The sequence below is a fragment of the Paenibacillus dendritiformis genome (assembly GCF_945605565.1).
GTDB classification, from domain to species: domain Bacteria; phylum Bacillota; class Bacilli; order Paenibacillales; family Paenibacillaceae; genus Paenibacillus_B; species Paenibacillus_B dendritiformis_A.
In genome coordinates, this window is record NZ_OX216966.1 from 461,372 (window position 1) to 519,042 (window position 57,671).

Consider the following 57,671-nt stretch of genomic DNA (forward strand, 5'->3'; position numbering starts at 1 on the left):
TGTCCGGAAATATCCGAGAACATGCCGTTCGCTTGATCATTGAGCTTGTCGAATCGGGACGCAATCGCGGCGAATTCCGCCCGCGTAATCGATTGGCCCGGCTTGAAGGTGCCATCTTGATATCCGGTGATGATGCCGGCCCGCTCCATCGTCGAAATATGTTTGTTCGACCAACGCTTCTTGGCTACATCCGAGAACGAATTCTGGTCGGTCAGATAGTTCACGCGGCTCTCGTTCTCCATCAGACGATAGAAGATGGCGGCGACTTCTTCCCGGCTAATCTGATTCTCCGGCTTCACCGTGCCATCCGGGTAGCCGTTGATGTAGTTGTAGTGATTCTCCATATCCAGCTTCGGCGGCACCGGCGGCAATGGCGGCACCGGAGGCAGCGGCTTCGGCGACGGCGTTATTGTATACGAGCTACTTTCGCTGGGATTACCGCCGGAACCCGGATCCGGATTGGACGAATTTTTCGTGTAATAGAAAATGTATTCCTGTCCTTCCGCATCGGTGAACGTGTACGTATCGCTGGACTTTACCGGCGTATAGCCGGATACCGAGACCGCCGTCAACGTGACTTGGTCGCCCGGCTTGCCGCTCTTCGACGTCGGCGATGCCAGCTGCTTGCCCGTTCCCTGCTCCAGATACTTCACGGTCACCTGGCGCTCCGTCTGGGATGGGTCCTTTTGGTAGAAAATAGTAAGCACTTGCTCCGATTCGTCACTGAATGTATACGGGTAACTTGGATGCTCAGGGTGATACACGGCGCCCGTTACCGTAATCGGAGACGTCCGGTACAGGATCTGCTCGCCGGCTTTGCCTTTGACTCGCTCGGAGTCTTTCAGCACATGGTTCGTCCCGGCTTCCAGATGGTTAATCGTCAGAAGCTGAATATCCCCATGCTCGCCCTTCACATAGTAGAACGTATACTGTTGATCAGGAGCCGTTGTAATCGTGTAAAGCTCATTGAATTTCAGCGGCGTGTATACGGCGTCTGTAACGGTAATCTGATCCGCTCTCAACCACAGCACTTCCCCGGCCTTGCCGGAATGAATTGACGGAGCTTGCAGGGCCAGATTCGATTCTTGATCCACGTAGTGAACCGTTACCGTGTACGTCTCGCCTTCATCTACTTTGTTGTAGTAGAAGGTGTATTCCTGCTCGGTGTCCGCTGTAACTGTGTACTCCACGCTATAACGTTCTGGCTTGTATACAGCGTCCGTCACCGTAATGTCTTCCGCTGTCAACGTAATCGTCGAACCAACTTCCCCAGTGCGCGAAGTCGACTCCTTCAGGGATTGTTCCGTCGCCCGATCCACGTAATGCACGATGACGGTGCGCTCTTCGCCTGTCGGATCGTCTTTGGTGTAGTAGAACGTATACACTTGGTCAGCTTCCGCCGAGAACGTGTACGTGTGCGTCGCGTTCAACGGCTTGTAGCCCGGCACTTCTTCCGCCGTCAGCTCGATGGTCTGCCCGGTTACGCCTTCGAGCATCTTCTCCGCTGCCAGTTCTTTCTCCGTTCCTTGCTCCAGATACTTCACGGTCAGCGTCTGACTGCTTCCGACGTAATAGAAGATGTATTCGTTCGTTCCTGCTTTGAACGTGTACTCATATTCATCGTTCAACGCTGTGTAACCCGGGATCGGCTTCGCTTCCAGCGTTACGGTCTGGCCCGTTGCGCCTTCAACCGTCGTTTCTTCAGCCAGTGCTTTGTCCGTACCTTTTTCCAGGTACTTCACTGTCACGGTCTGCTTCTCCGCCGTGTAGTAGAACGTATACTCGTTCTTACCTGCTTTGAACGTGTACTCATGCGTATCGTTCTCCGCTTGATAGCCTGCGATTGGCTTTGCATTCAACGTTACGGTCTCACCCGTTACGCCTTCATGCGTCGTTGCTTCAGCCAATACCTTATCCGTGCCTTTTTCCAGGTACTTCACGGTTACGGTCTGCTTCTGCGCCTTGTAGTAGAAGATGTACTCCTGATTGGCGTCCGCTGTGAACTTATACGTATGTTCACTTGGCTCTACCGGCTCATATCCTTCTACCGGTTTTGCTGTTAGCAGCTTCTCGGAACCCGTTGGGCCTGTGAATGTATCCGGTGCGGCAACTTCGACATCCGTTGTGCCTTCCAGCAGATACTTCACCGTGACCGTTTGTTCCTTAGCCGTGTAGTAGAACGTATACTCGTTCTTACCGGCTTGGAACGTGTACTCATGCGTATCGTTCTCCGCTTGATAGCCTGCGATTGGCTTTGCATTCAGCGTTACGGTCTCACCCGTTACGCCTTCATGCGTCGTTGCTTCAGCCAATACCTTATCCGTGCCTTTTTCCAGGTACTTTACGGTTACGGTCTGCTTCTGAGCCTTGTAGTAGAAAACATGATCCGGATTTTCGCCAGCCTTCAGCTCGTATGTCAGTGTTTTCGGCTCTTCCGCTTCATAACCCGCAATTTCTTCGGCTTTCAGCGTAAGCTCTTCCCCGGTCTTCCCTGTCTTCACGCTTGGTTCCAGCAGATCCTTGCCTGTAACTCGGTCAACGTAGCGAACCTTTACGCTCTGTCCCAATCCGTTGTAGTAGAAGACATGATCTGGGTTTTCATCGGCCTTCAGCTCATATGTCACTGTTTTCGGCTCTTCCGCTTCATAGCCCGCAATTTCTTCGGCTTTCAGCGTAAGCTCTTCCCCGGTCTTCCCTGTCTTCACAATTGGGGCCAGCAATTCCTTGCCGGTTCCACGGTCCACATAGCGCACCTTTACGCTCTGCTCTGTCCCGTTGTAGTAGAAGACATGATCCGGATTTTCGCCGGCTTTTAGCACGTATTCCACGGTTGTCGGCTTTTCCGCTTCATATCCCGCAACATGTGCGGCTTCCAGCGTCAGTATTTCTCCCGTCTTCCCTGTCTTCACGCTTGGTTCCAGCAGATCCTTGCCTGTTGCCCGGTCTACGTAACGGACTTTTACGCTTTGATCTTTTGCGGTGTAATGAAAAGTAATCGTTACATCCTTGCCAGGCATCACGCCCGTTACATGCCCGTTGTCCACAGTGAGTCCGCTGCCCTCGCTAACCTCGACATTGGCGAACTCGTATCCGGCGAAATTCTTGCTGGTTACATCAATCGATTCGCCGGGCTTTTTGTCCGCATCGCTGCGCTCCAGCACCTTGTCTCCCGATTGGTGAACAATCGTCAGCTTGTTAGGGACATCATTGTAACCGAACCAAATAATTGGCGAAGGCTTGCTTACCGTCAAATCAACTTTCGTTGGGTTGTCGCCAACTCTTAACGTGTAACCTGGCACTGTTGGCGCAGGTACGGTATAGGATTTGCCGACCTCAAGCGCGTCGCTTCCATCCTCCTCGTGATAGCGGCTGTACAGCTCTTGGGCCAAATCCGGGCGCTCGACTTCTTGACCGTCTGAATTGACCGGCTTGCCGTTGGCGTTGACCTTATACGCCTTGACGAGAATCGAACCTTTGCCCAAGCCCACTCTCGGCACTTCGAAATCCTTCGATGTACGATCACCTTTGGCATCGGTGTAATTCATCGTCGTTGTCTTATTGGTCGGGTACAATTGTTTCGGATCCGGGTTTTTGGAATGATCCATTTTGACCCGGTAAGTAAGCGTCGCCGGATTGCCTTCCGTAACATTGCCGATGTTCCAGGTAAACGTTTCGGTTTGCGGGTTCCAGGTTACCTCCCCTTGAGAGGCCTTGTAGTCGTCCGGGCCGAAGGAGCTTCCCTTCAACTTCAGGTCGAACATGTCTCCCATCGGGTCAGTGACTACCGCATTCTCTGCGGCAAAGGCAATTTTGCTGGCCAGTTCGGAGAAGATTCGCTCCAGACTGTCGCTGGTGCCCGAATAATAGCCTTTGTTCGCAACATCCTTCAGCGTATTGGTAGCATTGCTATTGCTGCCGACATCCAACCCAATAGAATAAATATGAATTCCTGCATCATGGGCCAGCTTGGCTTCGGAAATCGTGCCGATGCCATTGTCTTTAATTTCAAACTCATAGCTGCAGCTCCACCAACCACAAGTTTCCTTGCCCAAACCATACCAGCTAGATCCTAGGCTATAACTGGAGCCCGACCCGATAATGTTTTTGTAGTTAAAATCAGAAAGGATAAACTGATGGCTATTATTTCCCCATGAACCTTTTACTGCAGCAGACGCCTTGTAACTATACGTCGGCTCCCCGTCACTCAGCAGAACGATCACTTTGTTCTTGGCCTGGCTTGTCTTTAAAAGCTCCTGAGCTTCGTGCAGTCCGGCCTGAATATTTGTTCCCCCGGTCGCCTGTATATTATCAATGGCACGTTTCAATTCCGTCTTCTGGTCAAGGCCCTTGAAGTCAGATACCTGATCAGAAGTCTTATTGAAGGTCACTACTGCAATTCTCGTGTCCGAGTCTTCAATCAACAGATTGTCAACGAATTTCTTGGCTGCATCCTTCGCCTTTGGCAATCGATTCTGGTTCGGTTTTTGGGTCATGCTTCCCGACTTGTCGATTACGAGCACGATATCCGAGGAGCCCGATTTCAGGTTCTTGCCTTCGACTGTCAGTGTAATATCCCATTCATCCAGCTTGCCTTCAACCGGGTTCGCTTCCTTCGTGAGCTTCACGGCTCCCGGATTCGGCCACTCAAGCTCCCCGGAATTCGCCGCCTGGGCCCCGAGCGTGCCCGGAATCGTCCCAAATGCGACACTCAACATACACAACCATGTGACTAGTAGTCTGAATCGGCGTTTCATAGTTTCCTCCTCATTTTTTCATCTGAGTCCTCCTTTGCAGAGTAAAATTGCCTCCTCACGTCTTATTTATATCGTTCTGCGGACCAAAAATACCGCGGAGAACCGCCCTATGAAAAATAAAAAATCCGGCTGCAATTTAACGATTGTTAAATGCAGCCGGACGATCATGGGCCTGACGACCTTTAGATTCCTAAGCTTTGCGGCCTAATCTTTCGATTAGTGTGCCCTATGTAGTTGTTGTATCCAATCATACCCAGCTAAAGCACTATTCAATGCTCAATATATGGGACAGCTTCCTATTTGTCAATCACTTTTTTGAAAATTGTTCGATGCGCTTCCAAAGGCAGCAAAATCCCCGAAATATCCCCTGATTGGGGGATTTCTTTCAATGATGATATGGTATAAAATATTCATTTCTTTGAAAATTTATCGCGCATTATTTTCATTATTATGGGTACTTCGACCTAATATCTCACAATTCGACTCGCCGCAAATAAATGGACAAAAAAAGAAGATAAAAGGAAATAAATCCACCACTCACATTCCATCGCTTCATGCCAAATCGGGTCATAATATAAGTGACAGTTGCCGGACTCCGACCAGAAGAGACAACAAAATAACAAATTGATTTGCAGATCTTGGATCGTTGACAAACAGACAAGCAGGACATATGATAAATGATGTAACGGATGTGTAACCGGTTACACATAGAAAGGGAGGATACTCCGTCATGGCCACGATCAAAGATGTGTCGAGATTGGCGGGCGTATCGGTCGCAACCGTCTCCCGGGTCCTTAACCAAAAAGGGTATGTCCACGAGGACACCGAGAAGAAAGTGATGAACGCGATTCGGGAACTGGACTATATTCCGAATGACGTCGCCAGAAGCTTGACCAAAAAATCGGCGAAAATGCTGGCGCTTCTTGTCCCGGACATCACGAACCCGTTCTTCAATGAACTTGCCCGTGCTGTGGAGAAGGTAACCCAGTTATACGGATACGCGACCATTCTGTGCAACTCCGACGACACCCCTGCCAATGAGAAGCAATATATTCATGCGTTGAAGCAGAAATACATCGACGGCTTCATCCTTGCATCCAATACGCTGTCGGCGGAAGAGGTCCAACAGCTGGATGTCCCGGTGGTTACGTTGGATCGGACGATTTCGGACACCATTCCGACGGTCGCCTCCGACAACCGCGAGGGCGCACGGCAAGGCGTGCAATTTCTCCTCGATCGGGGCTGCAACAAAATCGCCCATATTCGGGGACCGCAGCAGCTATCGATTGCGGACGAACGATGCCAGGGATATTTGGATGTGGTGCAAGAGACCGCATGGTTCTCTCCCGATCTCATATTCGAAGGCAACTTCAACCTGAACCAGGCGACCGAAGCAGCTAATCGCTTGCTGGACCGCCACCCCGATCTCGACGGGATCTTCGCCGGCAACGATATTATGGCGATGGGAGCGCTGCGGGCCGTCCAGAAACGGGGCATCCCCGTTCCCGACCGGATGCAGATTGTCGGCTTCGACGGTATCTCGCTCGGCGAGATGGTCTACCCGGAATTGACGACGATTGCGCAATCGATCTATGAAATGGGGCTGCTGGCCGCGCGAATGCTGATCAAAATGATCGAGAGAAAGCCGCTGGATACGATGCATTACAAGCTTCCCGTAGAGCTGATTCGGCGAGGGACGACGCGATAATCGACCCGGCCGTATGTCACGTTTCATAGAACTTCATTTTAAGGGAATGCTAACCTTCAGAAAAAACAGGTTCCCTGACCGTTCTGATTTTTCTTCATGCCCATACGACAGCTTGGGATGAAGAAGTTCTTTGTCGGATGTGTAACCGGTTACACATACAATTGATTTGTTTTCATAGGTCTCTTTCAACCCACTACATCCAAAAGGAGTGCTTGAACATGGAAACTGTTAAAAAAATTCCTATCATTCTGGATACGGACCCCGGAATTGATGACGCCGTCGCCATTGCGGCCGCCCTGTTCCATGAGCGCATCGATGTCCGGCTGATCACGACGGTTGCAGGCAATGTCGGACTCGACAAGACGACCAATAACGCCTTGAAGCTGCTCGAGTTCTTCGGCAAAGAAGTGCCTGTCGCCCGGGGCGCGGCCAAGCCTCTCGTACGCCCGGCCGAAGACTCCAGCCATATTCACGGAGAATCCGGCATGGACGGCTATGATTTCGACGAACCGAAGCAGGCTGCGCTCGATCATGCCGTATTGCAGATGCGCGACACCATTCTCAACAGCCCGGAGCCCATCACGATCGTTCCGATCGGGCCGCTTACGAACGTGGCGCTGCTGCTGACGCTGTTCCCGGAATGCAAGGAGAAGATTGAGCGAATCGTGCTGATGGGCGGCTCCGCTTCCCGCGGCAACCATACACCGAATGCAGAATACAACATTTATGCCGATCCGGAAGCCGCCAGCATCGTATTCAATGCCGGTCTGCCTCTGGTGATGGTCGGACTTGATGTGACCAGCCTGGCTACATTGACGACCGAGATTGTGGAGAAGATAAAGGAAATGAACAAGACGGGCTTCATGCTCTACTCCTTGTTCCAGCATTACCGGGGCGGCAGCCTGAAGAGCCGCGGTCTGAAAATGCATGACCTATGCGCCATTGCCTATCTGGTCAATCCAGGGCTGTTCAAGACGCAGGACTGCTTCGTTGCCATCGAGCTGGCAGGAACTTATACGGCCGGCACGACGGTCACCGATATTACGAACCGCCTTGGCAAGCCAAGCAACGCCACCGTATGTCTGGACATTGATGTTCCCGCTTTCCGCGAGTGGGCAATTGAAGTCCTTGGCAAAACCGTATAAACCTTCTTATTATATAAGGGAGCGTGTTCAACGTGTTGGAGATCATCATCAGCATCGTTCTTCTTGTTGCAACCGGGTATTTGATCGCCAAGAACTATGACGCTAAATTTGTGCTCCTGGCCGCAGGTATCGTGCTTATGATCGCTGCCGCGCTGCTCGGACATCAAGTTCTGTCACCTGAAGATACAACCGGGCTCGCCCTGCTTGATCCGTTCAAACAGATTGGGTTAGTTTTCGTCAGACAATTGGGCGGCGTCGGGTTAACGATTATGGTGTTGTTCGGTTTTTCAAGCTACATGACGCACATCGGAGCCAGTGATGTCGCCGTGCATTTATTGACAAAACCATTGGGCCGCATCAAGTCGCAGTATATCCTTGTGCCAATTGTGTTCCTGCTTGGTAACCTGCTGTCTCTGGTCGTGCCAAGCGCGTCCAGCCTGGCGGTTCTTCTCATGGCCACCCTTTATCCGGTCTTGAAGAACACGGGAATGTCATCGCTCACGGCTGGAGCTATCATTGCAACCACGGCGACGATTATTCCAACGCCTCTGGGAGCGGACAATGTCGTCGCTGCGGAAAATCTGGGGATCGATATTATCGACTATGTATTTACCTATCATGCCAAGATCTCGATTCCCGTGCTGCTGATTATGGCTGTCGCTCATTATTTCTGGCAGAAATATATGGATAAGCGCCAGCAAGGCGCCCTGCATCAGGACATCAATGATGAAAAGCTGTCCGTGAAAAAAGATTTGCCGCCAGCCTACTACGGCTTGCTGCCAATATTGCCGCTTGTTCTCGTGTTGGTATTTGGATTATTGATCACGAGTGTCAAGCTTGGGCTGGTGGAAATTACGTTCATTTGTATGGCGCTGGCCCTGCTCATTGAGATTATTCGCAAAGGTTCCTTCAAAGAAACCTCTAAACAGCTCTCGATCTTCTTTACGGGCATGGGAACAGGGTTGGCTCAGGTCGTCTCCCTGATCGTCGCTGCAGGTATGTTGGTCGAAGGCTTAAAAGCAATGGGCATTATTGATATGTTAATCGAATCGGTTAGACATATCGAGAGCGCCGGCGTCATCCTGATGCTGACCTTCGCAGGTGTGGAAGGCTTGATTACGTTCATCAGCGGCAGCGGATTGGCTGTTTTCTATTCCGTGATTAACATCATTCCGGATATTTCCGAGAATCTGGGGATCAGCGGTGTTATGATTTCGCTGCCAATGCAGCTCATTGCGAACTTGGTCCGCTCCATCTCGCCGGTAGCGGCCGTCATTATCGTCGTCGCCTCAATTATTAAGGTTAACCCGATACAAATCGTGAAACGGACATCCGTGCCGGTTCTGGTCGGGGTCGTCTCTTGCCTCATCTTGTCGTTCATTATGTTCGCCTAAGAGGACAAGGGATTTGAGAGGATCCCTCCAGGGATCTTCTCCAGGTAGGAGGGAGTGTAAGAAAATGAACCATATATGTGTCGTGGGCAGCTTGAATAGAGATACAAGCCATCTGCTCGCAAGACTGCCGATGGTGGGGGAGACGGTGCACGGGATCAGCACCTCTTCCAGCGCCGGAGGCAAAGGCTGCAACCAAGCCGTATCCGCTGCCCGCTTGGGCGCGAAGGTCGCCTTCATCGGCAAAGTCGGTGAAGATAAAGCCGGCGATCAGCTTCTAGCGGTGCTGAAGGAGGAGCAAATCGACACCTCGCATATCGATGTCGATCCGAAGGTGCATTCCGGAGAAGCGACGATCCTGATTCAAGAGGACGGGAAAAATGCCATTATCGTCACGCCAGGCGCCAATATGAGCATCCGCGAGGAAGATATAGAGCGGGCTTACTCGGCCATCGATAAGGCGGATATCGTCATCGCCCAATTCGAAATTCCGATTCCGGCGGTGACCCAAGCGTTCGTCTATGCCAAGCAGCAAGGCAAAGTGACGGTTCTTAATCCGGCTCCGGCCAAAGTCATTCCGGAGGAGCTGCTCCGGGCGACCGACATTCTGGTGCCGAATGAGTCCGAGATGCAGATCATCACGGGAGTGGAGCCGTCCAGCGACGATGCCATTCGCCAGGCGGCGGACCGGCTGCTCGGGTACGGCATCCGTTACGTCATCGTCACGCTGGGCGAACAAGGGGCGCTCATCTGCCATGCGGATGGAGCCGCGCATGTGCCGGCGAAGCGCGTAACCGCGGTCGACACGACGGCCGCCGGCGATTCGTTCATCGGCGCCTTGTGCAGCCGCCTCGATCTCGCCCAATGGCAGGATGTCCGCCATATGCAGGACATCGTCCGGTTCGCCAATTCCTTCTCGGCACTGGTCGTGCAGCGCAAGGGAGCCATCTCGTCGATTCCTTACGCGCATGAGCTGGAATCTTTGCAGGAGAAGCTGTGAACTTTCCAGAGCTCAAAACTTGGTTCCGCCCGTCATCGCGACAATTTGTCTAGCATGACCAAATTCGGATAACCTAATAATACGAAGGGGCTGTCCCATAAGCTGAAATTAGCTTATTATGAGACAGCCCCTCCTTATTCTCAAAACTCGACTCTGAAATACTGTAAAACTGCAGTTTTTCTGTAAGACGCTTATTCCGTTACCACGATTCCTGCAAAACTCTGAATGTCAGCCTCTGCAACAGAATTGAAAGGAAGAATGGGCGGAAATGATGCACTTTTGCAGGAATCTCATCAGCTATCGGAGCAACTAGGGTAAATTCCTGCATTAACCAGGCTGTTGAGAAAGTCCAAGGGATCTTGTGGCACTTCATTTTTTATGTGGTAGATCTCGCCTCTCAATAGAAAAAATCAATTTAAAACGCTATGGGTGCCGAGTTTTGAGCAGGAAAATGGATAATCTCCCCCCCTTCGTAAAAACAGGGGTTTTCCAACAGCCTGAAAACTGCACCATTTCCCTAGACACGTCTATCCGGTAGCGAAATCCGCAAAACTGCACGATTTCTCCAGACACGCCTGTTCGGTAAGCGAAATCCTGCGTAAATACAGCAATTCGATATGGACGACTTTACCAGAATGGGAATCCTGCAAAACTGCAGGAATTTCACCCGTTTCACTCCGACTTGAAGCAAAAGGGCCTAAAATGATGCAGATTTGCAGCAATTCCTTGGGATGTGGACTCATTGAGCCGAAATTCCTGTAAAATAGCAGCAATTCCCTCCACACGTTCAAGCCCCGAGAGGCAACGATGCCTCCTGAAGGCAACGAGGCGATGATACCTCCTGGAGGCGATGATGCCCCCAGGATCCGACGCGGTCTCTTGGATCCGTAAAATAAGGCCATTGAGAAGCCTATAGGAACATTTCCCCACTTCATTTTTTGTAGAGTAGAGCTCGTCTCTCCGTAGAAAAAATTCTGAGTGTCAAGTTTTGATTGTATAAAGGGACATCTCCACCCCATGATAAAAACAGGGTTTTCCAACAGCCTGCATTAACGCATGATATCCAGTTTCTTCCCTCTTTCTCCGCTTTTCCCGCCGCTGTCATCCCGCCTCAATTTTTCCTGTTGCTCCGTTCTACCCCGCATCCTTGTGCACTCCCTATGGGGCTGCCTCTGTTTCTGCTTTATTTGCGATATTTCTCAACGGCCAGAGCGGCCTTCACCGCCTGATCGATATCCTCATCCAGAGGCCTCATTCCTTCGTTCCCGCGAAGGAATAGATGGAGGAAGAACTCGAGCGTGCCCCGGTTCCCTGTTACCGGGCTATGCGTCACGCCGGAAGGGGCGTACCCGAGCTCCCTTACACTTTGCACGAGGTCTGTTAATATGTCCCGATACACGTCCGGCGACGTAATGACGCCGGTTCGCCGCATCCGCGGATCGATCGCTTCGAATAGCGGCTTGACGAGACAGAGCAGTTGGCCGTCCGGCTCCAGCAGGGCTCCTGCAAGCGGAATCGCCTGCTTCAGAGATAAGTAGGACAGATCAAGCGTAGCAATAGACGGCTTCGGCTGCAGCATATTCGAAGCGAGCTCTCCGATATTCATTTTCTCCATGCAGATGACACGCGGATCCTGCCGCAAGCGCCCCGCCAACTGGCCGTAGCCAACGTCAACGGCATATACTTGCGCCGCCCCATGCTGGAGAAGGCAATCCGTAAATCCGCCCGTGGAAGCGCCGGCATCCAGCGCAATCCGGCCCGTTACGTCGATCTGGAAATGCCGCAGCGCGCCCTCCAGCTTCAGGCCGCCCTTCCCGACGTATTTCCTCTCGCTCCCTTTGACGGCAATCCGGGCATCCACTTTCACCGGTTCACCCGCATAAGCCGCTTGCTGCCCGTTCACGAAGACGCTCCCCGCAAGAATCAGACTCTCTGCCTGTGCGCGGTTGTGAACATGTCCGCCATCCATTAGTGCCCTCCATAAGGGCATTGTCCGTCGTCCCATAATGAATCCTCCCCGAGATAGAAGTCTGAATGATCAGAGTCTTCTTCCGGGAGGAGGGGCACGGATTGGACAGCCGCGTTATATCTCGACTATCAGATGATACATCGCTATCTCCTTCCTGGTACGTCGTCTGTTTTAATCTTGATTCAGCACCGGAAGTCGGCTTAACAGCCGCTGCGCCTCTTCCATGATCTCCATCACAATGCGGGAAGCCGGATCGCCGTCCGTCAGCAGCCGCGTAGCTTGACCGGCCCACAGCGACATGTAGCCCGCTTGATTCCGTGCTGCCGCGGCCTTCCGAATCTCATTCGTTGCCGAGTTCTGCGTCGGAAACGGCAGCGGCTCTACCCCGCTCTCATCGAACCGGCGAATAAACGCATTGCTGATCCCCCGTGCCGGCCGTCCCGAGAATACCCGCGTAATGACGGTGCTCTCCTCCGTGCTGTCCAGCAGCGCTTGCTTATAGGCCGGATGGGCCCCCGACTCGGCGGCGGTGAGGAACCTCGTTCCGAGCTGAACTCCGCTCGCTCCCAAGGCCAAGGCCGCCACCAGACCGCGCCCGTCCATGACACCGCCCGCCGCGACGACCGGGACCCGAACCTGATCGGCAATCTGAGGCACGAGAGAGAAGGTGCCGATATTGGCTCCGTTCGGGTGCACGCCGACGTCGAACGTGCCGCGATGCCCGCCGGCGTCGCTGCCCTGAGCCACGATGACGTCGCTGCCTGCCCGTTCCGCTTCCACCGCTTCGCGGACTGTCGTCACCATCGTCGTGACCCGAATCCCCCGCCGCTTCACTTCCTCCATGAACCGGGCAGGCAGAATGCCGAATGCGGTGCTGATAACAGGCACGTTCTCCTCGATCAGCACCTGCATCTGCTGCTCGAACCGATCGGGCGTATGCAGCTCCGCGGCCGGCTCTCCGAGTCCGAGCTCGGAACGGATACCGCGCAGCACTTCGTTCACCTCGGCGATGCGGCTCGCATCGTCCGTCATGTCGGCTGCGAACAGATTGACCGCGAAGGGCTTGGCGGTCCGTTGGCGTATGAGCCGAATCGCCGCCCGGATATCGTCCGGCTCCATATAAGCCGCGCCCAGCGTTCCGAGGGCGCCTGCCTCGGATACGCTCGCAACGAGGTCCACGGTCGTCGGTCCGCCCGCCATGCCGGCTTGCACGATAGGATACGCAATATTCAAAGTTGTGCACAGTTCCGTGGTTATCTTCGTCATGATCTCAGCTCCATTCCTCCAATTATGGGTCCTCCCGTTGCTAAGCCGGGCATCCTTTAAGTTCCAATACTTACCTTTCGGCAGCAAACGAGAGCTTAAGCAAGATCGCTTATCGCATGAAGCTATTTTTGTGTACGACAAGAAGACAATTGTACAACGAGAAGAGAGTTTTCCTTAATCGGATGTTACGATTTTATGACAGCGGATTTCGCATGAGGAACCGTCCACCGTGAGTTCGGTCCACTCGTGAATGAAGCCGAAAAACACGGATACAACAAGGCCCGCCCGATAATGCCATAGCTCTATTGTACAAATAATTACCAGCTAAAGCGAGGCCTAACAAGGTAAAAACCATGCTTTCCATCCCGTCTCTAATGTGACAATATTGAGAACTCGGCCTTTCCGCCCATAAATGTGTACAAAAATCAAAACGGCCGATTTCGGCCGAATATCCGTGATTTTTGTCACATATCAGAAATAATCATTTATTTTTTTGGTTTTCACGCCCAATTGTATGGTAGTTAATGTCATATATGGTTTTCTATATGCTTTGTTTTTCTACTCCCTTCTTACTAACATAGACTGTGAAATCATTATCCCGACATATTTCAGCGAAGTTAATCACACATAGAAAGGGGTATTTTTGTGAAAAAGAGATGGTCGCTATCTTTTCTTTTCCTATCTCTTATCATCCTGCTGACCGGATGTGATTCATCACTGCTCGTGCTGGATCCAAAAGGTCCGGTGGCCAAGACCCAATCGGACACGATCATCTTCTCCATGTTTATTATGGCGGGTGTACTGCTGGTCGTCTATATCCTGTACATCTACATGCTGACCAAGTACCGGGCGTCGAAGGCTGCGCCGGGTTATGAGCCGCCTCATATGGAGGGAAGCACATGGCTGGAAATTACGTGGACGCTGATTCCAGTCATTATCGTCATCGTTCTGTCGGTCGTTACGGTTCGATCGACCAATGCCGTTGAGACAACGCCGGCGGGTTATGAGGATCAGAAGCCGCTTATCGTCTATGCTTCCTCCTCGAACTGGAAATGGCATTTCAGCTATCCGGAGGAAGGCGTCGAGACGGTCAACTACGTCAACATTCCGACGAACCGGCCAGTCGAATTCCGGCTCTATTCGTACGGGCCGATTACAAGCTTCTGGATTCCGCAGCTCGGCGGCCAGAAGTACGCCATGAGCGACATGGTGACCAAGCTGCGGCTCGTCGCCGAACATGAGGGATCCTTCATGGGCAAGAACTCCAACTTCTCGGGCGAAGGCTTCGCTCACATGGATTTCGAGGCATTGGCAATGTCGCCGGACGCCTTCGACAAATGGGTGAACGAAGTGAAAACCACCGCGCCGGAACTGACGAGCGGAGAGTTCGATACCTTGCTCGCGACGGAGCATGTCGGACGCAAAAGCTACTCGTCAACCCATCTGGACTTCAAGCCTGCGCCTGAAGGCGAGCATGCAGGCCATCATCACGGATCGGACGATGCGACCGCTCCGGAATCAGACTCGGAACACTCCGGCATGAACCATACTGGAACGGATCATTCGGATACCGATCATTCGAATTCGAATCATTCGGATATGGATCACGGTGCGATGAACGGTTCAGAGCCGGATCATGAGCAGACGGAGCACTCTCAGCATGGCAACTAGATTCGCAGAGAAAGGAGTCAAATCTGTATGAAATGGGACGAATTTTTCGTTACCGGAGAACCGATGATCTACGGCGCGATGGCCAGTATTGTCATCGTGTCGCTTGCCATCCTCATCGGGTTAACCTATTTCAAAAAATGGGGGTACCTGTGGCGTGAATGGCTGACGACCGTCGATCATAAGCGCATCGGTGTCATGTATATTATCGCCGCGCTCCTCATGCTGTTCCGCGGAGGCGTCGATGCCCTGCTGATGCGTACGCAGCTCGCAGGTCCGGATATGAAGATCCTGAATGCGCAGCACTATAACGAAATCTTTACGACACACGGGGTCATCATGATTCTGTTCATGGCGATGCCGTTCATTATCGGCTTAATGAACGTCGTTATCCCGCTCCAGATCGGGGCCCGCGACGTCGCATTTCCTCGCTTGAATGCAGTCAGCTTCTGGCTGTTCTTCTCCGGGGCGATGCTATTCAACATTTCGTTCGTTATCGGGGGTTCGCCGGACGCCGGCTGGACCGCTTACTTCCCGCTCGCGAGCGTGGAGTTCAGTCCGACCGTCGGCATGAACTTCTACTCGATCGCGCTGCAGATTGCCGGTATCGGTACCTTGATGACCGGGGTCAACTTCATCGTGACGATTCTCAAAATGCGCGCGCCTGGCATGACGCTGATGCGCATGCCGATGTTCACGTGGTCGGTTCTCATCACTTGCGTCATCATCCTGTTCGCGTTCCCGGTTCTGACGGTAGCGCTCGCCTTGATGATGTTCGACCGGATGTTCGGGGCGCAATTCTTCACGATGGCCAATGGCGGCATGGATATGCTCTGGGCCAACCTGTTCTGGGTATGGGGCCATCCGGAGGTCTATATCGTCGTCCTGCCTGCGTTCGGGATTTACAGTGAGATTATCTCGACATTCTCGCGCAAAAATTTGTACGGCTATAAATCGATGGTATTCAGTATGGTTGCCATCTCGCTCCTGTCCTTCGTCGTATGGGCGCACCACTTCTATACGATGGGTCACGGGGCCATGGTCAACGGCTTCTTCTCCGTCACGACGATGGCGATTGCCGTGCCGACCGGCGTCAAAATATTCAACTGGCTCTTCACGATGCAAAAAGGGAAGATACAGTTCACTACACCGATGATGTATGCCCTCGCCTTCATTCCGATCTTCACCATCGGAGGGGTAACGGGCGTCATGCTCGCGATGGCGAGCGCCGACTATCAATACCATAATACGATGTTCCTGGTCGCGCACTTCCACTATGTGCTGATTCCGGGCACGGTGTTCGCGGTCATTGCCGGCATGTACTACTGGTTCCCGAAAGTTTTCGGCTTCCGTCTGAACGAGCGTCTGGGCAAAATCAGCTTCTGGTTCATCGCGATCTGCTTCAACGTCACGTTCTTGCCGCTGTTCTTCCTCGGATTGAACGGTATGACGCGCCGGATGTACACGTACTCGGCCGAGACCGGCTTCGGTCCGCTGAACCTGATCGCCACGATCGGCTCCTTCGGTCTGGCTATCGGCTTCGCGATTCTCGTGTACAACATTTACTGGAGCGCCCGGTATGCGCCAAGAGACAAGACCGGCGACCCTTGGGATGCGCGCACCCTGGAATGGAGCACGCACAGTCCGGTGCCGGAGTACAACTTCGCCGTCATCCCGAATGTGAAGAGCATGGACGCGTTCTGGTTCTGGAAAAAAGACAAACAGCCGTTGTATGAAGGAAAAATCGAAGAGATCCATATGCCGAATAACAGCGGGCAACCGTTCGTTCTGGGCGTCATCTTCTTCTTCCTGGGCTTCTTCCTCATCTTCAGCTGGTGGATTCCGTCCATTATCGCCGGCCTGGGTGTGCTGATTATGCTCGCGGTCCGCTCCTTCGAGCGCGATCACGGCCATCACATCCCAGTGAAGACGATTCAGGAGACGGAACAACGATTGCGGGGTGAACAAGCATGAAATTAGACAATACGCTGCCGCTTGAATATCGCTCGGAGGAGAACAGCAACCGTATTTTCGGATTCTGGTTGTTCCTGGGGGCAGAGATTGTCCTCTTCTCCACTCTCTTTGCTGTCTATCTGACATTGTGGAACCGTACGGGCAGCGGCCCGACGGGTACGGATATTTTTGAACTGAAGGGCGTCCTGATCGAGACGTTCCTGCTTCTGACCAGCAGCTTCACCTGCGGTCTCGCGATTCACAGCATGCGTCTTGGATTGAAGAAGCCGTCGCTCGTCTTCTTCGGCATCACTCTGCTGCTCGGCCTTGGCTTCCTGGGCGTCGAGATTGCCGAGTTCGTGACGTATGTCCATGAAGGCGCAACCCTGCAGACGAGCGCCTTCCTGTCCAGCTTGTTCGTGCTGCTGGGCACGCACGGCGCACACGTCACGCTGGGTCTGCTGTGGGGAGCGGGGATTATGATTCAGATTTCACGCGAAGGCTTCACGCTGGATACATCGAACAAGTCGTTCATCTTCTCGCTGTACTGGCATTTCCTTGACGTCGTCTGGATCTTCATCTTCAGCTTTGTCTACTTGAAAGGATTGATGTGACATGAAACAACTGTTCCCGATTCGTCATGTGATGGGATATGTCTTCTCTCTCATCCTTTCTGTCGTCGCGCTGGCCGTCATCTTCTGGGATATGTCGTTCGCCATGGGAATGACCATCCTGCTCGTCTGTGCAGCAATCCAGGCATCTGTGCAGCTATTCTTATTCATGCACGCTACGGAAGACAAGACGACGAAGTCGTCCAACATGACGAACCTCGTCTATGCGCTGTTCGTCGGGCTGGTGACCGTCTTCGGTACGCTGTTCACGATGATCTGGGGTTATCAATAATCGGAAATATTCACTTGCGAATAACGCCTGTTCCTATCATGGAGCAGGCGTATTTCAGACTGTCGGCAAAGTCCTGTCGACAGTCTTTTTCTTAGGCAGGGCGGGGCCGGGGAAGGCAGGACCGTTAGGTCAGGGCAAGCGGGTACGGCAGGAAATTGCTGCACAGGCCAGGCTGTTGGAAAACCCCTGTTTTTTTGCGAAGGGGTGGAGATGGTCCATTTTCCTCATCCAAACTTGGCTATCAGAGCGTTTTTAAATCGATTTTTTCTACCGGGTGAAGAGATCCATCACAGGTAAAAAGTCCAATAGACTACTCAATAGCCTGATTTTACGGGATCCAAGCGACCGCGTCGGATGCTGGGGGCGTCATCGCCTTCAGGAAGCATTATCGGCCTGCTGGAAGCATCGTTGCCTCCTGGGGCTTGGACGTGCGGAGGAAATTGCTGCTATTTTACAGGAATTTCGGCTTAATGAGTCCACATCCCGAGGAATTGCTGCAAATCTACATCATTTTAGGCCCTTTTGCTTCAAGCCGAAGCGAAACCGGGGAAATTCCTGTAATTTTGCAGGATTCCCTTTCTGGAAAAGTCGTCCATATCGAATTGCTGTATTTATGCAGGATTTCGCTTACCGAATAGACGTGTCTGGAGAAATCGTGGAGTTTTGCGGATTTCGCCTGCCGGATGGGCGTGTCTAGAAAATGGTGCAGTTTTCAGGCCGGTAGAAATATCCATTCCCTACTCAAAACTTCTTTCTCAACAGCCTGACAGGCGCAGCATTTTTAGCCTCAAGACGTTAAATTCCGAGAAAATTCTGTAAAACGGCATCATTTCGCCATTTTGAACGCTATCTGCGCCTTGCCGCAGGATTATTACTGTATTTTCGCAGTAATCCTATGTTCGCATACTCGTGCCAATGAAATTGCTGCATTCTTGCAGTATTGGCAGAGCAGATAGCTCCGTTCAGAAGCTCAATCCATATCATGGTGTAAAAAGCAAATGGCACAAAAGAAGAGCCACAGCAAGGATCCTCGTATAGGAATAAGGTTGTCGAGACAACATGCCGAAGGAGGATCTAGCTATGACCAGAGATGAGGGGATAGCGCCTTATTAGAATCTATCATGAATCAAGTTCTTCAGGCGCAGGCAACGTAACAGTGGAAGACGAGACACTATGAGGCGCAGGTTTTCATCTTTTTTATTGGCTTTCCTGTCAATTGTCGTCCTGTCGCAACTTGCTTCAGTGGCTTCCGCATACGAAGATAACACAGACCGTATATCGACTCCTTGTACCCCCCTTTTTATCAATGCGATCCGCCGCCTATGTGACCCATCGCCCCCTTCCAGAATAGGATGCTCTAGGCGAATAACTAGAGGGAGGATCCGAACGCTATGCATGATTACCCCATGTATCCATATTACAGTACAATGACGAAGTGCAAGGAGCAGCCGATTACGTTCCCGCCCCAGCATCAAGATCAACAGCCGGGATTGGAATATGTAATGTATCCGCGGCCGATCGCGGAGAATCCGCACTATACCGGCAGCGGCAAGCTTCGGGATCGGGTCGTGCTCATTACGGGCGGAGACAGCGGCATTGGCCGGGCCGTGGCCATTGCTTGCGCCAAGGAAGGCGCGGCGGTGGCATTCGCTTACTTGTATGAAGAGGTCGAGGCGCAGGAGACCCGCACCCGGATCGAACAGTTAGGAGGGCCCGTCCTGGCGATGAAGGCTGATCTGCGCACTAGGGCGGCGTGCTGCGATATCGTGGAGCAGACGGTGCGCCGCTTCGGACGGCTCGATGTGCTGGTGAACAATATTGGCGTGCAGTATCCGCAGCACAGCCTGCTTGATATTACGGAGGAGCAGCTGGAGCAGACGTTCCGCACCAATATTTTCTCCTTCTTCTTCGTCACGCAGGCGGCACTGCCTCATCTGAAGCCGGGCAGCTCGATTATCAATACCGCCTCAGTTACCGCTTACCGGGGCGAAAAGACCTTGATTGACTATTCATCGACGAAGGGAGCCGTCGTATCCTTCACCCGCTCATTGTCCCTCTCGCTGGTCGATCAGGGCATCCGCGTCAACGCCGTCGCTCCTGGCCCGATCTGGACGCCGCTCATTCCGTCCAGCTTCTCCGCCGATCGGGTGGCGGTCTTCGGCTCGAATACGCCAATGAAGCGGGCCGGCCAGCCGTTCGAGCTCGCTCCCGCCTACATCTACCTGGCAAGCGACGATTCCCGCTACGTCACCGGCGAGACGATGCATGTGAACGGAGGCGGGTTCATTACCTCCTGACTCTGACCGCAAGGAGCAGGACGGATCGCTGTCCGGCGGCCAGCCAGGCAGCCGATTGCCGGCCGAGGCTAGGCCGCCTTTCTTCGCATGACTTGATAGATAACCTCGGAGAAGACCAGCCCCATCGCGATCGCCCCCGAGATCATCGCCGCCTTGACCGCAAGCTGAACCGCAATGTCGTATTGATTCCCGACCGCGTGCCGCATCGCGTCATAGGCCATGCCGCCGGGGACAAGCGGGATAATGCCGGAGACATTGAATACAATGATCGGGGTCCGGTACTTCTTGGCGAACACGTGGCTCACCATCGTCACGACGAAGGAGGCGATCAAGGTCGCCGGAATCGTATCGATCGCGACCATCGTACACGACAGGTAGACGAGCCACCCGATTAAGCCGACGAAGCCGCACTGCACGAGATTTTTCCCGGGAACGTTGAAAAGAATGCCGAAGGCAGCCGTCGCGAAGAAGCTGACCGCCAGTTGTTCGATGAAGCTCATTCCCATCCTCCTTCCATTATCCGAGGGACAAGACGCATGCGATGCCGGCTCCGATCGCGAAGGCGGTCAGGAAGGCTTCCGCGCCCTTCGAGATGCCGGAGACGAGATGTCCGGCCATCAGATCCCGTACGGCATTCGTAATCAGCAGTCCGGGCACGAGCGGCATGACCGAGCCGATGATGATTTTATCCAATTCGCGCCCCAACCCATATGCGACGCATAGATAGGATACCGTCCCGATGGCGATCGATGCCAGGAACTCGGCGAAAAACTTGATGCGTACCAGCCCGTGCACATACAGCAGCAGTGAGAAGCCGATGCCGCCCGCCAGCATCGCCGGCACGAATTCCGGCCAGCCGCCCCGGAACATAATGGCGAAGCAGCCGCTCGATATCGTCGCCGCGGCGATCTGCATCCATAGCGGATAGGCCAGCCGGGCCTTATCGATCCGCTGCAGCAAGCGCAGCGCCTCTGCCGCCGGGAGCCCGTCGCCGCTAATCTTGCGCGATATATTGTTGACGAGCGTCACCTTCTTCAGATCGGTCGACCGCTCCTCAATACGGAACAGCCGTGTCGCCGTCGCGGAGCCGTCGATGGCGAAAATGATGCCGGTCGGCGTCACGAAGCTGTGACTGTTCTCGTATCCATAAGCAGCCGCAATCCGCCTCATCGTGTCCTCCACCCGGTACGTCTCGCCGCCGCACTGGAGCATAATTTTCCCCGCGAGAAGACATACCTGGGTCACCTCGTAGCTTGCACTCGGCTGTGCGCTCATTCCTTCACTCCCCATACTGGCATCTGCGCTTCCATAGATGAGATGATTGGGACATCGGCGATGTCCATTCGCAAAAAGGAGAGCCTTCGCTCTCCTTCTCTATCATGCTGCCTATAGTGTAACCGACGCCTCCCGGTTTAGTCCAGATGAGGAAAATGCAGCCTGAAGGCTGCATTTCGAGCTCATGACCCTATCGATTCCTTCCGCTCGAGCACCGGCGGCTCCTGCTCTTCTTCCGGCGGGAGATCCTTGGTGAAGCGCGCTTCGATCTTCTTGCTTACCCATAGCGAAGCGGCAAGGAACAAGACGACATAAATAATCTGAACCGGATGATGAACGAACCGCATGAGATCATGCCCAATATAAGAGACCGCGAACACCATAATCGCCTTGCCGAACGTGACCGCAATGAAGAAGGAGCGGATGCGCATCCGGGCGATCGCGGCCGCCATATTGATGATGACGAACGGGCCTACCGGAAAAATACTGAGAAGGAAGACATAGCTGAACGCATTGCGCCGTACCCACAGCAAGCTCTTCTTCACCTTGGGCTTCTGCGCGTAGCGCTGAAAATAACGATGTCCGGCGATGGAACGGACGATGAGGAACGTGACCATGCATCCGGCAACCATGCCGAGCCAGGAATAGAAGAACCCGAGCCACAGCCCGTATACAGCGGCATTGACGCCGACAATCACGATCGTCGGCAGCGGGGGAATGAACGACTTCATGAAGGTCAGCAGAATACCGGGCAGCGGACCGAACGAGCGGAACTGCTCCAGCAGATTCCTGAGGTTCTCCTCCGTCACGTAAGACATGATATTCGATAACTCCATATTTTCTATGCACCAACTTCTATTCAGCTTGATGGGACAGAGCCGAGCTATCCGCTTCGCCATCTATCCTCCGCCTAAGCATAGCATAAATATCGGGCCAGGAGATTACCGATCCGCGCTGCCATCAATTGTTCAATAATGGAACAGGGACGCCCGCCGCCGGCCGCCCCTGAAGCAGGCTTAGGGCCGCTTCCTGATAAGCGGCGGCATTTCCCAATAGGTCAGCATCCGCCAGAACCACTCCAACGGTTCGCGCGAAAGGGCTAGCCGGCATGCCGCACCAATCCCCATTAGCCGGCCATCAGATTTTTGGCCCCTTGCGGATAGAACACGGAGATATGATCGACATGCGGATTCGGGTTCTTCGCGGTTGGCTTCGGCACAATGAATTTGAGTTCATAATCCGGGCTGGCCTTGTACACATAGATCGCATCGCCTCCGGTCTCGCGCACATCCTTCGACTTGCCGAGCGCCTTCTCCACATCCTCCAGCGTCAGCTTTTGCACTTCCGGATCGTCCGAACGGACGTCGAACAGCTGCATGCCCTTGTTATAGCCGAAGACGATATGCCGCTTCTCATACGTGGCGTACATGCCCTGTCCCGCGAACTCGTCCTTGTCCGGCTCGCCCCATTCCTTCTCCACGTCATCCATCAAGCCATGCTCGACGGCGAAGTCACTGTGCGCGACCCGGCCTTCGGCAGCGAGCTTCATCATCTCCTCTACCTCTTGCTCCGCAGTCGGCTCGCCCTTCTCCGGCACCGGCTTCGTCACCCCGGAAGTCTCGGATTCGCCGGAAGGCACCGATGCGGGCGGCTTCTCCGTCGAGGACGCATCCGTTGAAGGGGACGGTGTCCGGGACGCGGTATCAGTGGTAGTGGCGGGGGTATTGGCCGGCGCCTGCGCTTCCGGCTCCGTGCCGCAAGCGCTGAGCAGCAGGGCCAGCGACAGACTTAACGCCATCGTTATCATCGTATTGCGTTGCATGGCCATCACTCCTTTAGGTTCGGATGATTTACATGCAGATATGTTAACATTGACGTATTCATTCCGCAAATAGACAATCGGCTCTCCTGCATCGTTTTCCCTTTTCTGACACAAAAAAGCGCTTCAACAATGTATCGGCCTCCCTGGTCAACCTCCATTTCTCCCTCACAATCACCCTCCGCTCAGCCGGAGGAAGATTGCAACCGTACACGGCAAAACAGCAGATAGCCGAAGCCATCTGCTGTAAGCTGCCATGCCGCCCGACCTCGAGCGAATGGTATATATCAGGATTGAACTTGCAGAATGAGATGAATCCCGTTCGGATCCACTGTTCGTACCGCGCCCGCTTCCTCCTCAATCGGCGCATGAAGCTGACGCAGCCGTTCCACGGTCTGCTTCCGCGTCTCCTCGTCCGGCAGCATGAGCGTGAACCATTTCAAGCCAGCGCTATGCTTCGCGGGAGCTGACGCCCCAGCGCTATGCCATGTATTCAAGCCAATATGATGATGGTATTTGCCGGTCGAGATGAACAACGCTTGCCGGCCATAACGGGCGACGGTCTCGAAGCCCAGCCCCCGACCGTAAAATTCCTCCGTCTTCTCCAACTCGGATACCTGCAAATGAATATGGCCGATGATGGTGCCGCTTGGCATCGCCGTCCATGGGCGTCCGGTCGCTTCATGCAGCAGGCTGTCAGCCTGCAGCGCCACCGTCGCCATGCCGACCTGGCCGTCATTCCAGCTCCATGTATCCGGCGAGCGATCGGCATAAATCTCGATGCCGTTCCCTTCCGGATCGGCCAGATAGAGCGCTTCGCTCACATAGTGATCCGATGCTCCCTGGAGAGGGTACCCAATCTGGATGAAATATTGAAGAATATCGGCCAGATCGGATCGGCTCGGGAGCAGGAACGCAATATGGTATAGCCCGGTTTTGCGCGGGTTCCTAGGCTCGATCGTATCCGGCTGCTCCAGCGTGACGAGAGGCGTCACGCCATCCGCCGTCAATACGGCGCTGGCGCCGGATTGCTCAAGCACCTGGAACCCGAGGATATCGCGGTAGAACAAGAGCGAGCGTTCGAGACTCTCGACGGCCAGTTGAACATGCCCGACATAAGTAGACGGGTGACGATGAAAATTCATAAGCTGGTTCCCCCTTCAGGCTCTAGGCCTGTTCATGCGCTCGGCTTGCTGCCGAACAAAAGACGATCGAGCGACCACGTATTGCTTGGTGCCAGGACCAAATATACCGCCATCACAAAGTAGGCCAGATCCAGTTCATAGCCCGCCATTTCCGGACTGCCGGTAAAGCCTGCTGCGAACTTCACCTTCACCATCGCCCCAGCCATGATAATAATGAACAGGGCAGCGAAGAGGCGGGTGCCCAGCCCAAGAATAAGAGCGATGCCTCCGATAATCTCAATCAGTGCAACAGCATAAGCCGCAAATCCAGGCAGCCCCAGACTCTCGAAGAATCCCATCGTATTGCCAATGCCGCCCTGGAACTTCTGAAAGCCGTGAATAAGAAACGCCGCTCCCAAAAAGATCCTTAACAGCAGAGCACCTAGTTCGTGAAGTTTTGTCATTTCCGAATACACATCCTTTAATTTTAGAATAGCTGCAACCTGGCGTTGCCATCACCTCGGTTACTAATTACAAGTAAATATAAATTAGTCAATCAATATTGTCAAGTAATTATATTTTTTTGAGAAAGATGCTTATTTCCCATCACCAGTGCTATAATAGAGTTGTAGAGGTGATGGAACATGAACGGAACATCCAGTGAACGATGCCCCCGCTTCGACAAAGCGATGAGCATTTTGAGCCAGCGATGGACAGGGCTTATCATCCATCAATTGTTGGCAGGCCCGCAGCGCTTCTGCACGATGGAATCGGCAATCGCCATCAGCGGCCGGGTCCTATCCGAGCGATTGAAGGATCTCGAGCGCGAAGGCATCGTGCGCCGTGAAGTATATCCCGACACGCCGGTGCGCATCGAATATTCTTTGACGGAGAAGGGACACGCTCTCGAACCGATCATTCGAGACATTGAAGCTTGGGCCGCGCAATGGATCGAGCTGTAACCCGCCGCTGCGCAGCGCCTCGCTGCCGATAACATCAAAGCCGGATCTCCTTCGCGGGAGACTCCGGCTTTGTTCGCTTTCTTTTACCTATAAATACCTACTCCGTCGGCTTCTTCGTGAGCTGCTCCTGCGCGAGACGAATCATCTCCCGCACCATCGTGCCGCCAATCCGGCCCCCGACGCGCCCTGCCGATTCCGTCGACAACTCTCCGTTGTCTCCCGGCTGCAGCGGCACGCCCAGCGTCTTGGCGACCTCGTACTTGACGTCGTCCGGCCGGTTCGGATCTACGGCGAAGCCTTCCTGCCGCATCACTTCCGCCTTGAACGCGTTGACGCCCTGCTCTGCTCCGTTCACGAGCAGCCTTCTTCGGTTCCTGCGGGCCATCATCCTGCCTCCTTGCCAGCATAAAGTATGAATCCTTCATACAATGGCCCGGAAGCGGTCAAATTATGTGCCACGCCTCCACTCTCCATCCTTCCGGCCATCCAAACAGCAGCATGCCGCCCCGGCCTCAGTACGCGTAATGCATCGTTATTTTCGTAATGAACATCACGGCTTGATCGTCTTCTTCATTGCTTATCTTCTCCGTTTCCTTACGTTTTTAACAAGACATAAATAGGCCTATAGTGAACGATTCTCGGTGACGGCATGATCCCGAATGCTGACGGAACGCATACGAGGTAAGCTCTCAAGAAATGATAAGTTCAACAGGTCCATACAATCAGGACCCGCATTTTTTTCATTCATCTCATCCTTCGTTCCTTCCCGAACTGTTGTATGTCTGCAGGGTGAGATGTGTCCTTCGTTCATCGGTGTGGTAGTATGGGAAAAGGGAGTACATACCATTGTTTGAGGTGAATTATCGTGAAAAATGAAATTATTCAACGATTTACAACCTACGCCAAAGTAGATACCCAATCAAATGATGACAGCCAGACATGCCCGTCGACACCGGGGCAATTGGATCTGGCCCGCTTGTTAGCGGAAGAGCTGCAAGCGATCGGCATGCAGGAGGTTACCCTGGACGAGAATGGCTACGTCATGGCCACGCTGCCGGCCAATACGGACAAGGATGTCCCGACGATCGGATTCCTCTCCCATCTGGATACGGCGACGGATTTCACCGGGGCCAACGTCAATCCGCAGATCGTGGACAAGTACGACGGGAATGCGATTGTCTTGAACGAAGCGCTTCAGGTCGTGCTGTCGCCGACTGAATTCCCGGAGCTGGCCAATTACAAGGGCCATACGCTGATTACGACGGACGGAACGACGCTGCTCGGCGCGGATGACAAGGCAGGCATCGCCGAGATAATGACCGCGATGGCCTATCTTCTCCAACATCCGGAGATCAAGCATGGCAAGGTGCGTGTCGCCTTCACCCCGGACGAGGAGATCGGGCGGGGGCCCCACCGCTTCGATGTCGCCGCCTTCGGCGCGAAATATGCCTATACCGTTGACGGCGGCCCGCTCGGGGAACTCGAATACGAGAGCTTCAACGCGGCACAAGCGAAGATTACGGTCAAGGGGACGAATGTCCACCCCGGATCGGCGAAGGGCAAGATGATCAATTCGGCCAAAATCGCCATGGAGCTGCATAACCGGCTTCCGGTCGAGGAAGCTCCTGAATTCACCGACGGCTATGACGGCTTCTATCATCTCATCTCCATCCAGGGAGATGTGGAGCGGACCGAACTGCGTTATATCATCCGCGACTTCGACAAGGCCAACTTCGAAGCCCGCAAAGCGAAGCTCGAAGCGATCGTGAAGGAGCTTCAAGGCAAATTCGGTGAAAAAAGCATCATTCTCGACATGAAAGACCAATACTACAACATGAAAGATAAAATCGAGCCCGTGAAGCATATTGTCGATATCGCCTACCAGGCGATGAAGCAGGTCGGCATCGAGCCGATCATTACCCCGATCCGGGGCGGTACGGACGGCTCACAGCTGTCCTATATGGGGCTGCCGACACCGAATATTTTCACCGGCGGAGAGAATTATCACGGCAAGTTCGAGTACGTCTCGGCTGATAATATGGTGAAGGCGACAGAGGTCATAATTGAGATTATCAAGCTGTACGAACAGCAGGCTGCGCAATAAAGCATGATAAGGGGCTATCCGTATCTGTCACCGTTCGTGACGATGGGATAGCCCCTTGCTATGCAGGCCGGCCTTGCGGCCCGGACAGGCTGCTCTCATGCCGTGCCTCAACAATGCATATGACGCGCCGCTTCCTTCCAGGGCACGCTGTAACCCTGCCCTTTGGCGCAGAAGATAGAGGCTGAGGTGTAGAGCGGATCCGCGTCTTTATTGTACGCCTTCGCCTCTATAATCTCCTCGGCATCATGGCAGCGCTCATACCCGCCGAAGCGCAGCTGTAGCATCCCTTTGCCCTGGGTATAGGCGGCCAGCTCGGCACTGTAATTCATAAAGGTGGCCACCGGCGCCTTGCCCGTTATCACGACCTGCTCTCCGGCGAACTCGGGCGGATCGAATCGGCCGGACGCCTTCTGGATATCGGTCATGACACGTCCCATATGCTCGGACGCGACCTTCACCTTCACCTCATAATACGGTTCCAGCAGCACATTGTCCGCCTGCTCAAGCCCTTGCCGGAGCGCCCGGTAGGCCGCCTCGCGGAAGTCGCCGCCGCTCGTGTGCTTATTATGGGCACGGCCCTTCGTCAGCGTCATCATAACATCGGTGACGGGGGAGCCGGTCAGCAGCCCGTGGTGATCCCGTTCCAGCAAGTACTGCTCAATAACATGCTGATAGTTGACGGTGAGCACATCGGGATGACACTCGTTCCGGAATACCATCCCGCTGCCTCTCGCACCAGGCTCCAGCCGAAGATGCACCTCCGCGTAATGCCCGAGCGGCTCGAAATGCCCGCATCCCGTCACCGTCGATGCAATCGTCTCCTTGTACAAAATGTCCGGGGTCCCGAATGACACGTCGATGCCGAACCGCTCCTTGACCAGCCGCTCCAGCACCTCCAGTTGAATCACGCCCATCACATGGATATGAATCTCCTGCAGCGCTTCATCCCACTGAACCTGAAGCGAAGGATCTTCGGCATCGAGAAGGCGGAAGCACTGGAGCACCTCCTTCACATGGAGCGAAGGCGGGTAGATGACCTTCGACGTCAGCATCGGCACCATCTCGTATGCCGCCCGATCGTCCAGCGCGCCCAAGCCTTCCCCCGCCGCAGCAGCCGACAGGCCGGTAACGGCGCAGAGTTGGCCTGCCTCCGCCCGGTCGGCATTGTCATATTTGCGGCCGTTATATATCCGAAGCGAGGTCACCTTCTCGGCGATGCGGTCCGGCTCAGCACCATAGCAGACCTCGTCCCTCACCTGCAGTGTTCCGCCCAGCACCTTCAAATGGGTGACCCGGGTGCCGTTCGCATCATGGCGGATCTTGTATACCCGGGCTGCGAACGGCTGCTCCTTCGGGCAAGCCCCCGGCGTGAAGGCATCCACCAGCTTCAGCAGAGCGGTTACGCCCACATCCTGCAGAGCGGATCCTGCGGCGCAGGGGAAGAGACGGTGCGTCCGAATCAGTTCGGCCGCCGCGTTCCGCCACACATCCCGGTCGTATTCGTCCTCCATATAACGGGCGAGCAATTCCTCATCGCGTTCGGCGAGGAAGGTGATCAGCCCGTCATCCCATTCCCCTTCGCTACAGGCGGAGCTCATATCGACCGCGTCCGGGGTCAGATGGCCGCGAATATCGTCCAGTACCCTCCCGGCATCCGCTCCGGTCCGATCCGTCTTATTAATGAAAAAGAAGACCGGCACCCGGTGCCTGTCCAGCAGCTGCCAGACCGTCTCGGTATGACCCTGCACGCCCTCCACCGCGCTGACAACGACAATGGCCGCATCCATCACCTGGATGGCCCGTTCCATCTCTGCGGAGAAGTCGACGTGCCCCGGGGTGTCGATCAAGGTATACGTGCTGCCATTGTATGTCATCACCGCCTGATCGGCGAAGATCGTAATGCCCCGTTCCTTCTCGATCTCATGGCTATCCATGTAGGCGTCCCGGTTATCGACCCGTCCACGGCTCCGTATGCTGCGGGTATGGTACAGCAGCTGCTCGGCCAGCGTCGTCTTCCCTGCGTCTACATGAGCGAATATGCCGATTGTTCTATGCATCCTGACACCTCTCGTAGCGGTTTCCGTTTATTGGTACCGTTCCATCTTCGTCATGTTCCATCGCTAAAGAGCTGTTCCCATCATAGCACAGAGTTCGCGGAGGCATCACGGGTCGGCATGGATATGCCGTCATCCGCCCGTTCTTCCAGCTGGCTCAACAGCCGGGCAGCGCGAGCGTATCCCAACAACAACGGTGTGTCACGATATTCTATGAGGCAGAGTGTATGAAAGCGTCCAGCCGCTCCTTCTGAAGAAGATGGTGGCGATAATGCATCTCCGGCATTGCGAACCATTCGGCCGCATTCAACGCGCCGAAGGCCGGATGAGCCGCCGTCCGCTGCAGCCGATCCGCAGCTACGCCCTGCAGAGACGCCCCGATCTCATGCATGCGGCGTCTCGCTTCCTCCAGCTTGGCGGCAAGCTGCTCCTTGCTCTCTGGCTGCGGAGGCGTATACTGCGCGCTGGCCGGCACCTGAATGCGCACCGGCGGGAAGCTCCCTTGCTCGAACACGGCCCGGCCGGCCTCCGTTTTCTCGCCGGCCCCCTCGCTGCCCCCGCCGGGCGCCATGCACTGCTCCGCAAGGCGGAGCTGCATATTCAGCGCGGAATGGGCCAGATGAAGGTACATTTGGCCAAGCGACCACTCGTTCTCGGCCGGCTTCCGCCGCAGCTCCTCCATGCTATACTTGTCCAGCTCCCGCACATATTGCTCCGTAATCTCGTCGAACCGTACCAAAATATCCGTAATGTTCATGTTCTTGTCCATTAAAATCATCTCCTCGAATACTGAAGTCCTCTCAGTATACGGGAGGCCTCCTGACAGCAGTATGTCAGTAGCGATCCGATATTTTCTTCGCTTCTTCGCGAACCTGCCGGCGCAAGGATTCCGGCTCGAGCACGACGACATTCCCGCCCCAGCCGAGCACCCACGACAGCAGATCTTCAGGCCGGCGGACGCGGCAGGTGACCAGCATCCCCTCCGGACAAGGCTCTGCCGATTCCATGTAGTAAGTATTCGATTCCGCCACCCGATCCACGATGCAGGCGTCTACCTGCAAGCGGACCCGGACCGTCCGGTCATCCGGAGGCGTGTAGTCCGACAGGCGGAAATCCGGAGGAAAAGCGAACCGTTCTTCGAGTACAGCCAGATCGGTCATGCGCGATACCCGGAAGTGGCGAATCGCCTGGCGCAGATGACAATAGGCAATCAGCATCCAGATGCCGCGGACGAGCACAAGTCCGTATGGGGCAGCATCACGGATACTGTCGCGGTTCCCGTTGTCATCCGATACGGCCTTCGTATACTGGAACCGAATCATGCGCCTGTCCAGTATCGCTTGATGCAGCCGGTCGAGGCGCTCCTTCTCCGGCCTCCGGTTCGATGCCCGCCGCTCGGAGAGCAGCCGGATGGCGCGGCGTGCGCGATCCGCCTCTTCGCGGACAGGCTGCGGCAGGAGGGCATCGATTTTGCGCCGGGAAGCCTCGGCACATGCGGCGTAGCCGGCAGCGAACTCCTGCGTGACGAAATCGGTGCCGATGAGGAGGGAAACGGCTTCCTCCACGGTGAAGCTGACCGGAGGCAGGAAGTACCCCTCCATCAGGGAATAGCCCTGACCCGGCGTGCCGGAGATCGGCACCCCGGCTTCGCTCAGCGCCTGGATGTCCCGATAAATGGTCCGCACGCTAGTCTCGAATGTTGCCGCCAGATCCTCCGCGCGCCGGAGCCCGCAGCGCTGCAGCTCGAGCACTATCGCCAAGAGGCGGTCCGTCTTGTTCATGCTCCCCTGTCCTCCCTCTCGTCTCGATTCAAATTTATTGTAATTTCCATTGTAACCACAGCCGAGCCGAATTGGCGATACCAATTAGGCGCTCTGCTCTGGCCATCGGACAAGCCCTCAGAATTTTCTTCTCTTCCGCGTTGGATGATATTTACATCGGATCACGTTCATGATATTATGTAATTATGTAATTACGTAAAATAATAAAAAGGAAAGGTTGTGAGAACATGACGAACCGGGATTACGGAGCAGAGCTCGATGCCTTGCAGTCCCAACTGAATGAAATCCAGCAGCTCGTGAAGCAGCTTGCCGACATACAGTCGGAGATAGAGCTCCATGTCGAGGAGGGAGAAGTCGGCGGAGAAGCCCCGGCAAGACACGAGAGTGAAGGAGAGGAAGCTGGAGGCATCCTGTATTCCGGCCGCTATCGGGGAGAGAAAGAAAGCTGCCGATGGACGCCGCAGGAGAGAACGGTCCGGCAGCTGCTCGATCTGGACGGGGAGAAGGCAGCCAAGGTGCTGGCCGCCCTCGGGCATAAGCAGCGAATCGATATTCTCAAGTCCGTATTTACCGCTCCGCTCACCGGAGCCGAGCTCGTCGAACAGCTCCATATGGGCACAACCGGCCAGTTGTACCATCATCTGAAGGCACTGCAGGGAGCCGATCTGCTTGTCCAAGAGGAACGGGGCGGCACGTACGCCATCCCTCTCCACCGGGCCCTTCCCCTGCTGCTGCTGTGGGCCGCCGCTTCCGAGCTGCTCGATGCGAGCGATTATATTGCCCTGACAGAAGCCCGGAACAATGCAGGCGACTACTTAGGGAGCAATCAGAATGGATACGACCCGCTCCATTTGGTAGCGGCGCTCGTCGAGAACTCGATCCTGGAGCACCGAGCCGGGCACTGCAGCGAAGTGCATCTCTTCGTGCACGATGACGGCAGCGTAACCATCGCCGACAACGGCCGCGGGATCCCCGTTCAGGCCTTCGCCCCCGCAGACAAGACGCCGCTGCAGGCGATTCTTACGGACATCGGCCGCAGCAGCCCCAGCGCCTTCATTACAGCGCCGGGCGCCGGGCACAAAATCAATGCCGCTGTCGTTAATGCGCTCTCGCAAAGACTGACGGTCGAGATTCGCCGCGGCGGCAGCATATTCCGGCAGGAGTTCAAGCATGGAATTCCCCAGACCGGATTATTGACGGTAGGGGCGACGCGGGAGACCGGCACAAGCATCACCTTCCTGCCGGATCGGGATCTGTTCCTCCTCCCGGTGTCACCGGAATCTCTGAGCCAGTATACCCGGTCCGTCTCCGAAGCGAACCCTGGGCTGAGCATCCAGCTTCATCGAAGCGACACACGTCCAGATTGATGGCCTCCGAGCCCCCTCTTCCGGAGGGGGCTTTCAGCGCGAGGCACGTCCAACCGGAACAAGTTATTTAACATCATCAACCCCTGTCTACAGGACAATCTTGGAGAAGATGAAAATTCAATGCATACCTACGAATTCTGTAGAAGGATAGCTTCAATGAGTTCGCCTACACTAATCTCATTGAGTTCCTCCGCAAGCCGATCCGCTTTCGTTTTTTTGCGAATCGAGCCTTCAAGAACAATTTGAATCGTTTGGTTTCTATCGATGAGGACGGAATCGACCTCCAGCACATTAGCCAGCAGACCGACGACCACTGCAATCTGCTGCGGCGTCAGCTTCGATGGAGAGGATTTTTTTTTGCCGTTTTTTTTATTGCCGCCGCCTGTTCCATTTCGGTTCCTTGCCATGGCCGTCACCATCCGATCAGACTATAATCGTTTCCGTAGGCTCCCCTCCCTTGGCTCCGAGTCCCATGATGAAGGAAGTAGCAATTACGATGAATACGATAAAAGTAATAATTCTTGCGTTATCCTCTTCGCTCATACTAACCCACCTGTTCCCTAAATGCGTTTTACTTCATCATATGAAGATAACGCTCCCGCGTACCGGATATCGAGCAATTTAGCGAGTTCGTCCGTCAACGTATGGCCTGTTCCTTGAAGTTACGCCGGGGCCATCGTACAATTTCGGTAAAGAGGATACGAAAGGAAGGTACGATCGACATGCCGAAGCTCAAAGTGCCCCGTTAATCCCGAGGCCCGCCGTCCAACTTGTTCAGACTCGCCTTGACCGCCAATAACACAAAGGGAGATGGAGCTATGAACAAGCTCGGACCTGTGCCGATATCGAAGCAAGCGCGAATGGAGACATGCCGCAAGATTGCGGCCCGGCTGCATGAGAAATACGGAAAGCGAATTAAAGCGATTGGTGTATACGGATCGATTGCCCGCGGCATGGACGGCCCGTATTCCGACATCGAAATGTTCTGCGTGCTGCGGAAATCGAGTGAAGCCGCAGACCACTGCTATGAATGGTCTGCGGGGCCATGGAAGGCCGAGGTAGACGTGCTATCCGAGAATCTTTTGCTGCACCAGGCGACAGAGATCGAAGGCCGATGGCCGCTTACGCATGGCCCGTTCTTCACGGCGCTGGCCTTGCATGATCCGGAAGAGTTCTTCCCGAAGCTGAAGGCCGCGGCCGAATCCCCGCCTGCGTCGGAATTCCGCCGGGCTATCTGCGAGGTGCTGGTCGGCGAAATGTATGAGTTCGCGGGCAAGCTTCGCAACGCGAGCCTGCAAGGTCCCGCTTCCTGCCTGCCTTACCTGGCTATGCAGTTCGCCCACTACGGCGCGATGATACTGGGCCTGCATCATCGGACCTTGTTCACGACCGGGGCCCGCGTGCTGCCGGAAGCGCTGGCGCTGCCCGATCGCCCGCAAGGCTATGATGAGCTGGCAGGGTTGGTCATGTCCGGGGAGCTGTCCGACCCGGAGCGGATCGTCACAGCCTGCGAAGCGTACTGGCAAGGACTCACCGCCTGGGCGGCCAAGCATCATTACACGATTGTGTCGCCGCCGATTCCATTTTAAAAGAAGAGAGACCCGCGTTCCGCTGCGGGTCTCTCTGTCTGTCCGGCTCCCTCGGGTTTCCCCCGCTTCTTACCGGTTAACGGTTCAACACAATGCCGTAATTCCGTTCCAGATACTTATGGATCCGTTGAAAGTCGGCTTGCGTCAATTGCTTCAGGCGCTTATGCTTCAGCTCTTTCCCCAAAATAATGCCGATCGTCTCCGCGGCCAGCGCGGTGTTCGGCATAATCCGGGCCGTGCCGTACGCTTTAATCGTCGCCCCGACATTTTTCCCGACGACAAGCACATTCTCATAGTTCTTCAATTCGAAGGAGCGCAGCGGCATACCGTACCGGTTCGGCTTGCCGAAGCCGATTCCTTTTGGAATCGCCCGCACCGCCTGCAGATCGACCGAGTAGCCGCCGATGCTGACATTATCCCAGAACATTTTGCCTGACATCACGTCCGGGTAGTCCAAAATATAGTCGGTCTCGAACCGGTTGTAATCCCGAATATATAAATAATCGGGAAACCCGTCCAATTCGGCGTTTTTATATCCGGGAATATGCTTTTGCAAAAATTTCAGAATATCAGGCGCCTCGGCCTTCCCCTTCTCGACGGCGGATCGGACCGATTCCGGATTCGCCGGATCGACGTTGAAGATAAGCAGCGCGTTCATTATCACTTGACCATTCCGCTGATAGGTGGAATTGATGCCGCGAAAAACGAGCTGATCATCCTTCGGCTTGTATTGGAAGGTCAGATTGCTGAAGCCCGTCGCCGTGTTCCAGTCGACGTATGTATTCGGACCATACTTCTTCTGCAGATTGGTCAACGGATAGTCGAGCAGCACCTGCTCGTGCAATTCATTCCAATCCACATTTTTGAACCTCAGCATGAGGGTAGCGGCCATATGATCCGGCTTCTTGCCCTTATAGACGCTCTCCATGCCGGGAATCCGCTTCACTTCCAGCTTGCTCGTCAAGGCGTTGAAATCGGTATTTTCCACGAAATATTCCGCTTCCGCCTTATACTGCTTGCCCTCCTTCGTCCGATACGTAAGCGATTGGAGCGCCTTCTCCTTCCCCCGGGGAACGACCTCTACCGCTTCGATGCGGATGCTGCTTTGGATTGGAATATTTTTGATGACCGATTGGAAGTAGCGGTTGAACTCTTCTTCCTTGCGAATGGTGCCTGCGTTATAGCCATTGAATAACCTCCGGATCTCGCCCTGCACGAGGCTTCGCTTCTGATTGTCATTCGGTTGGTCCAGCACGAGCATCTGTCCTTGAATCAGCTCGCCTCCCGGCTTGCTGCGCGGATCGAGGATCATCACCTTCAGCCCGAGATCGCGGGCGGCCTTCGCCAGGAGCACCCCCTGAATCTCGCTGCCGATGACGACCACGTCGTAACGGTCGCAGCCGGGTCCGCAGGAAGACTTCGCTCGGGCGGCAGCGACTCCCGCAGGAAGGACGGATGCGGCGACGAGGACGGCAACGAACAACAACATCATGCACCGGATGAAGGTGGTACGGTTCTGTGACTGTTTCATTCTCGTGTACAATACTCCTTCTACTAAAATTTTCATAGTTCTATAACAACATATCTTTCCGTGGTAAAGGTTACAAACAAGTTGTCACTTGCCGGTGAGGTCAAGGCTTGACTTCCCGCTTCGCCCGGTGAAATCGTAATAATAACTCTAGGAGAGGCGGTATCCATATGACTCACCCAATGACAGAGCTTACCGATTGGCAGAGGAGCAAATCAAGGAATACGAACTGGAGCCTGCGGCCCGGCACTTGATGGCGGTCTGCAGGCAGGGAATCCGCCTCGACATTGGCGAGCCGGATGACGGAGCGTCCCGAGGCCGCTCCCGCGTGGGCGGCACCCCCGATCTCCCGCCGCAAGCCGAATGGCCGCGGACAGCGGATGGGGAGCCGATGACCTTCCTGGCGCAGCTCAACCTGGAGCAGCTCGCCGCCTGCGATTCGCTGAAGCGGCTGCCTGCGCAAGGCATGCTCTATTTCTTCGTCGGCATCGACGAGCCCGCGTACGATATCGAGCACCGGGTCATCTATGCGGCATCCGCGGACGGCCTGGAACGGCGGGCGCCCGGCGGATCTACCGCGCTCGACCAGGAATTCGACTCCTTCGATGCACTTGTCCGCCCAACGCTGGAGTTCCCCAACTATGCATATGTTGACGAAGATATGGTGTCCTTCGATGACGATTCATATGAACGGTATCTTGATTTCGCCCTGGAGATGTCCTCGGCGGGAGAAGCTTGGGAGAATTGGGGCTCGATGTTCGGCTTCGCGGAAGGCCAGCATGGGGATGATGAGTTCGAGGCCGCTTGCGCGCTGATTCTGCGCCAGAAGTACGGGTATAATCCCGGTCAGACGATGGAAGCTCTGGCTGCGCACTACGGAGGGGACGCCGAGCGGGCCCGGCACGAGGTGGACGATATCGTCATGCTGCTGGAGATCGACAGCTCGGATGCCGTCGGATTCCAATGGTGGGATTGCGGAGTCCTGCATTTCTTCATTCGCGGGGAAGACTTGCGGAACGCCCGCTTCGACCGCACCTATTGTTCACTGTATTCGAGCTGAGTGTCCGGTACCCCTGGTCTATCGTCTGCTTATAAATTTCTTCAAAGGCATGAAGATTGCCCGCCAGCACTACATACACGGAAATCGTTCGGTAGACTGTGACGGCCGGATAACGCGATGCCGCACCCAGCGTACCGGCGCATGCGCTCATCCCGCAGCCAGCGCGGCCTTCAGCCGATCCGCATGAATCCACAGCCGCTTGCGCGGGCCTTCCTTGCGCACGATCCCTTCAGCCGCCAGTTCATTCATCATGGCCGTGACCGTCTCGCGGATGGACCCCGTCATGCTGGCCAGTTCCTGATGCGTCAGCTCGACCTCCAGCTGCACCCAGGACGGGTCGGCGCCTTCCTCCCGAACCGGGATATCGCGCTTGAATTTCTCCGACAGCTTATGGAGCAGAAAAAGCAGCCGCTGCCGCACGCTTCCATAGGCCATCCGCTCCAGCAGTTCCTCCACTTCCTTCAGGCGGGCGGAAATGATCTCGATGAACCGGAGAGCCAGCTCCGGCCGCTCCGTCATGACCTGCCGGAACTGGACATGATCAATCGAGCAGATGACCGCGTCCTCTATCGTCACCGCATACGTATGCGGATCGCCGGCCGCAAAAGAAGCAATCTCGCCGAACAGATTCCCCGTACCCAGCAGATCGATCGTCAGCTCCTTGCCCTCCACGGTGATGTGGTAAAGGCGGACAACGCCCGATTTGACCAGATACAGGGCCCTCCGCTCTTCATGCGGAGTCATAATCAGCGTGCCTTTTTTGACGATATGGACCGGGGTTACCGACTCGATTCGCTTCAATTCTTCGCTGTCGAGCCCGTCGAACAAATTGATTCTCGATAAATACTTTGCTTTGTCCAAGAGACTCCCTCCAATATTTTCGACCGCTGTAGGCTGGACTACATCCGGCATCCGCGAGCTCCTCTATACTGAATGCACGAGCAATTGCTCGCCATACCATTCACAATGGAGTGTGAGACGTGTGACGATTGTCGTTATCATCATGCAATGCATTCTCATCGCCATGTTCACGGTGTCGGTCCTGCTCAAGTTCGGGCGTGCGCCCTCGATGGTCCGGCATTGGCATGAATACCGGTATCCGATCTGGTTCATGGATGTGACCGCCACGCTGGAGGCAGCGGGCATCGCCGGCATGATTGCCGCATTCTGGCTGCCCGCGGCGTTAAAATACGCCGCAGCCTTGCTCGTCATCCTGATGCTGGGAGCCGTCCATGCGCATCTGTTCCGGGCCAAGCATCCGCTGCGCATGGCCATCAATGCCGCAGCGATGCTCCTGCTCTCGCTTATGCTGCTTGCCATCTAGCGCTGCAGGAACAGCAAGCCCCGGATCGATTCCATCCGGGGCTATGATCCGCTTATGGCTTCGCTGCAGGAGCCGCATCCTGCATCCGCTCATACTCGCTCTTCAGCAGGCCGTAGATCAGTTCATCATGGTGCCGGCCCTGAGCGAAAATCATATGCCGGACCCGCCCCTCCAGCTTGAATCCCAACCGTTCATGGAGCCGGGCCGAGGCTTCATTGAACGAATACACCTGCGCTGTCGCTTTCTCATAGCGCAGCTCCTCGAAAAAGTAGCGAAGCAAAGTCCGCACCGCATCCGAAGCGTAGCCTCGGCCCCAATACTCCCGGAAGATGGCGACTCCGTACTTGAACGTTCCGTTCCGCGGATCGCAGCTCTGGGAGATGATTGTTCCAACCAACTTCCCGTCAAGCGTCTCGATCGCCAGCCTCATGTTGTCGCCGTCGGGACGTCTGCCCGCCTCCTTTTCCGTCCATTCCCGGGTTCCTTCCTCGGAACGCGGCATATAGATCGCGTCGCACAGCCGGGCCGCTTCGGAGTCCTGATCGTTGCGATGGAAGCATGCCCAATCGCCGGGAACAATGGCGCGCAGCCGCACGAATCGGCCTTCCCATATATTATGCGGGGATGTCATCGAAAACCCTCCTCATCGAATATCTGAAAGCCCTGATCGATTTACTTCCTGTGCTGCCGACGGCAGCGGCCTTGAGCGGGGAAATCTTTCTCCTCCTGCCGCACCCGCAGCTCCGGCCCTTCCCGTTCGTTGCCTTCATGTGTGCGATCCCGGGATTACACGCGCTCCAGCAGGCTGCCTGCATACTGATCGAGGCGCTCCCGCATCAGCCGATCCGACAGCCCCTCCACCCCGAGATCGGTCCAGCCCCGATAGACGGATGGCGGTTCGAAGAGGATATCCATCAGCGAGACGAGATCCCAATACGGGTCATAGCGGAACGCGGATCCGGCTTGCCTGATGTACGCGGACAAAAATGCATCAGCCGCCTGCACGCCATGCAGCATCGCGAGATTGAGGCGGCAATGGCCGACATCGATGCCGGCCGGCCCCAGGCAGCCGTTCACCCAATCGACGACGCCGCTGACCGCATTGCCCAGCCACAGCACATTCGCCGGATGATAATCCCGGTGGATGAAGCGCGACGCGGCATCAGGGCGCGGACCGCCCGCGATGCGTATCGCCTCGTCCCACCGTTCGGGAATGGCCGACCACTCCTGCCTCGGGATTGCACCAATATCGATGTATGTATCGTAAGTCCAAGGGAAGCCATCCGGCTCGACGGCATGAATCCGCGCCAGCGCTTCCGCCAGGCCGTTCACCCAGCCGGCCATATCGCACGGCTCCAGCACAACCGCCCCTTCCAGGCGGGTCATCAGCACGGCCGGCAGGCCGCATTCCCGGCCCGTCTCGTCGTATGCCAGCATACGCGGCGTCGGCAAGCTGCCGATACGGGCGGCTTGACGGAGGCATTCCGCTTCGTGGCGAGCCAGATCCGGCTCATCCTCCAGCCATTCCACATTGTCGAACAGGCGCACGACGACATCGATTTCTCCTTCTTGAGCAGGGGAGCGAAGCGTTACTTGATGGAGCAGCGACGAGATGCCGCCCTGCAGGCGCCGCATCGACTGCACGGCAGCTTGGGGATGGACGGCTTGCGCTATCCAGGCCAGCACGCGGTCCGGCAGGGCCTGTTCGGCGGTTCGGTTCATCGGTTCCCATCCTTTCCTAAGAGATTACGAATTATTTTACCATGTCTATTGAATCATTGGGATCGGTTACATGAATTCACTCCGGTTGAAGGCCCCCCATGGATTGACAATGGTAGTACAATAAAGAATGGCATCATGATTAATCTATTTCATAGACCGTAGATAGGAGATTTTATAAGATTGAAGGGATAGTGCAGATGAAATCCAAGCTAGACAAAGTGTTCAACCAGTATTGGAGCCCTTATGCCGCCATGGGCATTGCCGGCATCCTCAGCGCGGTGTACTTCGGGATCACCGGAACCGTATGGGCGGTCACCGGCGAATTCACCCGTCTGGGCGGCCACATCTTGGAGATGTTCGGCGTCGATATTTCCGATTGGGCTTATTTTAATCTGATTCATATGGACGGAACGACATGGAGCCGGACGGACGGCTGGATCGTATGGGGCATGTTCATCGGGGCCCTGATGATGATTTTGTTCAGCAACAGTTTCAAAATACGCGCTCCGCGGCAGAAGCGCCGCTTCGTCCAGGGGCTGATCGGCGGCATCATCGCAGGCGCGGGGGCACGGCTGGCGCTGGGCTGCAACCTGGCCGCCTTCTTCACCGGCGTTCCCCAGTTCTCGCTCCATTCCTGGATCTTCATCGTGGCGACGGCGGCGGGGACGTATCTCGGCACGAAGGTCGTCAACACAACCTGGTGGAAGGGCAAGCCCGTCCTGCAGCGCGGCGGCACGGCGGCGCGTCCTGCGAAGGCCCGCAAGATTCAGCCGTATGTCGGCGGCCTGATTGCGCTGCTGTACGCGGGACTGATCGTCTATTTCTTCCTCTCCGGCCGCACGATGCTGGGCGTGGCCGCGATATTCGGCGCCGCCTTCGGCATTCTGATCGAGAGAGGGCAGATCTGCTTCACATCGGCCTTCCGCGATCTGTGGATTAGCGGCCGCGCGACGATGACGAAGGCGATCACGGCCGGGATGGCGGTCAGCTCCGTGGCGACGCTCATCATCATTCTCGTGTACGGCATGGAGCCGATCACGAAGATTGCCGCGCCGAGCACCTTCGTCGGCGGCGTCCTGTTCGGCCTCGGCATCGTCATGGCCGGCGGCTGCGAGACCGGCATGATGTACCGTCTCATGGAAGGACAGGTCGTCTTCCTGCCGGTATTTGTCGGCAACATTATCGGGGCGACCGGACTGGCCTATGCGTGGGATCATCTCGGCGTATACAACCTGCTCGTGAAGAGCGGTTCGCCGATCAATCTGATCGGCATCATGGGGCCTGCCGGCGCACTCATCGCGACGCTGCTTCTGCTGGGCATCGGCTTCATCATCGCCGTGTATTGGCAGAAAAACTACCGCTTCGGCGTCGGATTCAATTACAAGAAAGGAGCTTGACTTATGACTGTCGATTTCACATTGGATCTGCGAGGAGAACCATGCCCGTATCCGGTGATTTACACGCTGGAGACGCTGCAAGGGATGAAGAAAGGCCAATTGCTGCAAGTGATCGCCGACTGTCCGGCCGCCTTCCGCAACGTGCCGGAGGAGGTCGTCAAGCACGGCTATACGATGGCGCAGGAGCCTGAGCGGAACGGTCAAGAGTTCACGTTCTATATTACCGCTTAATTGGAATCGGGAGAGCCCGGCTTGCAGAGATTGCAGCCGGGCCGATGACAGGAAGGGCGCACCGCTGACGGTGCGCCCTTCTCATTTCCTATGAGGCCATCAATGCGAGATAGCGGAATCGATGCCGGCCAGATGCTTCCGTCTGGCGGCTAGGAACAGCACGCCGAGCAGCACCATGACGGCCCCGAACACGAACGGCACCATCGGGTTGAACCATTCGGCGAGCTTCCCGGCGAGCCAAGGGGAGATGGCGCCCCCCATGAACCGGACGAAGCTGTAGGCAGCGGAGGCGACCGAACGTTCGACCGGCGCCGATTCCATGACGGCCGTCGTAATGAGCGTGTTATTAATCCCAAGGAAAATACCGGACACGACAACGCAGGCAATGACCACAGAGGGCGTCTCCACCCCGATCCCCATAATGAACAGGATGACAGCGAACAGCGTCAGTACGGTTATAATCGAAGCGACCGAGCCGAACCGCCCATGCAGCCGGGGCGCGACAAATACCGAAGTGAACGCCAGCAGCAAGCCCCATCCGAAGAAGACGTAGCCGAGGCCGCGCTCATTCAGCTCCATGACATATGGCGAGTAGGCCATCAGCGTAAAAAAGCCAAAATTGTACAGGAAGGCCACGACGCCCAGCGTCAGCAGGCCGGGATAGCCCAACGCCTTGAACGGAGCCGACAGCTTGCTCGGCACCTTCGGCCGGGCCACATTAGGCATAATCAAGAGCAGGAATAAAAAGGCGACGCCCATCAGCACGCTGACGCCGAAGAAGGGCCCGCGCCACGATATCGATCCGAGCTCGCCGCCCAGCAGCGGCCCGACGGCAATCCCGAGTCCAAGCGCGGCTTCGTAGAATATAATCGCTCGGGCCGTCCCGGACGTCGATAAGCCGACGATAGCGGACAAGGCCGTGGCGAGGAAGAGCGAGTTCCCCAGGCCCCAGCCTCCGCGCAACCAGACGATCGAGTTAATCGTATGGGACATGCCCGCGAGCGCGGAGAAAATAATGATAAGAAAGACACCGGTAATCAAGGTCCACTTCGTTCCCAAGCGGCTGGACACGAACCCGGTAATCAGCATCGCAATCCCGGTCACCAGATTATAGCTGGTGAACAGGAGCGACACCTGGCTGGGCGTCGCCTCCATTTTGGCCGCAATGGCGGGCAGAATCGGATCGACGAGCCCGATCCCCATAAATGAAATCACACAGGCAAATGCAACGACCCATACGGACAGCGGCTGGCTGAACGTGCCGGATCGCTTTTTCAACTCCTCATATTGTGTCCCCGAAGACATCAACTCTCCAACCTCCATCCTCATGTTGAGCGAACCAGACGGTCCATCATGCGCTCCCTGCCTGAGCGGGTGGCACAAAAAAGTCCGTCCTCTGCGAGCGTTTGGATGACGGACAATCTAGTTGTATGATACAACTATAATCTACTTGTATTATACAACTTCTTTGCATCTTGTCAATATGCCGTTCGGTACACTGTGATGAATGAAGTTGAAATTGGTTGTATGCATCAAGTAAAGTAACAGGTAGAAGCTTGCATGCGAAAGGGTGAGAAACCGATGGAAGAGAAGCAGCTGGCCGAAATCTACTTTGAGCTCTCCACACTCGTTCGCCACGCCACTTCCTCAGGTATTGATAAAAAACTGAAAATATTGGAACGCTCCGCCTATCTGCTCCTGCATGAGCTGTCTACCCGCGGCCCGCTCGGCGTTAAGGCGCTGGCCGATCATTTCCGGCTCGATATCTCCACGATCAGCCGTCAGACCGCGGGACTGGAAGCCAAGGGATATATCCGTCGCCTGCCTGATCCGGCGGATGGCCGCTCCAGTTTTTTCGAGATTACGGAATCGGGCATGCATGAATTTGAACGCACGAAGCGTATCCGGGTGGAACGGCTTACTCGTTTTTTGCAGGAATGGTCTCCGGAGGAGTGTCATACGCTGCACCAATTGCTCGTGAAGCTGAACCATTCGCTGCAGGATGGGTGACAAGTCCGGCATTGACGCCGGCTTGAGCGTCGGTTCTGCCTCATTTCCCGGAGAAGGAGGTGCCTGCATCCGTGACAACGGCCAACAACAAGCAGCCTGTCATCATTATTTCGCTGATTACGGCAGTATGTCTGCTCGGGGATTCGATGCTCTATGTCGTGCTGCCGATCCGATGGCAGGAGTTCGGGCTGTCCTCCTTGTGGGAGGTCGGCATTCTGCTGTCGGTCAATCGGCTGGTGCGGCTTCCGCTCAACCCGCTGATTGGCTGGCTCTACCGCAAGATGTCCAAGCGGGCGGGCATCCTGCTTGCCGTATTGCTTGCCTCCGTGACGACCGCATCGTACGGATTGGCGGGCAGCTTCTGGCTCTTATTTCTGATGCGCTCGGTATGGGGGCTGGCTTGGAGCTTTCTGCGGCTGGGGGGCTATTTCACGATTATTGAGCTGTCGGACAAAACGAACCGGGGACAATTCATGGGCACATTCAACGGGTTGATTGGCCTCGGCAGTCTGGTCGGCATGCTGGCCGGCTCGTTCGCCGTCGAATGGTTCGGGATCCGGAATGTCGCGCTTGCCTTCGGACTGGCTGCCTTGCTGGCCGTGCCGTTCGTACTGAAGCATGTTGCGCCGAGCAAGACGGCGTTGAATGACAGCGCTTCCTCTGCGGACGGAACACCAGCCGTCAAGCCTTGGCAGGAGCCGCTTGTCGTCTGGACGCTGATCGCCGGCCTGCTCTCCGCGATGGTGTTCCAGGGCATGTTCAATTCAACGTTAAGCCGGCTCATTCAAGTGCATGAATCGACATATGTGAGTCTATGGACGTTCACGATCGGCGCCGCCTCACTGGCCGGCATCCTGCAAGCGCTGCGCTGGGGATTGCAGCCTTGGCTGTCGCCCTGGATTGGGCGCAAATACGATGCCGCCCCAGACCAGGGCCGCATGTTCGTCGTCGTGCTGGCGGGCGTCGCCTGCTTGCTCGTCATCGTGCCGTTCCAGATGCCGTTCGCCCTCTGGATCGTGCTGCTCCTGGGGCTGCAGCTCGGCATCACCGCGGTCAGTACAATCGTCGACGCTATGGCCTCCAATGCGTCCACGCACGCATCGAAGCTGGCCGTCATGACCAGCTATACGGTGGCGACCGACCTCGGCGCCTCGCTGGGCCCGTCCATTGCTTATACGCTGGACGACATCGTCGGCACCTCCGCTATCTACTGGTGCGCCGCCGCCGTCCTGCTTCTTCTGGCCGGCAGATGGCTGCTGCCGTTCCGGGAGCCTGCTCAGCCGGGCCAGGCCGCGGCGCTGCAAGAGCACCGGTAGCGGCGCAGGATGCCCGGCCTGCCGTATATCGATGTCCGCACGACACAAAAAGGGAGTGTCTCACAGGCACTGCAAAATGATTGAGATGGCGAGTTAACTCGAGAATGTCGATACGGGAAAAACGGCGGCGCGCAAATCGGTGGAAGATGGATGAAGAAGTGAAATGCTGCGTGGATGCAATCAATTTCTGCTCTTTAAGCCACTGTTTGATGAAATTCCTGCAAAAGTCAGGCTGTTGGAAAACCCCTGTTTTTTTCGGAGGGGTGATTACCAAATCGAAACTTGGCATTCAGAGCGTCATCGCCTTCTGGAGACATCATAATCTCCTGGGGTTTTCACGTGTGGAGGGAATTGCTGCTATTTTACAGGAATTTCGGCTCAATGAGTCCACATTTCGAGGAATTGCTGCACAGCTACATCATTTTAGGCCCTTTTGAGCTAAGTTGAAGAAAAACGGGTGAAATTGCTGCAGTTTTACAGGATTCCCATTCTGGTGAAGTCGTCCCTACAGAATTGCTGTATTTTATACGAAAATAAAAACGTTGAAGTAAGCACGACAGCCCTTTCAAAATGTATGAATAGAACTTTTTCGGGCCATTATTACTCTAAGAAAGCAAAAAAAGACTCACCCCCCGAAAATGATCACATCATTTTCAAAATTTAGCTTGTTTCGTTTTCAGTTAGTTGAAGTGCAAAGCCCAGCTCTTGGAGTTTCTTTACGTAAAAATTAGCTGTTCTTTGTTTAGACATGCGTACCTGCATGTCTATTTCTTTGTATGGCGTTCCTTCTTTCATCATGGCATAAATGATCTTAATTAAGAGATGTCCGGTTGCTACGCTTGCTGTTTTTTCGCCTCGTCGTTTCCGTATCCGTCTAAAGTGCTCACCTATTCGATTCCTTGACCTGTAATTTGCCCATGCCGCTTGCGTTATGCTACGTTTCAGATACTTGTTCCCTTGCAGGCATTTCCGGCTTTTCTTGCGCCCCGCGCTCTCATTATTACCTGGAGACACCCCTGCCCATGAGGTGAATTGCTCGACCGTGGGAAAACGCGTGGCGATATCCGGCCCCATTTCTGCAAATATAGCGGAAGCGCAAGACTTGTCAATTCCGGGAATGCTGTCTAAACACTCAATCTCTTTTCGATAAGGCTCAAGCTGTTCGTCGATTAATGATTCAATTTCTTGCAGTTCTGCTTCCTCGAACAGCAGGTGCTTCCAGTGTGCACGCATCATAACACGATGATGTCGCCGTAGCTGACCATTCAGAGCTTCAACTAACTGAGGCACTTTTGTTTTTAGCTTGGTTTTGACAAGTTCGCGTACGTCATCTTCTACGAGCACTTCTCCGTCCATGAGCTTTTCCAGAAGCAGACGCCCGGATACGCCGAACAAATCGCTCATAAAACTCGTAAGCTTGATGTTTCCGTCTTGAAGAATTTTATGGATACGATTCTTCTCAGAAGCAATGGTCACCACGATTCTCAGACGATACCTCGTTAGATCTCGTAAATCCCGCAAATGCTGCGGCAACACCACGCTTGGTTGAATGAGACCACAACGATGAAGTTGTGCAATCCACTCCGCATCTTTCTTGTCTGTCTTACGCCCTGGTGTATTCTTGATTTGTTTAGCGTTTGCCAACACTAAATAGCAGCTAGACTCTAAAATATTCCATACCGGTTTCCACAGCACACCTGTGCTCTCCATGGCTACTTCTTTACACTCATGTGCGTTAAGCCAATCTTGAAGTCGGAGTAGTTCGGTAGTTGTTGTTCCAAAGCTTTCGATGACTTTCTTGGGCTTGGATTCTAAATCCCCGTAAAGGATACAGGCAACTACTGTTTTTTGATGGACATCTAATCCGCAACAGCATTCGCGTACGGCATCCATGCTTGCACCTGCTTTCATGTGTACTAACAAATCATGCGACCTGAATAAGGAAATTTTATACACGCACTTGGGTGTGCATTGGGCGGTTCTCGCGATCGCAATTGGACGGTTTGTGCAACAGGGTCGTACCCCAATAATACAGTCGTCCTTGGATTTGTTAGTCTCATGATTACCATCTACAGTAACTTTAAAAGTTTACATCTACCTATTTTCATTCTGGGGGGTGACGTCGTAGACGTCATGGGGGTTTGTGCAGGATTTTGCCTACTGAATCAACGTGTCTTGAGAAACCGTGCAGTTTTGAGGACTTCGCCTATCGGATAGACATTTCATTGTGCAGTTTTCAGGCACTCGATCAGATAAAATTTTTCTACTGAGAAACAAGTCCTGATGAAGTGCCCAAAAATCCTCTGGACTTTCTCAACAGCCTGAAAAGTACATGATGTTCATCGATTTTTGTCTTTTATCGATTGGATAGTCAGAAATTGATGCCGTTATGCAGGATTCCCTGTAACGGAGTACACGTCATATAGGAAAGGTGCATTTTTGCAGTTTTCGGCGAGTCGAGCTTTGAGAATCAGGGGGGCTGTCTCACTGTAGTGAAACTACTTTTGAGACACCCCCTTTTCACATTCCCGTATGGGTCTTAGTTGATCATCTGCTTCACCAGCTCGCGATTGCGCTGCTTGAACAAGTCGTTGTGCGAAGAGACCATCCCGTAGCTGTTCGCATCCGGCTGAATAAACTGCTTCGCCTTGTTCACCGCGTTGGCCGCATCCTGGAAGGCGCCCGCGATCAGATGCAGCTTCCCTTCATGGTGCAAAATATCGCCTGCCGCATACAAGCCGGGAATGGAGGACTCGCTGTTCGCATTGCCTTTGACATAGAAATTGTCCACCATCTCAATGTTCAGTTCGCTATTACCGAGCAGGGAACTGTCCCGCTCATAGCCATGATTGATGATCACTTCATCGATGGCCAGGCTCGTCGTCTCGCCGGTGGCTTGGTTGGTCAGCTCCACGCGCTCGATCACTTCATGATTGGCGCTGGCAATCAGCTTCGTAATCGTCGTGTTGAAATAGCATTCCACGGAGCTGTTCTTCAGTTGGGTCACCTGCGCTTCATGGCCCGACAGCTCTTCCTTGCGGTAGGTCAGGTACACCTTCTTCGCGATAGGCTCCAATTCATTGGCCCAATCGATCGCCGCATTCCCGCCGCCTGAGATGATGACCGTCTTCTCCTTGAAATGCCGCAGCGACTTGACCGTATAGTTCAGATTCGATACCTCGAACCGTTCGGCGCCTTCGATCTCCAGCTTCTGCGGAGTGAGGATCCCGCCGCCGATCGCGGCGATGACCGTCTTGGAATAATGCTTCCTGCCTGAAGCCGCATCAAGCACGAACACGCCGTCTTCATTTTTGGAAATGGAGACGATTTTCTCATTCAGCACCACTTCCGGATCGAAGGTTAAGCCCTGCTTCACCATCTGCTCAATTAATTGCGCCCCGGGAACCGGCGTTACCCCGCCGACATCCCAGATCATTTTCTCCGGGTAGACATGGACCTTGCCGCCCAGACGGGGCTGGTACTCGATCAGCTTCGTCTTCATCTCCCGCAGGCCGCTATAGAAAGCCGAGAACAGCCCTGCCGGGCCTCCGCCAATTATCGTCACATCAAAGCATTCGTGCTGCGTCAATCCGCTCACTCCCGCATCGTATTCTAATTGTAATTGATTATCATTATCAATTAGTATACATATCTTGCCTGCCCAATACAAGCGGAAAACTATTGACAGTTGAAAAGGTGGCAAACTATAGTAAGATCATATTCGATACTGATAATCATTATCAATAATCATTCTAATTCTACTCTATGGAGGTTACATCATGGCTCGCCTTTATACCGAAGCCTTAAATATTGGCTATGGTGAACGTCTCATCGTGAAAAATCTGAGCGTCACGATTCCCGACAAAAAAATTACTACCATTATCGGCTCGAACGGCTGCGGGAAATCGACCTTGCTGAAAGCGATCACCCGCATCATTTCCCATCAATCGGGATCCGTCATTCTGGACGGCAAAAATATCGCAAGCGAAAATACGAAGCTGCTGGCGAAGAAGATGGCGATACTCCCCCAATCCCCGGAAAGCGCAAGCGGATTGACGGTCGGAGAGCTGGTCTCCTATGGCCGCTTCCCGTATCAAAAAGGGTTCGGGCGCCTGACCAAAAAGGATCTCGACGTCATCGACTGGGCGCTGGAGGTCACGGGCACGAAGGAGTTCAAGCACCGCACGGTCGACGCGCTATCCGGCGGCCAGCGGCAACGTGTCTGGATTGCGATGGCCCTGGCACAAGAGACGGATATCATTTTCCTTGATGAGCCGACTACCTATCTCGATATGGCGCACCAGCTGGAAGTGCTGGAGCTGCTGCAAAAATTGAACCACGAGCAAGAGCGCACCATCGTTATGGTGCTTCATGACTTGAACCAGGCGGCCCGCTTCGCCGACTATATGATTGCGATGAAGGACGGCCACATCATCAAGGCCGGAGACTGCGAAGAGGTTATGCACCACGACGTGCTGAAGCAAGTGTTCCATATCGATGCCGAGATCGGCCGCGATCCGCGAACAGACAAGCCGATGTGTGTTACTTATAACCTGGCCACCGTGTAGATGAAGGAGAGAGTTACGATGAAAAAAGCAATTATCCCGTTTATTCTACTCTGCCTGCTGCTGGCTACCGCCTGCGGCAACGGATCAAATAATAACGGCAGCCCCGGCTCCACGGAAGCTCAACCGGAGGCAAGCGGCTCAAGCACGATCACGTATCAATCGGAGAACGGCCCCGTCGAGGTGCCGGCTCATCCGGAACGCGTGGTCGTCTTGTCCACCTTCGCGGGCAATGTTATGGCCCTGGACGTCAATCTCGTCGGCGTGGACTCCTGGTCGAAAATGAATCCTCGCTTCGAAGAGAAATTGAAGGATGTCCAGGAAGTATCCGATGAAAATCTGGAGAAAATCATCGAGCTGCAGCCCGATCTCATCATCGGCCTGTCCACGATCAAAAATGTCGATAAGTTGAAGCAAATTGCTCCTACGGTCACCTTCACGTATGGCAAAGTCGATTATTTGACCCAGCATATCGAGATCGGCAAGCTGCTGAACAAGGAGAAGGAAGCGCAGGACTGGGTGGACGACTTCAAGAAGCGGACGCAGCAAGCGGGCGAAGAGATTCAGGCGAAGTTCGGCAAGGATGCCACCGTCTCCGTCCTGGAGAAGTTCGACAAGCAGCTGTACGTCTTCGGCGATAACTGGGGGCGCGGCACCGAGATCCTGTATCAGGCGATGCATCTGAATATGCCGGACAAGGTCAAGGAAATGGCGCTCAAGGACGGTTATTATGCCGTGTCGCTGGAAGTGATGTCCGAATTTGCGGGCGACTATGTCATTCTAAGCAAGAACAGCGATGCCGATAATTCATTCCAGAACACGGATACGTATAAAAATATTCCTGCGGTGAAGAACAACCGGCTGTTCGAGGTCAATGCGAAGGAATTCTACTTCAACGACCCGTTGACGCTTGATTTCCAATTGGACTTCTTCCGCAAGAGCTTCCTTGGACAATAATGCGGAGAAAAGGGTTCTGCTCCATGAATCTATTTCCGTGTACCCATTGCCGTGAATCTATTACAGAAAAGATGAGAGATCGATGATGAAGGAAACAAAACGTTCCCTCCCCTTTACGTATACATGGCTGGCCGGATTGCTGTTCTTCGCCGCAATGTTCCTCGTCGCGATGCGGTTCGGCGCAGCCGACACGACACTGAAGGATGTCTGGCTGGCCTTGACGTCCCGTGCCACGGATGAGCATATTGCGCTGATCCAGGAGATCCGGCTGCCGCGGGAGATCGCGGCGGTGGCCGTCGGAGCGGCCCTGGCCGTGGCCGGCGCTATCATGCAGGGCATGACGAGGAATCCGCTGGCCGATCCCGGTCTGCTCGGGCTGACGGCTGGCGCCAATGCCGCTCTGGCCATCGCCATCGCGCTGTTCCCTGGGGCCGGATACTTGACGATGGCGGCAGCTTGCTTCCTCGGCGCGGCGGCAGGAGCCGGGTTGGTGTTCGGGATCGCGGCCCTGCGCAGAGGCGGCTTCTCCCCCCTCCGGATGGTGCTGGCCGGTGCGGCTGTCTCCGCGCTGCTGTACGCGATCGCCGAAGGCGTAGCTCTTTATTTTAAAATATCAAAGGATGTGTCGATGTGGACCGCCGGCGGCTTGATTGGCATGTCCTGGGTACAGCTGCAAGCGGTGGGGCCGTTCATTGCCCTCGGCATTGTCATTGCCCTGCTGCTGGCCAGACAGCTTACCATTCTTAGCTTGAATGAGGAGGTGGCGGTCGGACTGGGGCAGAAGACGAACCGCATCAAGGCGCTCCTGTTCGTCGTCATCGTATTGCTAGCCGGAGCCTCCGTCGCTCTGGTCGGCAATCTGACCTTCATCGGCTTGATGATCCCTCATATCGTCCGGGCCGTCGTCGGGACCGATTACCGTTATGTGCTGCCGATGTCGGCCATGATGGGCGCATCCTTCATGCTGCTCGCCGATACGTTGGGACGAACCATCCATGCGCCGTATGAGACGCCGGTCGCAGCGATTGTCGCCATCATCGGCCTGCCGTTCTTCCTGTTCATCGTGCATAAGGGAGGGAAGGCATTCTCATGATCGAACCTGCTCTGCGCCTTAGACAGCGCCTTATCGTCACGAGCCTGCTGGCTCTTATCGTCATCACGATCGTTATCGGCATGGGAATGGGCTATGCTTCCCTGTCCTACGACAGATTGATCCCGACGATTCTCGGGCAAGGCAGCTTCAAGGAGGAGTTTGTCTTATTCTCCGTTCGTCTGCCGCGCATTCTCATCACGCTGCTGGCCGGAATGGGTCTGGCGCTGTCTGGCGCGATACTGCAAGGCATCACCCGCAATGATCTGGCTGATCCCGGCATTGTCGGCATCAACTCGGGAGCCGGCGTAGGTGTGGCCGTGTTCTTTTTATTCTTTCCGGTGAATGCCGGATCGTTCGTTTACATGCTCCCGCTGGTCGCGTTCGCGGCCGCGCTGCTTACCGCGTGCTGTATCTATCTGTTCTCTTACAAGAGACAGCAAGGCTTGCAGCCGATTCGGCTCGTCCTGACCGGCGTCGGCTTCTCCATGGCGCTGTCCGGGGTCATGATCGTCCTGATCTCCTCGGCGGAACGCGCCAAGGTCGACTTTATCGCCAAATGGCTCGCGGGGAACATCTGGGGAACGGACTGGCCGTTCATCGGGGCGCTTCTCCCCTGGCTGCTCGTCCTGATCCCGTTCACGCTGTACAAGGCGAACCGCCTGAATGTGCTTGCGCTTAGCGAGCCTGTCGCCATCGGGCTCGGGATGCCGCTGAACAAGGAACGGCTCGTCCTGCTGTTCGCCGCGGTCGCGCTGGCCGCTTCGGCGGTCTCCGTCACCGGCGGCATCGCCTTCATCGGCCTGATGGCGCCGCATATCGCCAAAGCGATGGTCGGCCCGCGGCATCAGCTCTTCCTCCCCGTCGCCATTCTGATGGGCGGCTGGCTGCTCCTGCTTGCCGACACGATCGGCCGCCAGCTGGCGGATCCCGACGGCATCGCGGCGGGCATTATGGTCGCCTTCATCGGTGCGCCGTACTTCATCTATTTGCTGCTGAAGAAGTAAATGCCGACCCCAAAAATCCCTTGAGTTCGGATGCTCAAGGGATTTTGTGTGTGCAATCGCGCGCTTACTCGTGCGGAAGCCGCGCAAGCTGCGCATCCGTCCAGCGCAGCACCTCGCCAATCGAATGGCGGATAATCAGATCGGCTATTCCATCCGCAGGGGTCGGCTCCCGGTTCACAATGACCAGCCGGGCGCCGCGCTCCTTGGCCAGCCTCGGGAATTGATTGGCTGGACTGACCTGCAGCGAGGAGCCGAGGACGAGAAGCAGCTCCACGCCGTCCAGCATCGCATCGGCCTGGGCAAGCTCCCGCTCCGGCAGCCATTCCCCGAACAGCACGATATTCGGGCGCACCCGCCCGCCGCAGCCGTTCTTGACGCAGCGGGTCAGCCGCTTCGGCTCCACATAATCGGTGCAGGGATACTGCGCATGGCAAGTCATGCACCGGAGGGTGCCCAGGTCGCCGTGCAGCTTCGCGATGGCCGACGTCCCGGCCTGCTCGTGATAGTTCTCCACGTTCTGCGTGATGACGCCGTGGATCACGCCTCTTCGCTCCCAATCGGCCAATATCCGATGCCCGGGATTCGGCCCATGCTTCAGCATCTCCCCGATGCGCCACCGGTAGAACCGGGCGAATTCGTCATGGTGCTCCTCCATCGCGTCCAGGCTGGCCAATGCCGCCGGGTCCCGATCGTTCCACATCCCTCTGTCCGCAGACCGGAAATCCTGCAGTCCGCTCTCGGTCGACATGCCCGCTCCCGAAAATACGACCGTCGACGCCGATTCGTTCAGCCATTTTGCAAGCATAAGAAGCCTCCTTCCGCATACAGAAGTACGGAGTTATCGTCCATTCAAATAAGGTTCGAGCGGAACCAGTTCCCCGTTGCTCCGAATTCCGATATCGCCGGACACTTGAACCAGATGGATATCCTTGCCGATGCGCTGCAGCTCAGCGCCGGTAGAACAATGAAACGCAACGGCCGAACCATCCTTCAACAGCACCCACAGTTCGCCTCCATTCCCCAGATGGATCGATGTTACCTCCTGCTCCCGATCCCGGAAGTCATTGATTGTTACGATATTACGGGAATCATCCCATACCGTAATCGAACCGTCCACATGCAATGCGGCCGAGAACGAACCGCCGGCATTCGCTATCGCAACGGATGCGGGAATCCCCTCTGGAAACTTGTGCGCGGCATATCCCCAGGCTACAACGGTCCCGTCTCGCTTCAGGGCCAGATTCGGCGCTCCGGCGGCAATGGCGGCGACATCGGTCAGCCCTGCCGCTCCGGTGATATCATTGAATTTGTCGCTCCCCCACGTGGCGACCGTACCGTCCTTCCGCAAGGCAAGAGAATATTGATAGCCGGCAGCCACCACCATAACATCGTTCAGGCCGACGGGCACATTAGCTTCTCCTTGCTCATTACTGCCCCAGGAGACCACCGTGCCGTCCCGCTTCAGAGCCAAGGCATGCTTGTTCGAGGAGAGCGATATCGCCGCAATATCGGTCGCTGCGGCCGGACTCTTGCCCGATTCCGACGCCCGGTACCGTGACCACGTCGATACCGTGCCGTCCTGATGAACCACGGCATACTCCGCGTAATTGGAGGAGAGCGAGACAATCCCGGTCGCGGAATGATCCGGAAGCTGCACCTGCCGCGGAACATCCAACTGCATGACCGATCCGTCCATGGTCATGCCGAGCAGCCCGTCTTCGCCCTGAACCGAGATCGCCATTAGCTTCGGCAGACCTGCGATTGGGGAAATCGTTTGTTCTCTCCATACCGCCAATGAACCGTCGGCCCGCAGCAAATAAATCTCGCTGAAGCCCGCAGACAGGCCTACGATGTCCCGATAGGGCGCTTCATGGATCTTCCCCTTCGGAAATCCGTTGCCCCACGCTACCGCCGTGCCGTCCTTCCGAAGCGCGGCGGACACGCTGCTTCCTGCCGCGACCGCCGCTACGTTGTTCAGTCCTGGCGGCACCTTGGCCATTCCTTCATAATTCTTCCCCCATGCCGCAACCGTTCCGTCCTTTTTCAAGGCAAGCACATGATACGGTCCCGAAGACACATCCGCTACATTCTTCAAGCCGGCCGGAATGGAGAGCTTTCCGTTTCCTCCGTCATTGATATGGTGGTAGTAGCTTACCTTGCCGTTCCGGTGGACGATGAACAAGGTCCCCAGATTGGCCGATATCGACACCGCATCCTTTATTTTGGACAAGTCTGTGCCGCTGTGCGAGGAATGGAGACCCGAACCCGAACCCCATTGCGCGATCGTGCCATCTTTTTTGAGTGCGAACGCCGCGTTACGCGATGAAGTAACGGCCACGACATCGCGCAGCTTCTTCGGAACCGACGGTTCGCCCTTGAGCCGTTGGCCCCATGTCTTTACCGAACCGTCGCTATTCACCGCCATATAATGTGCATTGGCCGCAGCCAGCTTTTTTTGGTTGTGCAGCGCTTGCTGAATCGTGATTGTCTTCGCTCCCGCCTGCACTGGCGACGGATGGCCGTAAGGAAATGCCGCCAGCATGACGACCGCCGCAATGAGAACCGCCTTCACCATGACATCGATTCGCTTCCCCGCTTTTTTTACAGGCCGATGTCCGGATTCCTTCCGATATATGCCCATTTTCCATCCCCTTCCATGTGGAAAATCTATGTATGACGTAGTACCATGGACCCTCGCGATCCGTACTTTTTTACTATACAACACCCTTCAACTCATTGGAATCCAATCCATACGATGGAAATCAAAAAAACGGAGCCGCATCCACGGCTCCGCCTTCTTCAAACTGAAATATAAACCTTATTTGAGATCGGGTTCGTTTGGTTCTCCCCAGCATTCGACATTGCGAAGCGATTGGAAATGAGAGAGATGGAAGACCGGGTTGCGGCCCTGACGCTTCTGCTCCTGGTAATCCTTCAGCGCGTCGAACGCGATTCGGCCCAGCAACACAATGGCAATCAGGTTCGTAATCGCCATGAACGCCATGAACAGATCGGCCAAATCCCATACGATCGCGACCTTGGCAACGGACCCGAACAGAACCATGCCCACCACGGCAAGACGATAAAGGAACAGCCATGTTTTACTGCTCTTGATGAACTCAATATTCGTCTCCCCGTAATAATAGTTGCCCACGAGTGAACTGAAGGCGAGAAGGAACACGGCAATCGCGATGAAGCTAACGGCCCAGCCGCCGATATGATTGGCCAACGCGGCCTGAACAAGCTCAATACCCGTCAGATCTTCAGCGCCGTACGCGCTGGAGAACAGAACGATAAAAGCGGTTGCGCTGCACACCAACAGCGTGTCCACAAACACGCCCAGAGCTTGAACCAAGCCCTGCTTCGCCGGATGGGTGACGTCGGCCGCTGCTGCGGCATTCGGAGCGCTTCCCATTCCCGCTTCATTGGAGAACAGCCCCCGCTTAATCCCCATCATAATCGCAGCGCCCAATCCGCCGCCGGCCACCTGCTCGAAGCCAAATGCGCTCCGGACAATAAGTCCGATCACCGCAGGAAGCTCCGACAGATTGGTAACCACAATATAGAGGGCAAGAAGCACATACCCGCCCGCCATAACGGGCACCAAATATTCGGAAGCCTTCACGATTCGATGAACGCCGCCAAAAATGACAAATCCGGTGAGGGCAGCGACAACGACGCCCACCCAGAAGCGATCCATGCCATAGGCGCTTTCCAAGGCCAGGGAGAGCGTGTTCGCTTGCACGGAGTTGAATACAAGGCCGTAGCATATCGTGATGAGAACGGCGAACAGCACGCCCATCCAGCGTTTGTTCAGCCCTTTCTCCATATAGTAAGCCGGTCCGCCGCGGAAGCCGCCCTTGTCCTTCACCTTATAGATTTGCGCCAGCGTCGATTCGATGAACGCGGTAGCCGATCCAATCAAGGCGATAAGCCACATCCAGAAGACGGCTCCCGGGCCGCCCGTGGCAATCGCGAGCGCTACCCCCGCCAGGTTCCCCGTGCCTACCCGGGAAGCCGTGCTGATGCAAAATGCGCCGAACGAGGATACCCCGCCTTGTCCTTTCTTGGAGCTGCTTGCGCCTTCACCCAATAAGCGAACCATCTCGCCCGCCATTCTAAATTGGACGAACTTCGTTCTGAACGTGAAGTACAAGCCTGCCGCAATCAAAATCACAATCAATACATAAGACCAAAACGTATTGTTAAAAGAAATAATATCGTAGATAAATTCCAAAATTCTATCCACCTTCCTTGTGTTCGTCATATGTCATCAATCGCATGCATCTACTGGAAATAGAAAATGATGGGTCAGCCAAAATAGTGCTGTTCGGGTGGTAGAATCCTAGGGATTATCGCATGAAAATGTTTTACTTATTATACATTCACGAGAATTATATGTAAATAAAATCTATTAATTGGTATTCTACGACCCTTGATTGGTTAACCGAATCACATCCAGCAGCGCTATTTTTTGCTTCGTTTTCTCATGATACAACCATCTGTCCTTCACATGATCCACGAACAGCACGCCATTCAGATGATCAATCTCATGCTGAATGCAGCGCGCAAGATATCCTTCCCCCTTCAACATGAAGGGCTTTCCTTCCCGGTCCAGACTCGTAATGGTGACCTCATTCGCCCTCTTCACATGTCCGTAATAGCCGGGAAAGGACAAACAGGCTTCCACTCCATCCTGCTCCCCGCTTAATTCCACAATCTCAGGATTGATCAGCTCGATTAAGCCTTCGCCGCAATCCATCACGATGACTCTACGCAGAACCCCGACCTGCGGCGCGGCGAGACCGGCGCGTCCGTCGCTGGCATACAGCGTCTCCACCATATCATCCAGCAGCTTGATGATTCGCGGCGTCAGTTCATCTACGGGCTTGGCCACCTTGCGCAATATAGGGTCCCCGAAAGGCAATATCGCACGTTCTGCCATCATTTCACTCCTTTCTTCTTCATAGGTGACGTATGCACCCACAAATCATTGGGCGTGCAATCCAGCGCCGTGCACAAGGCGTCCAGCGTCTCGGCCTTCATTTGCCGCGGCTGTCCGTTCATCAATGCGCTTATCGACGGCGCGGACAAAATATAATTCGCTCTCTCGCGCAGCAAACGGGACAATGCCGCCCCTGACCATATTCCCCTCTCCGCCATCACCTTGCGCAGCATCCATACGAGCATATGAATGATCCTCCTGTTTCCGGAAATTTAGCTGTCGGCTAAATTTATTAGGTATTACCTAATATATGCGATAGCTTGCAAGATGTCATCAGAAATTGTCCTGAAAATATGATAAAAATCATTTTTTGCCGTGATAAATTGGTAT

The 57,671-nt window shown here is 55.0% G+C and carries 52 protein-coding genes and 1 riboswitch (1 of these 53 cut by a window edge); of the genes, 25 read left to right on the forward strand and 27 right to left on the reverse strand.

Annotation, left to right across the window (positions count from 1 at the left end; genetic code table 11):
* A protein-coding gene (locus NNL35_RS01905) for a MucBP domain-containing protein (protein WP_254552880.1) crosses the window boundary here: on the reverse strand, positions 1 to 4,712 show its 5' portion. The gene continues 304 nt to the left of window position 1, outside the view; only the first 4,712 of its 5,016 coding nucleotides appear in the window; its start codon is at positions 4,710 to 4,712; its stop codon lies off the left edge, out of view.
* Between the two features lie 190 nt (positions 4,713 to 4,902).
* Positions 4,903 to 4,990: riboswitch (cyclic di-GMP riboswitch) on the reverse strand.
* Between the two features lie 494 nt (positions 4,991 to 5,484).
* Between NNL35_RS01905 and NNL35_RS01910 the strand changes: the two genes are divergently transcribed.
* The 4 genes from NNL35_RS01910 to rbsK all read left to right on the forward strand — a co-directional run bounded on the left by NNL35_RS01910 (position 5,485) and on the right by rbsK (position 9,998).
* Entirely contained in the window at positions 5,485 to 6,462 is a 978-nt protein-coding gene (locus NNL35_RS01910) for a LacI family DNA-binding transcriptional regulator (protein WP_006679989.1), read from the forward strand.
* Positions 6,463 to 6,680: 218 nt separating this feature from the next.
* Positions 6,681 to 7,607: a ribonucleoside hydrolase RihC gene (gene rihC, locus NNL35_RS01915; protein ID WP_006679988.1), complete on the forward strand. Its 927-nt coding sequence runs from the start codon at positions 6,681 to 6,683 to the stop codon at positions 7,605 to 7,607.
* 32 nt (positions 7,608 to 7,639) lie between these two features.
* Entirely contained in the window at positions 7,640 to 9,001 is a 1,362-nt protein-coding gene (dcuC, locus tag NNL35_RS01920) for a C4-dicarboxylate transporter DcuC (RefSeq protein ID WP_006679987.1), read from the forward strand.
* Positions 9,002 to 9,065: 64 nt separating this feature from the next.
* Positions 9,066 to 9,998: a ribokinase gene (rbsK, locus tag NNL35_RS01925; RefSeq protein WP_006679986.1), complete on the forward strand. Its 933-nt coding sequence runs from the start codon at positions 9,066 to 9,068 to the stop codon at positions 9,996 to 9,998.
* 527 nt (positions 9,999 to 10,525) lie between these two features.
* Here the strand turns inward: rbsK and NNL35_RS01930 are convergent.
* The 3 genes from NNL35_RS01930 to NNL35_RS01940 all read right to left on the reverse strand — a co-directional run bounded on the left by NNL35_RS01930 (position 10,526) and on the right by NNL35_RS01940 (position 13,233).
* Positions 10,526 to 10,741, reverse strand: a complete 216-nt coding sequence (locus NNL35_RS01930) for a hypothetical protein (protein WP_254552882.1) — start codon at positions 10,739 to 10,741, stop codon at positions 10,526 to 10,528.
* Positions 10,742 to 11,181: 440 nt separating this feature from the next.
* Positions 11,182 to 11,967: a TlyA family RNA methyltransferase gene (locus tag NNL35_RS01935; RefSeq protein ID WP_006679557.1), complete on the reverse strand. Its 786-nt coding sequence runs from the start codon at positions 11,965 to 11,967 to the stop codon at positions 11,182 to 11,184.
* A 171-nt stretch (positions 11,968 to 12,138) separates the two neighbouring features.
* The gene (locus NNL35_RS01940; protein WP_006679558.1) at positions 12,139 to 13,233 is read right to left on the reverse strand and encodes an NAD(P)H-dependent flavin oxidoreductase; all 1,095 of its coding nucleotides are present in this window, start codon (positions 13,231 to 13,233) and stop codon (positions 12,139 to 12,141) included.
* Positions 13,234 to 13,878: 645 nt separating this feature from the next.
* On the opposite strand from NNL35_RS01940, the gene qoxA reads away from it, so the two are divergent.
* From qoxA to NNL35_RS01970, 6 genes are all read left to right on the forward strand, one after another.
* Positions 13,879 to 14,904 (forward strand): cytochrome aa3 quinol oxidase subunit II, encoded by a 1,026-nt coding sequence (gene qoxA / locus NNL35_RS01945; RefSeq protein ID WP_040734230.1) that lies wholly within the window; start codon positions 13,879 to 13,881, stop codon positions 14,902 to 14,904.
* A 27-nt stretch (positions 14,905 to 14,931) separates the two neighbouring features.
* On the forward strand, positions 14,932 to 16,875 hold the full coding sequence (qoxB, locus tag NNL35_RS01950) for a cytochrome aa3 quinol oxidase subunit I (RefSeq protein WP_006679560.1): 1,944 nt from the start codon (positions 14,932 to 14,934) through the stop codon (positions 16,873 to 16,875).
* The gene (gene qoxC, locus NNL35_RS01955; protein WP_006679561.1) at positions 16,872 to 17,468 is read left to right on the forward strand and encodes a cytochrome aa3 quinol oxidase subunit III; all 597 of its coding nucleotides are present in this window, start codon (positions 16,872 to 16,874) and stop codon (positions 17,466 to 17,468) included. The genes qoxB and qoxC overlap by 4 nt, the downstream gene beginning before the upstream one ends.
* 1 nt (position 17,469) lies before the next feature.
* Entirely contained in the window at positions 17,470 to 17,757 is a 288-nt protein-coding gene (gene qoxD, locus NNL35_RS01960) for a cytochrome aa3 quinol oxidase subunit IV (protein ID WP_006679562.1), read from the forward strand.
* Between the two features lie 470 nt (positions 17,758 to 18,227).
* Entirely contained in the window at positions 18,228 to 18,395 is a 168-nt protein-coding gene (locus NNL35_RS01965) for a hypothetical protein (RefSeq protein WP_254552884.1), read from the forward strand.
* Between the two features lie 753 nt (positions 18,396 to 19,148).
* On the forward strand, positions 19,149 to 20,054 hold the full coding sequence (locus NNL35_RS01970) for an SDR family oxidoreductase (RefSeq protein ID WP_254552886.1): 906 nt from the start codon (positions 19,149 to 19,151) through the stop codon (positions 20,052 to 20,054).
* Positions 20,055 to 20,122: 68 nt separating this feature from the next.
* Here NNL35_RS01970 and NNL35_RS01975 read toward each other — a convergent pair whose 3' ends face one another.
* The 6 genes from NNL35_RS01975 to NNL35_RS02000 all read right to left on the reverse strand — a co-directional run bounded on the left by NNL35_RS01975 (position 20,123) and on the right by NNL35_RS02000 (position 24,736).
* Positions 20,123 to 20,554 (reverse strand): threonine/serine exporter family protein, encoded by a 432-nt coding sequence (locus NNL35_RS01975; RefSeq protein WP_006678327.1) that lies wholly within the window; start codon positions 20,552 to 20,554, stop codon positions 20,123 to 20,125.
* Between the two features lie 16 nt (positions 20,555 to 20,570).
* A complete protein-coding gene (locus tag NNL35_RS01980) occupies positions 20,571 to 21,329 on the reverse strand; it encodes a threonine/serine exporter family protein (RefSeq protein ID WP_006678328.1) in 759 nt (252 codons plus the stop codon).
* Positions 21,330 to 21,511: 182 nt separating this feature from the next.
* Positions 21,512 to 22,165: a TVP38/TMEM64 family protein gene (locus tag NNL35_RS01985; RefSeq protein ID WP_006678329.1), complete on the reverse strand. Its 654-nt coding sequence runs from the start codon at positions 22,163 to 22,165 to the stop codon at positions 21,512 to 21,514.
* A gap of 290 nt (positions 22,166 to 22,455) precedes the next feature.
* Positions 22,456 to 23,151 carry a YjgB family protein gene (locus tag NNL35_RS01990; protein ID WP_006678330.1) on the reverse strand — a complete coding sequence of 232 codons (696 nt, stop codon included), beginning with the start codon at positions 23,149 to 23,151 and terminating at the stop codon, positions 22,456 to 22,458.
* Between the two features lie 284 nt (positions 23,152 to 23,435).
* A complete protein-coding gene (locus NNL35_RS01995; RefSeq protein WP_006678331.1) occupies positions 23,436 to 24,293 on the reverse strand; it encodes a VOC family protein in 858 nt (285 codons plus the stop codon).
* Between the two features lie 32 nt (positions 24,294 to 24,325).
* On the reverse strand, positions 24,326 to 24,736 hold the full coding sequence (locus NNL35_RS02000; protein ID WP_040732621.1) for a DoxX family protein: 411 nt from the start codon (positions 24,734 to 24,736) through the stop codon (positions 24,326 to 24,328).
* Between the two features lie 180 nt (positions 24,737 to 24,916).
* On the opposite strand from NNL35_RS02000, the gene NNL35_RS02005 reads away from it, so the two are divergent.
* A complete protein-coding gene (locus tag NNL35_RS02005) occupies positions 24,917 to 25,234 on the forward strand; it encodes a winged helix-turn-helix transcriptional regulator (protein ID WP_006678333.1) in 318 nt (105 codons plus the stop codon).
* Between the two features lie 97 nt (positions 25,235 to 25,331).
* Here NNL35_RS02005 and NNL35_RS02010 read toward each other — a convergent pair whose 3' ends face one another.
* Positions 25,332 to 25,619, reverse strand: a complete 288-nt coding sequence (locus tag NNL35_RS02010; RefSeq protein ID WP_006678334.1) for an alpha/beta-type small acid-soluble spore protein — start codon at positions 25,617 to 25,619, stop codon at positions 25,332 to 25,334.
* Positions 25,620 to 26,099: 480 nt separating this feature from the next.
* Here NNL35_RS02010 and pepT point away from each other — a divergent pair, with 480 nt between their 5' ends.
* Positions 26,100 to 27,338, forward strand: a complete 1,239-nt coding sequence (pepT, locus tag NNL35_RS02015) for a peptidase T (RefSeq protein ID WP_006678335.1) — start codon at positions 26,100 to 26,102, stop codon at positions 27,336 to 27,338.
* A gap of 107 nt (positions 27,339 to 27,445) precedes the next feature.
* Here the strand turns inward: pepT and NNL35_RS02020 are convergent, their stop codons facing one another.
* The 3 genes from NNL35_RS02020 to NNL35_RS02030 all read right to left on the reverse strand — a co-directional run bounded on the left by NNL35_RS02020 (position 27,446) and on the right by NNL35_RS02030 (position 31,173).
* Entirely contained in the window at positions 27,446 to 29,395 is a 1,950-nt protein-coding gene (locus NNL35_RS02020; protein WP_006678336.1) for a GTP-binding protein, read from the reverse strand.
* Between the two features lie 208 nt (positions 29,396 to 29,603).
* Positions 29,604 to 30,161, reverse strand: a complete 558-nt coding sequence (locus NNL35_RS02025) for a DinB family protein (RefSeq protein WP_006678337.1) — start codon at positions 30,159 to 30,161, stop codon at positions 29,604 to 29,606.
* 64 nt (positions 30,162 to 30,225) lie between these two features.
* The gene (locus tag NNL35_RS02030) at positions 30,226 to 31,173 is read right to left on the reverse strand and encodes a helix-turn-helix transcriptional regulator (RefSeq protein WP_006678338.1); all 948 of its coding nucleotides are present in this window, start codon (positions 31,171 to 31,173) and stop codon (positions 30,226 to 30,228) included.
* Positions 31,174 to 31,400: 227 nt separating this feature from the next.
* On the opposite strand from NNL35_RS02030, the gene NNL35_RS02035 reads away from it, so the two are divergent.
* Positions 31,401 to 32,540 (forward strand): ATP-binding protein, encoded by a 1,140-nt coding sequence (locus NNL35_RS02035; RefSeq protein WP_006678339.1) that lies wholly within the window; start codon positions 31,401 to 31,403, stop codon positions 32,538 to 32,540.
* 128 nt (positions 32,541 to 32,668) lie between these two features.
* Here NNL35_RS02035 and NNL35_RS02040 read toward each other — a convergent pair whose 3' ends face one another.
* Positions 32,669 to 32,947, reverse strand: coding sequence for a hypothetical protein (locus tag NNL35_RS02040; protein ID WP_006678340.1), 279 nt, complete (start codon positions 32,945 to 32,947; stop codon positions 32,669 to 32,671).
* Positions 32,948 to 33,358: 411 nt separating this feature from the next.
* Here NNL35_RS02040 and NNL35_RS02045 point away from each other — a divergent pair, with 411 nt between their 5' ends.
* The gene (locus NNL35_RS02045) at positions 33,359 to 34,129 is read left to right on the forward strand and encodes an ANT(4')-I family aminoglycoside nucleotidyltransferase (protein WP_006678341.1); all 771 of its coding nucleotides are present in this window, start codon (positions 33,359 to 33,361) and stop codon (positions 34,127 to 34,129) included.
* A gap of 76 nt (positions 34,130 to 34,205) precedes the next feature.
* On the opposite strand, the gene NNL35_RS02050 is transcribed toward NNL35_RS02045, so the two are convergent.
* Positions 34,206 to 35,660: an FAD-dependent oxidoreductase gene (locus tag NNL35_RS02050; RefSeq protein WP_006678342.1), complete on the reverse strand. Its 1,455-nt coding sequence runs from the start codon at positions 35,658 to 35,660 to the stop codon at positions 34,206 to 34,208.
* Positions 35,661 to 35,856: 196 nt separating this feature from the next.
* On the opposite strand from NNL35_RS02050, the gene NNL35_RS02055 reads away from it, so the two are divergent.
* On the forward strand, positions 35,857 to 36,717 hold the full coding sequence (locus NNL35_RS02055) for a YwqG family protein (protein ID WP_006678343.1): 861 nt from the start codon (positions 35,857 to 35,859) through the stop codon (positions 36,715 to 36,717).
* 147 nt (positions 36,718 to 36,864) lie between these two features.
* Here NNL35_RS02055 and NNL35_RS02060 read toward each other — a convergent pair whose 3' ends face one another.
* Positions 36,865 to 37,578 carry a Crp/Fnr family transcriptional regulator gene (locus NNL35_RS02060; RefSeq protein WP_040732648.1) on the reverse strand — a complete coding sequence of 238 codons (714 nt, stop codon included), beginning with the start codon at positions 37,576 to 37,578 and terminating at the stop codon, positions 36,865 to 36,867.
* A 121-nt stretch (positions 37,579 to 37,699) separates the two neighbouring features.
* Between NNL35_RS02060 and NNL35_RS02065 the strand changes: the two genes are divergently transcribed.
* Positions 37,700 to 38,041 carry a DoxX family protein gene (locus NNL35_RS02065; protein WP_006678346.1) on the forward strand — a complete coding sequence of 114 codons (342 nt, stop codon included), beginning with the start codon at positions 37,700 to 37,702 and terminating at the stop codon, positions 38,039 to 38,041.
* A 52-nt stretch (positions 38,042 to 38,093) separates the two neighbouring features.
* Here the strand turns inward: NNL35_RS02065 and NNL35_RS02070 are convergent, their stop codons facing one another.
* Entirely contained in the window at positions 38,094 to 38,672 is a 579-nt protein-coding gene (locus tag NNL35_RS02070; protein WP_006678347.1) for a GNAT family N-acetyltransferase, read from the reverse strand.
* A gap of 155 nt (positions 38,673 to 38,827) precedes the next feature.
* Complete coding sequence (locus NNL35_RS02075) at positions 38,828 to 39,763, reverse strand: phosphotransferase family protein (protein ID WP_006678348.1); 936 nt, start codon at positions 39,761 to 39,763, stop codon at positions 38,828 to 38,830.
* Between the two features lie 197 nt (positions 39,764 to 39,960).
* Here NNL35_RS02075 and yedE point away from each other — a divergent pair, with 197 nt between their 5' ends.
* The gene (gene yedE / locus NNL35_RS02080; RefSeq protein WP_006678349.1) at positions 39,961 to 41,160 is read left to right on the forward strand and encodes a selenium metabolism membrane protein YedE/FdhT; all 1,200 of its coding nucleotides are present in this window, start codon (positions 39,961 to 39,963) and stop codon (positions 41,158 to 41,160) included.
* A 3-nt stretch (positions 41,161 to 41,163) separates the two neighbouring features.
* Complete coding sequence (yedF, locus tag NNL35_RS02085; RefSeq protein ID WP_006678350.1) at positions 41,164 to 41,391, forward strand: sulfurtransferase-like selenium metabolism protein YedF; 228 nt, start codon at positions 41,164 to 41,166, stop codon at positions 41,389 to 41,391.
* Positions 41,392 to 41,490: 99 nt separating this feature from the next.
* Here the strand turns inward: yedF and NNL35_RS02090 are convergent, their stop codons facing one another.
* Complete coding sequence (locus tag NNL35_RS02090; protein ID WP_420798537.1) at positions 41,491 to 42,699, reverse strand: MFS transporter; 1,209 nt, start codon at positions 42,697 to 42,699, stop codon at positions 41,491 to 41,493.
* A gap of 273 nt (positions 42,700 to 42,972) precedes the next feature.
* Here NNL35_RS02090 and NNL35_RS02095 point away from each other — a divergent pair, with 273 nt between their 5' ends.
* The 3 genes from NNL35_RS02095 (at position 42,973) to NNL35_RS02105 (ending at position 45,154) form a co-directional block, all read left to right on the forward strand.
* Entirely contained in the window at positions 42,973 to 43,401 is a 429-nt protein-coding gene (locus tag NNL35_RS02095; RefSeq protein ID WP_006678352.1) for a MarR family winged helix-turn-helix transcriptional regulator, read from the forward strand.
* 71 nt (positions 43,402 to 43,472) lie between these two features.
* Positions 43,473 to 44,717, forward strand: a complete 1,245-nt coding sequence (locus NNL35_RS02100; protein ID WP_006678353.1) for an MFS transporter — start codon at positions 43,473 to 43,475, stop codon at positions 44,715 to 44,717.
* A gap of 146 nt (positions 44,718 to 44,863) precedes the next feature.
* Entirely contained in the window at positions 44,864 to 45,154 is a 291-nt protein-coding gene (locus NNL35_RS02105) for a hypothetical protein (RefSeq protein WP_254552888.1), read from the forward strand.
* Positions 45,155 to 45,377: 223 nt separating this feature from the next.
* Here NNL35_RS02105 and NNL35_RS02110 read toward each other — a convergent pair whose 3' ends face one another.
* Entirely contained in the window at positions 45,378 to 46,610 is a 1,233-nt protein-coding gene (locus NNL35_RS02110; protein ID WP_254552890.1) for an IS110 family RNA-guided transposase, read from the reverse strand.
* A gap of 646 nt (positions 46,611 to 47,256) precedes the next feature.
* Entirely contained in the window at positions 47,257 to 48,306 is a 1,050-nt protein-coding gene (locus NNL35_RS02115; protein ID WP_006676953.1) for an NAD(P)/FAD-dependent oxidoreductase, read from the reverse strand.
* Between the two features lie 190 nt (positions 48,307 to 48,496).
* Here NNL35_RS02115 and NNL35_RS02120 point away from each other — a divergent pair, with 190 nt between their 5' ends.
* From NNL35_RS02120 to NNL35_RS02135, 4 genes are all read left to right on the forward strand, one after another.
* Positions 48,497 to 49,285, forward strand: coding sequence for an ABC transporter ATP-binding protein (locus NNL35_RS02120; protein WP_006676952.1), 789 nt, complete (start codon positions 48,497 to 48,499; stop codon positions 49,283 to 49,285).
* A gap of 18 nt (positions 49,286 to 49,303) precedes the next feature.
* Positions 49,304 to 50,239 (forward strand): iron-hydroxamate ABC transporter substrate-binding protein, encoded by a 936-nt coding sequence (locus NNL35_RS02125; protein ID WP_006676951.1) that lies wholly within the window; start codon positions 49,304 to 49,306, stop codon positions 50,237 to 50,239.
* An 82-nt stretch (positions 50,240 to 50,321) separates the two neighbouring features.
* Entirely contained in the window at positions 50,322 to 51,332 is a 1,011-nt protein-coding gene (locus tag NNL35_RS02130; protein WP_006676950.1) for a FecCD family ABC transporter permease, read from the forward strand.
* Positions 51,329 to 52,336: a FecCD family ABC transporter permease gene (locus NNL35_RS02135; RefSeq protein ID WP_006676949.1), complete on the forward strand. Its 1,008-nt coding sequence runs from the start codon at positions 51,329 to 51,331 to the stop codon at positions 52,334 to 52,336. The genes NNL35_RS02130 and NNL35_RS02135 overlap by 4 nt, the downstream gene beginning before the upstream one ends.
* Before the next feature lie 64 nt (positions 52,337 to 52,400).
* Here NNL35_RS02135 and NNL35_RS02140 read toward each other — a convergent pair whose 3' ends face one another.
* From NNL35_RS02140 to NNL35_RS02160, 5 genes are all read right to left on the reverse strand, one after another.
* Entirely contained in the window at positions 52,401 to 53,141 is a 741-nt protein-coding gene (locus NNL35_RS02140) for an NAD-dependent deacylase (protein WP_006676948.1), read from the reverse strand.
* A 33-nt stretch (positions 53,142 to 53,174) separates the two neighbouring features.
* Positions 53,175 to 54,977 carry an RCC1 domain-containing protein gene (locus NNL35_RS02145; protein ID WP_006676947.1) on the reverse strand — a complete coding sequence of 601 codons (1,803 nt, stop codon included), beginning with the start codon at positions 54,975 to 54,977 and terminating at the stop codon, positions 53,175 to 53,177.
* A 177-nt stretch (positions 54,978 to 55,154) separates the two neighbouring features.
* Positions 55,155 to 56,573, reverse strand: coding sequence for an alanine/glycine:cation symporter family protein (locus tag NNL35_RS02150; RefSeq protein WP_006676946.1), 1,419 nt, complete (start codon positions 56,571 to 56,573; stop codon positions 55,155 to 55,157).
* A 189-nt stretch (positions 56,574 to 56,762) separates the two neighbouring features.
* A complete protein-coding gene (gene def, locus NNL35_RS02155) occupies positions 56,763 to 57,281 on the reverse strand; it encodes a peptide deformylase (RefSeq protein ID WP_006676945.1) in 519 nt (172 codons plus the stop codon).
* Positions 57,281 to 57,526 carry a helix-turn-helix domain-containing protein gene (locus NNL35_RS02160; protein WP_006676944.1) on the reverse strand — a complete coding sequence of 82 codons (246 nt, stop codon included), beginning with the start codon at positions 57,524 to 57,526 and terminating at the stop codon, positions 57,281 to 57,283. The genes def and NNL35_RS02160 overlap by 1 nt, the downstream gene beginning before the upstream one ends.
* Positions 57,527 to 57,671: the final 145 nt, after the last annotated feature.

What these genes read in the sequence shown, in the direction of transcription:
- NNL35_RS02050 (WP_006678342.1), bottom strand. Translation starts at nt 35,660, where the DNA reads ATGAAACAGTCACAGAACCGTACCACCTTCATCCGGTGCATGATGTTG.
- NNL35_RS02075 (WP_006678348.1), bottom strand. Translation starts at nt 39,763, where the DNA reads ATGAACCGAACCGCCGAACAGGCCCTGCCGGACCGCGTGCTGGCCTGG.
- NNL35_RS02120 (WP_006676952.1), top strand. Translation starts at nt 48,497, where the DNA reads ATGGCTCGCCTTTATACCGAAGCCTTAAATATTGGCTATGGTGAACGT.
- NNL35_RS01965 (WP_254552884.1), top strand. Translation starts at nt 18,228, where the DNA reads ATGAGTCCACATCCCGAGGAATTGCTGCAAATCTACATCATTTTAGGC.
- qoxB (WP_006679560.1), top strand. Translation starts at nt 14,932, where the DNA reads ATGAAATGGGACGAATTTTTCGTTACCGGAGAACCGATGATCTACGGC.
- NNL35_RS02045 (WP_006678341.1), top strand. Translation starts at nt 33,359, where the DNA reads ATGAACAAGCTCGGACCTGTGCCGATATCGAAGCAAGCGCGAATGGAG.
- NNL35_RS01940 (WP_006679558.1), bottom strand. Translation starts at nt 13,233, where the DNA reads ATGACGAAGATAACCACGGAACTGTGCACAACTTTGAATATTGCGTAT.
- NNL35_RS02030 (WP_006678338.1), bottom strand. Translation starts at nt 31,173, where the DNA reads ATGAACAAGACGGACCGCCTCTTGGCGATAGTGCTCGAGCTGCAGCGC.
- NNL35_RS01995 (WP_006678331.1), bottom strand. Translation starts at nt 24,293, where the DNA reads ATGAATTTTCATCGTCACCCGTCTACTTATGTCGGGCATGTTCAACTG.
- NNL35_RS01990 (WP_006678330.1), bottom strand. Translation starts at nt 23,151, where the DNA reads ATGCAACGCAATACGATGATAACGATGGCGTTAAGTCTGTCGCTGGCC.
- NNL35_RS02145 (WP_006676947.1), bottom strand. Translation starts at nt 54,977, where the DNA reads ATGGGCATATATCGGAAGGAATCCGGACATCGGCCTGTAAAAAAAGCG.
- NNL35_RS02000 (WP_040732621.1), bottom strand. Translation starts at nt 24,736, where the DNA reads ATGACAAAACTTCACGAACTAGGTGCTCTGCTGTTAAGGATCTTTTTG.
- yedF (WP_006678350.1), top strand. Translation starts at nt 41,164, where the DNA reads ATGACTGTCGATTTCACATTGGATCTGCGAGGAGAACCATGCCCGTAT.
- def (WP_006676945.1), bottom strand. Translation starts at nt 57,281, where the DNA reads ATGGCAGAACGTGCGATATTGCCTTTCGGGGACCCTATATTGCGCAAG.
- NNL35_RS02020 (WP_006678336.1), bottom strand. Translation starts at nt 29,395, where the DNA reads ATGCATAGAACAATCGGCATATTCGCTCATGTAGACGCAGGGAAGACG.
- NNL35_RS01935 (WP_006679557.1), bottom strand. Translation starts at nt 11,967, where the DNA reads ATGGATGGCGGACATGTTCACAACCGCGCACAGGCAGAGAGTCTGATT.
- NNL35_RS02070 (WP_006678347.1), bottom strand. Translation starts at nt 38,672, where the DNA reads ATGACATCCCCGCATAATATATGGGAAGGCCGATTCGTGCGGCTGCGC.
- NNL35_RS01970 (WP_254552886.1), top strand. Translation starts at nt 19,149, where the DNA reads ATGCATGATTACCCCATGTATCCATATTACAGTACAATGACGAAGTGC.
- NNL35_RS02010 (WP_006678334.1), bottom strand. Translation starts at nt 25,619, where the DNA reads ATGGCCCGCAGGAACCGAAGAAGGCTGCTCGTGAACGGAGCAGAGCAG.
- NNL35_RS01930 (WP_254552882.1), bottom strand. Translation starts at nt 10,741, where the DNA reads ATGAGTCCACATCCCAAGGAATTGCTGCAAATCTGCATCATTTTAGGC.
- qoxD (WP_006679562.1), top strand. Translation starts at nt 17,470, where the DNA reads ATGAAACAACTGTTCCCGATTCGTCATGTGATGGGATATGTCTTCTCT.
- NNL35_RS02035 (WP_006678339.1), top strand. Translation starts at nt 31,401, where the DNA reads ATGACGAACCGGGATTACGGAGCAGAGCTCGATGCCTTGCAGTCCCAA.
- NNL35_RS02110 (WP_254552890.1), bottom strand. Translation starts at nt 46,610, where the DNA reads ATGGATGCCGTACGCGAATGCTGTTGCGGATTAGATGTCCATCAAAAA.
- NNL35_RS02040 (WP_006678340.1), bottom strand. Translation starts at nt 32,947, where the DNA reads ATGGCAAGGAACCGAAATGGAACAGGCGGCGGCAATAAAAAAAACGGC.
- NNL35_RS02095 (WP_006678352.1), top strand. Translation starts at nt 42,973, where the DNA reads ATGGAAGAGAAGCAGCTGGCCGAAATCTACTTTGAGCTCTCCACACTC.
- yedE (WP_006678349.1), top strand. Translation starts at nt 39,961, where the DNA reads ATGAAATCCAAGCTAGACAAAGTGTTCAACCAGTATTGGAGCCCTTAT.
- NNL35_RS01985 (WP_006678329.1), bottom strand. Translation starts at nt 22,165, where the DNA reads ATGGAGTTATCGAATATCATGTCTTACGTGACGGAGGAGAACCTCAGG.
- NNL35_RS02140 (WP_006676948.1), bottom strand. Translation starts at nt 53,141, where the DNA reads ATGCTTGCAAAATGGCTGAACGAATCGGCGTCGACGGTCGTATTTTCG.
- NNL35_RS02005 (WP_006678333.1), top strand. Translation starts at nt 24,917, where the DNA reads ATGAACGGAACATCCAGTGAACGATGCCCCCGCTTCGACAAAGCGATG.
- NNL35_RS02135 (WP_006676949.1), top strand. Translation starts at nt 51,329, where the DNA reads ATGATCGAACCTGCTCTGCGCCTTAGACAGCGCCTTATCGTCACGAGC.
- NNL35_RS01980 (WP_006678328.1), bottom strand. Translation starts at nt 21,329, where the DNA reads ATGAGCGCACAGCCGAGTGCAAGCTACGAGGTGACCCAGGTATGTCTT.
- NNL35_RS02160 (WP_006676944.1), bottom strand. Translation starts at nt 57,526, where the DNA reads ATGCTCGTATGGATGCTGCGCAAGGTGATGGCGGAGAGGGGAATATGG.
- NNL35_RS02105 (WP_254552888.1), top strand. Translation starts at nt 44,864, where the DNA reads ATGGATGAAGAAGTGAAATGCTGCGTGGATGCAATCAATTTCTGCTCT.
- NNL35_RS01975 (WP_006678327.1), bottom strand. Translation starts at nt 20,554, where the DNA reads ATGAGCTTCATCGAACAACTGGCGGTCAGCTTCTTCGCGACGGCTGCC.
- NNL35_RS01910 (WP_006679989.1), top strand. Translation starts at nt 5,485, where the DNA reads ATGGCCACGATCAAAGATGTGTCGAGATTGGCGGGCGTATCGGTCGCA.
- NNL35_RS02130 (WP_006676950.1), top strand. Translation starts at nt 50,322, where the DNA reads ATGATGAAGGAAACAAAACGTTCCCTCCCCTTTACGTATACATGGCTG.
- rbsK (WP_006679986.1), top strand. Translation starts at nt 9,066, where the DNA reads ATGAACCATATATGTGTCGTGGGCAGCTTGAATAGAGATACAAGCCAT.
- NNL35_RS02125 (WP_006676951.1), top strand. Translation starts at nt 49,304, where the DNA reads ATGAAAAAAGCAATTATCCCGTTTATTCTACTCTGCCTGCTGCTGGCT.
- qoxC (WP_006679561.1), top strand. Translation starts at nt 16,872, where the DNA reads ATGAAATTAGACAATACGCTGCCGCTTGAATATCGCTCGGAGGAGAAC.
- NNL35_RS02025 (WP_006678337.1), bottom strand. Translation starts at nt 30,161, where the DNA reads ATGGACAAGAACATGAACATTACGGATATTTTGGTACGGTTCGACGAG.
- rihC (WP_006679988.1), top strand. Translation starts at nt 6,681, where the DNA reads ATGGAAACTGTTAAAAAAATTCCTATCATTCTGGATACGGACCCCGGA.